This window comes from Serratia sp. X10 (assembly GCF_017811775.1).
Classification (GTDB): Bacteria; Pseudomonadota; Gammaproteobacteria; order Enterobacterales; family Enterobacteriaceae; genus Serratia; species Serratia ureilytica.
The window spans coordinates 1-56,474 of sequence record NZ_JAEIOH010000011.1; the positions used below are offsets into that span (position 1 = coordinate 1).

Annotated in this window: 57 protein-coding genes and 1 tRNA gene (1 of these 58 running past the window's edge); 36 read left to right on the plus strand and 22 right to left on the minus strand. The window is 55.4% G+C overall.

The window, feature by feature from the left end; all coding sequences use genetic code 11:
* From J9788_RS23545 to J9788_RS23585, 9 genes are all read left to right on the plus strand, one after another.
* A partial coding sequence (locus tag J9788_RS23545; protein WP_209333068.1) for a fimbrial protein occupies positions 1-257 on the plus strand: 257 nt, incomplete at its 5' end.
* 24 nt (positions 258-281) lie between these two features.
* Positions 282-704 carry a hypothetical protein gene (locus tag J9788_RS23550; RefSeq protein WP_182265393.1) on the plus strand — a complete coding sequence of 141 codons (423 nt, stop codon included), beginning with the start codon at positions 282-284 and terminating at the stop codon, positions 702-704.
* On the plus strand, positions 701-2,092 hold the full coding sequence (locus J9788_RS23555) for an FKBP-type peptidyl-prolyl cis-trans isomerase N-terminal domain-containing protein (RefSeq protein WP_182265392.1): 1,392 nt from the start codon (positions 701-703) through the stop codon (positions 2,090-2,092). Before J9788_RS23550 ends, J9788_RS23555 begins: the two co-directional genes overlap by 4 nt.
* Entirely contained in the window at positions 2,089-2,745 is a 657-nt protein-coding gene (locus J9788_RS23560; RefSeq protein ID WP_182265391.1) for a helix-turn-helix transcriptional regulator, read from the plus strand. Before J9788_RS23555 ends, J9788_RS23560 begins: the two co-directional genes overlap by 4 nt.
* Positions 2,746-6,104: 3,359 nt before the next feature.
* Complete coding sequence (locus J9788_RS23565; protein ID WP_182265390.1) at positions 6,105-6,509, plus strand: TIGR03757 family integrating conjugative element protein; 405 nt, start codon at positions 6,105-6,107, stop codon at positions 6,507-6,509.
* Positions 6,510-6,582: 73 nt separating this feature from the next.
* On the plus strand, positions 6,583-7,518 hold the full coding sequence (locus tag J9788_RS23570) for a TIGR03756 family integrating conjugative element protein (RefSeq protein WP_241427928.1): 936 nt from the start codon (positions 6,583-6,585) through the stop codon (positions 7,516-7,518).
* 10 nt (positions 7,519-7,528) lie between these two features.
* The gene (locus J9788_RS23575; protein ID WP_182265485.1) at positions 7,529-9,010 is read left to right on the plus strand and encodes an integrating conjugative element protein; all 1,482 of its coding nucleotides are present in this window, start codon (positions 7,529-7,531) and stop codon (positions 9,008-9,010) included.
* Between the two features lie 16 nt (positions 9,011-9,026).
* On the plus strand, positions 9,027-9,398 hold the full coding sequence (locus J9788_RS23580) for a hypothetical protein (RefSeq protein ID WP_182265388.1): 372 nt from the start codon (positions 9,027-9,029) through the stop codon (positions 9,396-9,398).
* Positions 9,395-10,933: a conjugal transfer protein TraG N-terminal domain-containing protein gene (locus tag J9788_RS23585; protein ID WP_182265387.1), complete on the plus strand. Its 1,539-nt coding sequence runs from the start codon at positions 9,395-9,397 to the stop codon at positions 10,931-10,933. Before J9788_RS23580 ends, J9788_RS23585 begins: the two co-directional genes overlap by 4 nt.
* Before the next feature lie 29 nt (positions 10,934-10,962).
* Here J9788_RS23585 and J9788_RS23590 read toward each other — a convergent pair whose 3' ends face one another.
* Together J9788_RS23590 and J9788_RS23595 are read right to left on the minus strand one after the other, a co-directional pair.
* Positions 10,963-11,355 (minus strand): hypothetical protein, encoded by a 393-nt coding sequence (locus J9788_RS23590; protein WP_182265386.1) that lies wholly within the window; start codon positions 11,353-11,355, stop codon positions 10,963-10,965.
* A gap of 474 nt (positions 11,356-11,829) precedes the next feature.
* Positions 11,830-12,444 carry a hypothetical protein gene (locus J9788_RS23595; protein ID WP_182265385.1) on the minus strand — a complete coding sequence of 205 codons (615 nt, stop codon included), beginning with the start codon at positions 12,442-12,444 and terminating at the stop codon, positions 11,830-11,832.
* 1,140 nt (positions 12,445-13,584) lie between these two features.
* On the opposite strand from J9788_RS23595, the gene J9788_RS23600 reads away from it, so the two are divergent.
* From J9788_RS23600 to J9788_RS23650, 11 genes are all read left to right on the plus strand, one after another.
* Positions 13,585-14,484: an integrase domain-containing protein gene (locus J9788_RS23600; RefSeq protein WP_182265384.1), complete on the plus strand. Its 900-nt coding sequence runs from the start codon at positions 13,585-13,587 to the stop codon at positions 14,482-14,484.
* 646 nt (positions 14,485-15,130) lie between these two features.
* On the plus strand, positions 15,131-15,403 hold the full coding sequence (locus tag J9788_RS23605; protein WP_227414682.1) for a hypothetical protein: 273 nt from the start codon (positions 15,131-15,133) through the stop codon (positions 15,401-15,403).
* A 66-nt stretch (positions 15,404-15,469) separates the two neighbouring features.
* Positions 15,470-15,844 carry a hypothetical protein gene (locus J9788_RS23610; protein WP_182265383.1) on the plus strand — a complete coding sequence of 125 codons (375 nt, stop codon included), beginning with the start codon at positions 15,470-15,472 and terminating at the stop codon, positions 15,842-15,844.
* Between the two features lie 95 nt (positions 15,845-15,939).
* A complete protein-coding gene (locus J9788_RS23615; RefSeq protein WP_182265382.1) occupies positions 15,940-16,518 on the plus strand; it encodes a hypothetical protein in 579 nt (192 codons plus the stop codon).
* Between the two features lie 60 nt (positions 16,519-16,578).
* Positions 16,579-17,064 carry a hypothetical protein gene (locus J9788_RS23620; protein ID WP_182265381.1) on the plus strand — a complete coding sequence of 162 codons (486 nt, stop codon included), beginning with the start codon at positions 16,579-16,581 and terminating at the stop codon, positions 17,062-17,064.
* Positions 17,065-17,150: 86 nt separating this feature from the next.
* Positions 17,151-17,753, plus strand: coding sequence for a DUF3085 domain-containing protein (locus J9788_RS23625; protein WP_182265380.1), 603 nt, complete (start codon positions 17,151-17,153; stop codon positions 17,751-17,753).
* A gap of 75 nt (positions 17,754-17,828) precedes the next feature.
* A complete protein-coding gene (locus J9788_RS23630) occupies positions 17,829-18,839 on the plus strand; it encodes an ArdC family protein (RefSeq protein WP_182265379.1) in 1,011 nt (336 codons plus the stop codon).
* A gap of 11 nt (positions 18,840-18,850) precedes the next feature.
* On the plus strand, positions 18,851-19,129 hold the full coding sequence (locus J9788_RS23635) for a TA system toxin CbtA family protein (RefSeq protein WP_182265378.1): 279 nt from the start codon (positions 18,851-18,853) through the stop codon (positions 19,127-19,129).
* Complete coding sequence (locus J9788_RS23640; protein ID WP_182265377.1) at positions 19,122-19,394, plus strand: hypothetical protein; 273 nt, start codon at positions 19,122-19,124, stop codon at positions 19,392-19,394. The genes J9788_RS23635 and J9788_RS23640 overlap by 8 nt, the downstream gene beginning before the upstream one ends.
* Before the next feature lie 111 nt (positions 19,395-19,505).
* On the plus strand, positions 19,506-20,429 hold the full coding sequence (locus J9788_RS23645) for a DUF1281 domain-containing protein (RefSeq protein WP_079451176.1): 924 nt from the start codon (positions 19,506-19,508) through the stop codon (positions 20,427-20,429).
* A gap of 188 nt (positions 20,430-20,617) precedes the next feature.
* The gene (locus tag J9788_RS23650) at positions 20,618-21,256 is read left to right on the plus strand and encodes an acyl-homoserine-lactone synthase (RefSeq protein ID WP_182265376.1); all 639 of its coding nucleotides are present in this window, start codon (positions 20,618-20,620) and stop codon (positions 21,254-21,256) included.
* Here the strand turns inward: J9788_RS23650 and J9788_RS23655 are convergent.
* Entirely contained in the window at positions 21,228-21,977 is a 750-nt protein-coding gene (locus J9788_RS23655) for a LuxR family transcriptional regulator (RefSeq protein WP_182265375.1), read from the minus strand. The genes J9788_RS23650 and J9788_RS23655 overlap by 29 nt on opposite strands.
* 457 nt (positions 21,978-22,434) lie before the next feature.
* Here J9788_RS23655 and J9788_RS23660 point away from each other — a divergent pair, with 457 nt between their 5' ends.
* The 3 genes from J9788_RS23660 (at position 22,435) to J9788_RS23670 (ending at position 25,677) form a co-directional block, all read left to right on the plus strand.
* Positions 22,435-22,863 carry a hypothetical protein gene (locus tag J9788_RS23660; protein WP_227414681.1) on the plus strand — a complete coding sequence of 143 codons (429 nt, stop codon included), beginning with the start codon at positions 22,435-22,437 and terminating at the stop codon, positions 22,861-22,863.
* The gene (locus J9788_RS23665) at positions 22,857-24,557 is read left to right on the plus strand and encodes a TraI domain-containing protein (protein WP_182265374.1); all 1,701 of its coding nucleotides are present in this window, start codon (positions 22,857-22,859) and stop codon (positions 24,555-24,557) included. The genes J9788_RS23660 and J9788_RS23665 overlap by 7 nt, the downstream gene beginning before the upstream one ends.
* Before the next feature lie 88 nt (positions 24,558-24,645).
* The gene (locus J9788_RS23670) at positions 24,646-25,677 is read left to right on the plus strand and encodes a site-specific integrase (RefSeq protein WP_182265373.1); all 1,032 of its coding nucleotides are present in this window, start codon (positions 24,646-24,648) and stop codon (positions 25,675-25,677) included.
* Between the two features lie 192 nt (positions 25,678-25,869).
* Here J9788_RS23670 and J9788_RS23675 read toward each other — a convergent pair.
* A tRNA-Phe gene (locus J9788_RS23675) sits at positions 25,870-25,945 on the minus strand.
* 706 nt (positions 25,946-26,651) lie between these two features.
* Here J9788_RS23675 and speF point away from each other — a divergent pair.
* Positions 26,652-28,817, plus strand: coding sequence for an ornithine decarboxylase SpeF (speF, locus tag J9788_RS23680; RefSeq protein ID WP_182265484.1), 2,166 nt, complete (start codon positions 26,652-26,654; stop codon positions 28,815-28,817).
* 48 nt (positions 28,818-28,865) lie between these two features.
* On the opposite strand, the gene mltC is transcribed toward speF, so the two are convergent.
* From mltC to mutY, 3 genes are all read right to left on the minus strand, one after another.
* Positions 28,866-29,942, minus strand: a complete 1,077-nt coding sequence (gene mltC / locus J9788_RS23685; protein WP_182265372.1) for a membrane-bound lytic murein transglycosylase MltC — start codon at positions 29,940-29,942, stop codon at positions 28,866-28,868.
* Positions 29,943-30,005: 63 nt separating this feature from the next.
* Positions 30,006-30,278: an oxidative damage protection protein gene (locus tag J9788_RS23690; RefSeq protein WP_060441032.1), complete on the minus strand. Its 273-nt coding sequence runs from the start codon at positions 30,276-30,278 to the stop codon at positions 30,006-30,008.
* Positions 30,275-31,375: an A/G-specific adenine glycosylase gene (gene mutY, locus J9788_RS23695; RefSeq protein ID WP_182265371.1), complete on the minus strand. Its 1,101-nt coding sequence runs from the start codon at positions 31,373-31,375 to the stop codon at positions 30,275-30,277. The genes J9788_RS23690 and mutY overlap by 4 nt, the downstream gene beginning before the upstream one ends.
* Before the next feature lie 175 nt (positions 31,376-31,550).
* Here mutY and trmB point away from each other — a divergent pair, with 175 nt between their 5' ends.
* From trmB to J9788_RS23720, 5 genes are all read left to right on the plus strand, one after another.
* Positions 31,551-32,270 carry a tRNA (guanosine(46)-N7)-methyltransferase TrmB gene (gene trmB / locus J9788_RS23700; protein ID WP_004937410.1) on the plus strand — a complete coding sequence of 240 codons (720 nt, stop codon included), beginning with the start codon at positions 31,551-31,553 and terminating at the stop codon, positions 32,268-32,270.
* The gene (locus J9788_RS23705) at positions 32,270-32,596 is read left to right on the plus strand and encodes a YggL family protein (protein ID WP_004937412.1); all 327 of its coding nucleotides are present in this window, start codon (positions 32,270-32,272) and stop codon (positions 32,594-32,596) included. The genes trmB and J9788_RS23705 overlap by 1 nt, the downstream gene beginning before the upstream one ends.
* A 95-nt stretch (positions 32,597-32,691) precedes the next feature.
* The gene (gene glsB / locus J9788_RS23710; protein ID WP_046897362.1) at positions 32,692-33,615 is read left to right on the plus strand and encodes a glutaminase B; all 924 of its coding nucleotides are present in this window, start codon (positions 32,692-32,694) and stop codon (positions 33,613-33,615) included.
* 30 nt (positions 33,616-33,645) lie between these two features.
* Positions 33,646-34,368, plus strand: a complete 723-nt coding sequence (locus tag J9788_RS23715; RefSeq protein ID WP_182265370.1) for a DUF2884 domain-containing protein — start codon at positions 33,646-33,648, stop codon at positions 34,366-34,368.
* A 100-nt stretch (positions 34,369-34,468) separates the two neighbouring features.
* The gene (locus J9788_RS23720; protein WP_016930094.1) at positions 34,469-34,903 is read left to right on the plus strand and encodes a DUF29 domain-containing protein; all 435 of its coding nucleotides are present in this window, start codon (positions 34,469-34,471) and stop codon (positions 34,901-34,903) included.
* A gap of 37 nt (positions 34,904-34,940) precedes the next feature.
* Here J9788_RS23720 and hemW read toward each other — a convergent pair whose 3' ends face one another.
* The 6 genes from hemW to J9788_RS23750 are packed head-to-tail and all read right to left on the minus strand — an operon-like array spanning position 34,941 to position 39,108.
* A complete protein-coding gene (gene hemW / locus J9788_RS23725; RefSeq protein ID WP_182265369.1) occupies positions 34,941-36,083 on the minus strand; it encodes a radical SAM family heme chaperone HemW in 1,143 nt (380 codons plus the stop codon).
* Positions 36,076-36,669: an XTP/dITP diphosphatase gene (locus J9788_RS23730; RefSeq protein WP_182265368.1), complete on the minus strand. Its 594-nt coding sequence runs from the start codon at positions 36,667-36,669 to the stop codon at positions 36,076-36,078. The genes hemW and J9788_RS23730 overlap by 8 nt, the downstream gene beginning before the upstream one ends.
* Before the next feature lie 17 nt (positions 36,670-36,686).
* Positions 36,687-36,977 (minus strand): DUF167 family protein YggU, encoded by a 291-nt coding sequence (yggU, locus tag J9788_RS23735; RefSeq protein ID WP_004948014.1) that lies wholly within the window; start codon positions 36,975-36,977, stop codon positions 36,687-36,689.
* Positions 36,974-37,528, minus strand: a complete 555-nt coding sequence (locus J9788_RS23740) for a YggT family protein (protein WP_094143157.1) — start codon at positions 37,526-37,528, stop codon at positions 36,974-36,976. The genes yggU and J9788_RS23740 overlap by 4 nt, the downstream gene beginning before the upstream one ends.
* A 31-nt stretch (positions 37,529-37,559) precedes the next feature.
* Positions 37,560-38,381 (minus strand): pyrroline-5-carboxylate reductase, encoded by an 822-nt coding sequence (gene proC, locus J9788_RS23745; RefSeq protein WP_046897320.1) that lies wholly within the window; start codon positions 38,379-38,381, stop codon positions 37,560-37,562.
* A gap of 19 nt (positions 38,382-38,400) precedes the next feature.
* Positions 38,401-39,108 (minus strand): YggS family pyridoxal phosphate-dependent enzyme, encoded by a 708-nt coding sequence (locus tag J9788_RS23750; RefSeq protein WP_182265367.1) that lies wholly within the window; start codon positions 39,106-39,108, stop codon positions 38,401-38,403.
* A 20-nt stretch (positions 39,109-39,128) separates the two neighbouring features.
* On the opposite strand from J9788_RS23750, the gene J9788_RS23755 reads away from it, so the two are divergent.
* The gene (locus tag J9788_RS23755; RefSeq protein WP_182265366.1) at positions 39,129-40,151 is read left to right on the plus strand and encodes a type IV pilus twitching motility protein PilT; all 1,023 of its coding nucleotides are present in this window, start codon (positions 39,129-39,131) and stop codon (positions 40,149-40,151) included.
* Here J9788_RS23755 and ruvX read toward each other — a convergent pair.
* The 6 genes from ruvX to J9788_RS23785 form a co-directional block, all read right to left on the minus strand.
* Complete coding sequence (ruvX, locus tag J9788_RS23760) at positions 40,148-40,570, minus strand: Holliday junction resolvase RuvX (protein WP_015379046.1); 423 nt, start codon at positions 40,568-40,570, stop codon at positions 40,148-40,150. The two genes, J9788_RS23755 and ruvX, sit on opposite strands and share 4 nt — an antisense overlap.
* Positions 40,570-41,133 carry a YqgE/AlgH family protein gene (locus J9788_RS23765; protein ID WP_004937452.1) on the minus strand — a complete coding sequence of 188 codons (564 nt, stop codon included), beginning with the start codon at positions 41,131-41,133 and terminating at the stop codon, positions 40,570-40,572. The genes ruvX and J9788_RS23765 overlap by 1 nt, the downstream gene beginning before the upstream one ends.
* Before the next feature lie 147 nt (positions 41,134-41,280).
* On the minus strand, positions 41,281-42,231 hold the full coding sequence (gshB, locus tag J9788_RS23770; RefSeq protein ID WP_033651325.1) for a glutathione synthase: 951 nt from the start codon (positions 42,229-42,231) through the stop codon (positions 41,281-41,283).
* 10 nt (positions 42,232-42,241) lie between these two features.
* The gene (gene rsmE / locus J9788_RS23775; RefSeq protein WP_025304244.1) at positions 42,242-42,973 is read right to left on the minus strand and encodes a 16S rRNA (uracil(1498)-N(3))-methyltransferase; all 732 of its coding nucleotides are present in this window, start codon (positions 42,971-42,973) and stop codon (positions 42,242-42,244) included.
* 69 nt (positions 42,974-43,042) lie between these two features.
* Complete coding sequence (gene endA / locus J9788_RS23780; protein WP_025304243.1) at positions 43,043-43,738, minus strand: deoxyribonuclease I; 696 nt, start codon at positions 43,736-43,738, stop codon at positions 43,043-43,045.
* A 101-nt stretch (positions 43,739-43,839) separates the two neighbouring features.
* Positions 43,840-44,352 (minus strand): SprT family zinc-dependent metalloprotease, encoded by a 513-nt coding sequence (locus J9788_RS23785; protein ID WP_164057073.1) that lies wholly within the window; start codon positions 44,350-44,352, stop codon positions 43,840-43,842.
* Between the two features lie 349 nt (positions 44,353-44,701).
* Here J9788_RS23785 and fumA point away from each other — a divergent pair, with 349 nt between their 5' ends.
* Positions 44,702-46,348: a class I fumarate hydratase FumA gene (gene fumA / locus J9788_RS23790; protein ID WP_094143170.1), complete on the plus strand. Its 1,647-nt coding sequence runs from the start codon at positions 44,702-44,704 to the stop codon at positions 46,346-46,348.
* A 151-nt stretch (positions 46,349-46,499) separates the two neighbouring features.
* Positions 46,500-47,366: a helix-turn-helix domain-containing protein gene (locus J9788_RS23795; RefSeq protein ID WP_182265365.1), complete on the plus strand. Its 867-nt coding sequence runs from the start codon at positions 46,500-46,502 to the stop codon at positions 47,364-47,366.
* On the opposite strand, the gene J9788_RS23800 is transcribed toward J9788_RS23795, so the two are convergent.
* Both J9788_RS23800 and J9788_RS23805 read right to left on the minus strand, forming a co-directional pair.
* On the minus strand, positions 47,290-48,342 hold the full coding sequence (locus J9788_RS23800; RefSeq protein ID WP_046897325.1) for an XdhC family protein: 1,053 nt from the start codon (positions 48,340-48,342) through the stop codon (positions 47,290-47,292). The genes J9788_RS23795 and J9788_RS23800 overlap by 77 nt on opposite strands.
* Before the next feature lie 8 nt (positions 48,343-48,350).
* Complete coding sequence (locus tag J9788_RS23805) at positions 48,351-48,935, minus strand: NTP transferase domain-containing protein (protein ID WP_182265364.1); 585 nt, start codon at positions 48,933-48,935, stop codon at positions 48,351-48,353.
* Between the two features lie 208 nt (positions 48,936-49,143).
* Between J9788_RS23805 and J9788_RS23810 the strand changes: the two genes are divergently transcribed.
* Genes J9788_RS23810 through J9788_RS23820 form a run of 3 tightly spaced genes read left to right on the plus strand, consistent with a single transcriptional unit; the run spans position 49,144 to position 53,716 of the window.
* Positions 49,144-51,933, plus strand: a complete 2,790-nt coding sequence (locus J9788_RS23810) for a xanthine dehydrogenase family protein molybdopterin-binding subunit (RefSeq protein WP_182265363.1) — start codon at positions 49,144-49,146, stop codon at positions 51,931-51,933.
* A complete protein-coding gene (locus tag J9788_RS23815) occupies positions 51,930-52,484 on the plus strand; it encodes a (2Fe-2S)-binding protein (protein ID WP_004937484.1) in 555 nt (184 codons plus the stop codon). The genes J9788_RS23810 and J9788_RS23815 overlap by 4 nt, the downstream gene beginning before the upstream one ends.
* A complete protein-coding gene (locus tag J9788_RS23820; protein WP_182265362.1) occupies positions 52,481-53,716 on the plus strand; it encodes a cytochrome c in 1,236 nt (411 codons plus the stop codon). Before J9788_RS23815 ends, J9788_RS23820 begins: the two co-directional genes overlap by 4 nt.
* 63 nt (positions 53,717-53,779) lie before the next feature.
* On the opposite strand, the gene J9788_RS23825 is transcribed toward J9788_RS23820, so the two are convergent.
* Positions 53,780-55,156 (minus strand): amino acid permease, encoded by a 1,377-nt coding sequence (locus J9788_RS23825; protein WP_004937488.1) that lies wholly within the window; start codon positions 55,154-55,156, stop codon positions 53,780-53,782.
* Positions 55,157-55,787: 631 nt separating this feature from the next.
* Between J9788_RS23825 and pdhR the strand changes: the two genes are divergently transcribed.
* Positions 55,788-56,474 carry the 5' portion of a pyruvate dehydrogenase complex transcriptional repressor PdhR gene (gene pdhR, locus J9788_RS23830; protein ID WP_004937490.1) on the plus strand. It continues 78 nt past the right edge of the window, so the window shows 687 of its 765 coding nt (coding positions 1-687); the start codon lies at positions 55,788-55,790; its stop codon lies off the right edge, out of view.

Consider the following 56,474-nt stretch of genomic DNA (forward strand, 5'->3'; position numbering starts at 1 on the left):
CTGAGAACGCCAAACTGCCCGGCCTGTTGGCGTTGGATGGCGGCAGCCTGGCGTCGGGGATCGGCATCGGGCTGGAGGACAGCAGCGGCAAGGCGCTGCCGCTCAATCGCGCCAGCGATAAATTCCGCCTGAACGCCGGCAACACCACACTCACGCTGCAAGCCTATGTGCAGGGAGAGCCGGAAGCCATCCAGACGAAGTCCATCGGCCGCGGCACCTTCAGCGCGGTGGCCACCTTCACGTTGGAATACGAATAAGCGTCTACAAGGACAAAAAACGCAATGATGATTAAACCCCTCACTCGCGCCCTGCGCATGAGTCTGCTGTGCCTGTTGGCGTTGAGCGCCGCCGCTTGCCAAAGCCAAAAGTCGGGCAAGCCCGCCGTGAACACCCAAAATCAGGCTGTGCAACCTCCGTCAGAAGAGGTGTTGCGCAAGCAGCGTGAGGCCGAGCAACTGCGGCAGTGCCAGCAGCAGCTGGGCGCGTTGCGCACGGTCAACGAGAAACAGTATAAGCGCTACAAACAGGCGTTCGACAGCCTGATGAGCGGCGCTTCGCAGTACGCCAGCCTGCGCGCCCGGGTAAACGGCGACACGCAGGAGACGGTGGATGCGCTGTATCGCTACAAGGTCAACTATCTGTGCGCCGGGGTGAATCAGGCGGTGTTGACCGGCTTGGCGGATCGCGGGGAGCAGGTTAAATGAGGCTGCGTCTGCTGGGCTGTGTCGCTTTGCTGTTCACCGGCGTCGCGCAAGCGGACGACGGCGTGCCGGCGCTGCTGCAGTTTGCCGAGCAGTATCAACGGCAGAACACCGAATCGGCGAGCGAAGAAAAAACGGCGCCGGACGACCGTGCGTCGGGGCAAAAAAAGCGTGAACCCGCGAAGCGCCCGTCGGACAACAATAAGCCAGCCTCACCGGCCAAAACGTTTACGCTGAGCCAGGAATTATTGGCGCGCGATCAACAGCTGGCGCGCCAGCGAATGGAACTGACGATGCTGCGCCAGGAGCTCGCCGCGCTGCGGGCGGAGAAAGCGGTCCCCCCCGTCGCGGCGTTGCCGGATTCGTCAACGCTTCAACAGTGGATCGCCGGGCTGGGTGCCGCCTGGCGCGGTTCGCCCGACGCGCAGCGCGCCGAGGCGCTGTTGCGTCAGGCGACGCAGGAAACCGCCAAAAGCAGAGCGACGGCGGCGCAGGCCGAACGGCGCGTCAACGAACTTGAGTCTGCCGCGCAGGCATCGGCACAGACGCTTGCACAACGCCAACGCGAGCACCAGGAGGCGTTGCATGCTCTGCGCGCCGCGTTGGAAGAAAGCGAGCAGAAGCGGGCCGATGAGCAGAAAGTGACCCAGCAGGCGCGCGAAGACCTGCTGGCGTTGCGTAAGCGGCTGCAATGGGAGATGACGCCGGAGCAGTTGAAGGATGAACGCAAGCGTTTGTCCTATGCGGCGGGCAGTGCGCTGGGGCGGGATATTCAGGGGTTGATGACGGAGCGTCAAAGCTGGGGCGTACCGGTGGATCGCGACAGCCTGTTGGCGGGGGTTATCGACAGCGTGTCGGGGCGTTTGCAGCTGCCGCCGCAGGAACTGAACACGTTGACGGCGCAGGCGGATGCCGCCGCCGTGGCCGCGCGTGAGAAACGCGTTAACGAACAGCAGCGGCGTGATGAAGATTATCTGGCGCAGTTCCGTCAACAAAAGGGCGTAAAACAGTCGGCGATGGGCTTCTGGTATCGGGTGGATTATGCCGGGGAGGGCGCACTGGCGCCAACGGCGGTGGTCGATGTGGTCGTGAAGGAGAAATTGACCGACGGCACGGTGATCCAGGATATGGAACTGAGCGGCAAGGTGCTGTCGCAACCGCTGTCCGAGTATCCGCCGCTGTTCCGGGAGGCGATAAGTCATCTGCACAACCACGGCTCGTTGACGATGGTCGTGCCGCCGGCGCTGGCCTACGGTGAAACCGGCTATCCGCCGAAGGTGCCGCCCAACGCCACCATGGTTTATGAATTGCGCATCGACAACAGCCAGGCGCCGGCAAAGGGCGTCCAGGCGGTTAAACGGGAAGCCGACACGGCGGGAGGGCAGGGATGAACACGATGGTAAAAATCGCGCTATTTGATGAGAATCGATACTTCAGCGCCGGTTGGCAAGAGGCTCTGGCGCTGCACTTCAGCACTTACGGCAAGCGCACGCTGTTAGTGGATGCGCGGCAGGTTCACGAAGCCGATCTGGTGTTCTGCTATTTTCCTCCCGGCGTAAAGAGTTGCTTTGGCCATTTATTTGATATGCAGAATATAGGGCGGAAAACACTGTATTTCTCGTTGCGAAAACCGAAAAAAAGATTTCATCGTGTTATTGACGATAGCTGTGGGCTGGAAGCCGGCGTCATCTACCACAATATGCCGTTGGACTCGGCGCTGCATCAGGTGAGCACTGAGTTGGAGTTGGGCGGCAAATGGCCGGACTGGCCGAGTTGTGGCATGAACTGTGTATGCCAACACCGAGGTCTTACGCTGCGGGAACAGGAGATCATGCGCTGGATGGCACGAGAGATGGGGGTAAGGCAGATCGCCCGGATGCTGGATATTAGCGTGAAGACGGTCAGCAACCACAAGATGAGCGTTATGCGCAAGATGGGGTTCCGGCGTAATGCCGAGCTTTACAGCTGGCTGCGATGGAGTTCTGGCAGCGATGTTATTAAAGAAAGAGTGTTTTTTAGAAAACACAATATTCTTAGTAAGTAATCTTGCTGATCCTATATTTTTTGAGAGTGTTAAGAGATTATATTATCTATAAGATACTATTCAAACTAATTAACGTGAGGATATATGACTAGTTACACATTGTTTTCTTTTTTTTTGACAATGTTTTTTATTGTTCTCAGTTTAACAATAAGTACATATATGTATCGAAAGGGAACTATTCCAAGATCAAGAAGTATGATCTTCATATCTAATTTCTTCATGGCTGTAACAGTTATCATGATAATGGTTTTTATTCTTACTTTTAACTTTACTTTTGAGAAGGTGCTTAGTTTCTTCTCCTGCGCAACTTTGTGGTAAAGCTTATTTGTTGTTAGGGGCATTGCGTTTCTGTAGTTATTTATGCTTTTTTGTTCAGTTTCTATAATTTCATGCGTGGCTGTTAGTTAGTATTGGTATGTTTTTTGTGTCTTTCATTATTAATTTTCGCCACGCATTACATAGTCTTGATTTTATTATCAATGCCGAATTTATAAGTTGGGGTGTATGTTAATTGATGTTGATGTTTTCGCCAAAATGATAGGGTTGAAGCCTGGGGAATTAATATTTTACATTAGAAGTAAAAGTGATTATAAGGGCTGTAAGCTGCCTAGTCCTACGAGGGGTTCAAAAGGTGGTATGAAATTTAAATTTAATGAAGTTATAAACTTTTGCGATAAAGTCAACAATAAAACACTAGGGAGTTGATGTGATATATACATATATAAGCATATAAAAGTGTGATGACTAATTATGTTTTGTCATAATTGTATATGGTAGAGCGTAGTGGGTGTGGGATTTGATTTTTTGTCTGTGATATTCAAGTCGTTGTACGAATGGAAATATATAATAGCAGTTTTTTAGCATACGTTTATTTAGGCCTGCACGCATTTCTCTATTTCCCCTCCAACGTAATATACTTACTCTGACTATTTAGATGTTATGTATCGTTATGAGAATACATTTCTAATCGAGAGTGTTACTATTGCCCGTAAAATTAACTTTTAAAAAAATCATGTATGTTTCTTTAGAGAGTGTGTCAGCTATTGCTGATTGGATTTCTAAGAGGATACTCGAGAATTAGGATTGTAGAGTAATGCAGTAAAGATAAATTCATTTTAAAATTTCGAAAATCCTGGGTGTTTACTATTATAATAACCAAATCGATGTAATTCTATTGGAGAGATTAGTTAATGATGTGGCTAGATAAAGTGAAATTTCCAATAATTAAGTGATTTTTAAAATTAAAAATTAGATTTTTATTTAAATATAACTGGAGTAAATGAATTTGGTTTTTTTTATTAATTAAAGATAATAATTGGAGTGTCTTATTATCACTAAGTAATATGGTTTTATAAAATGCTTCATGCGACAAGTTGAGAGTTCCGAAAGAGACATCTGAGCCTATTAAAGAGAGCTTTTTTGATTTTGGAACTTGAAATGCTGTTTGATGTATGTCTGGAAAGGTTATTATATTTAGAGAGTGCTTAAATAATTAGATGGGTTATATTTGATTGTTGTAAATGGCATGCTGCATGTTAATTTTAGATGAAACTCAAACCCTCTTTAACTATGCTAGTAATAAAGTGCGTTTATAATATTAGCAAATCTAATTTACCTAATTAAAGGTACGTTGGTTTTTTTATCTTGATGGCACTGCATTTTCGAAATTTGATGCTGAATAATGAGTGCTGCCTGCCAATTAAATACGTGGCTGTGTTTTTTTTGGTATTATGTTTTTTTTGTCTATCTATTATCTATTTAATTTAAATAAATTTGCTGGCCGCATTAGAATTGTTTATTGATTCTTAATAGGGTTCTTGTATGGTCACCTTCTTAATATTGAATGTTTTCATCTGTTACGTTTCCTTTGCGTTTCACGTTAGTCTATTAAAATCTCGAAAAATATATAGAAGGAAAATATTCATATCAAGAAAGATGAAAGTCAAGAATAAATTTATTAAAACTAAGCGTTTTTTTATTAAAGTATGCAACGCATTGTTTTTCAGGCAAAGTTAACATTTATACTGAAAGCTATGATAAGTTTAAATGCAAAAAAAATTTTCAAATCCAGTTTTTATTTCTTAATGGTAATATATTGATTTTTTGTGTTGCGTTTTTATTGATTTTTTGGAGTAGCTATTTTTTAATGCGGTTTTTATCATTGCATATAAATTATAGTGATGGGTTGTTTATTGTTTTGTAATTTGGTTGTGATCTAAAAGCTATCGTTGATATTATTGGGTGTTGTCTCTATGTAAGCCATTTGAAGTCCTTGATGGGATAAAAATCTAAGCACATTCACATTGTTATAAAAGTTAACTCTATTATGGGGATGGTTATTTTTGACCTTCATCTATTCATTGGTTGAAGTAATAACTGAATATCATTACTGATTTTTTTTCGGTATAGGCTGTTATCCGAAACCACCACCAGATGTTAACACATTATTTACAAAACCATGATGAATATGAACTGCAGCCATGCTTCGTGCTATTGATATCTACGCTCTGAGTTGTGGGGCACGGTATCCTTCTTATCCTGCTGCTATCATCTAAGTGTGAACCTCAGCGTTATGCATTGGCGGCCTGACTGTTTATCACAAAAAAATCATAGGATTGAAAACCATGCTGTATACCTTATCGCTCCAGAGACAATAATACCGCAAGACGGCAAATATCCTTATAAGGCTTAAGATACAGTGAAACATAGTAACTTGGGTTTGCATGAATGGGGTTGTAAGTAAAACATTGTTAATTAAGTATGGTTTATGTACGAAACTCTAATTTTGACAGATGGAAATTCTAACAGGCACATAGTGTTGTGGTGAGAAATATGTTGATGTCAAGCTGATTGTAATTAATTATTCTTTATCAGATTTATCTCTATGGAGATGGGTATCATAGATATGTGTATGTTTCCTTGTCTCGTTTTTCGTTTGATGGGAGTGTCCTAGATGAGTTGGTGGATTTTTTACGAAAGTTCAAATGTTGCTAATTTTTACGTGGATTAAAAGAAAGAATTTTTGGGGTGCTGCCCCACGATTATTTTGTCGGGATGTTTTTACTGGAGGAACTCATTGTTTGGTGAGTTATTACGTTAAGTTTCTCATCCGGAAATCGGTTCCTTAATGCCGATAAGTTCACTGATACCTTTTCTCTATAGGGGAGGATATCAGTCTTGCGAGAGTTCATACGAAGAGAGAAAGGTTCTGGGCTGCTATTTTTTTTGATTTTTTAATAGAGATTATAAAGAGCTGGCTTTCGAAGAAAATTATCGCAATCCAATAAAGACTTCTTTGCTGTATTTCTGAGCACGTTATAGCACCTTGTGTGGATTCTATCCACGTAGGAGTGTACGCCATGAAAATCAGCACGTTGCTGACGTTGTTTCCTCTGTTGATACCGGCATCAGTGCTTGCCGGCACGGTGCTGTATACCGATTCCCTCCATCCCCCGACCAATAATGATGCCTCCGTGACCGTGATTTATCTTGACGGTCCTGAGCAGTTGCAGACGCAGCTCTTTGGTGCACTGTCGTCGAACCCGGATGAAGCGCAGCGCCAGGCGAAAGCCGTACTGCAGTCACCGCAGTGGCAGGCGCATGAACAGGAGCTGGCCACGGTTTACCGCGCGGTGGTGCGCGCCTGGGAACTGGGCGTCAAAAAAGTCCCCGCGGTCGTGTTTGATGAGCGGGATGTGGTGTATGGCACCGCTGATATCGCCCGGGCCACCGCGTTGCGCGCGAAGTCACTGGAGGGCCAGTGATATGCAACGATCTCCCTTGCAGTTGGCGTCTCCCGGACAACTCCGGCTGACCCTTAAATCCTCCGGTGTGGCCATGATGCTGTCTGCGGCCGGCGTGCCGGCGACGAATGCCACACTTAACAGCGCGCAGATTGTTGCCAGTGCGGTGTCGCAGTCCTGCATCAGCTGGCGCGTCAGCGGTATTTGCTACTGGTTGTTCTGCAGTTGGGGCGGCTGCACTGTCCGAACTTCGGTCAAAGTTAGCCATTTCATCCCGGAGGCGGTAGTGTCGGCGTATAACACCCCGGGAGGCAATCCGTGGCGTGAGATGTCGATGGTCAGTCAGGCCGCCGGCGGACTCGAGAGCAATATCACCAGCGCGCTGGGCGGCGTTGCAGCCGGCGGTGGCAACAATGAGCTGAAAACCCCCGGGCAGCGTAAAACCAACCTTCACTTCAAGTATGCCGATGCCATTGGTCATCCGGCGACGACTCTGATTGGCGGCAGCATTGCCGGCTATTCGTGCCGCAGTGCGGCGACCCCCTTCGTGCCGTATTTCCTCAGCACGCTGGACAGCCTGGCATGGCGTACTGATATGCCGGAATCCCTCTATCCCGAAGCATTGGTGCCTGGTCAGCGCGAGGTCGGCAGTCAGGCGGCCACGAATATGTGGGGCAATGTCTATCCCCGTTCGGGATTTGTGACTCAGGTCGATGACGACAAGGCGGGTGCTCTGGTGGCACAGCGGGTGGCGGACATCATCACTCGGTCTGGTCAGCCGCACGTCTACCAGCCCCTGAAGGGCCAGCGCTCGGAAGGGTACTGGCCACCAAGTGCGGTTCAGGAAAATACCGGAACCAGCAACCACAAATGGCAACGTCTGGCACCTCAACTGAGCCAGTCCTGTGCCGTGTTCCCGGACGGTGAGCATCCGCCGGCCGCGGATGCGAACGCTGCCTTCGCCTTGTGGCAACCATACAGCTGCTGCCAGCGCCGCGGGCAGCGTTTCCTCTACAGCACGGATTTTTGAGGCATAAATGATGAAAAAACCAATGAATAAATCTCTCTGGGGACGGCGCAGTCTGCTGTCTCTGTTGGTTGTCAGCAGTATGGCATTGGCCGGCGTAAATGCGTACGCTGACGACAATGACGATAACGGTACCCTGTTTGGTATTTCGTTGCCCCAGGTGAATGACAGCAATATCGGTTACGGAAAGAACGCCAGCGGCGCCATCTCGGACAAGCTGTTCTATTCCCTGGGCGGAGGCTCGGTGATATCGCAGCCGGCGACGCGTGGCAATATGCAGCGACTGGGGATGAACCTGGGCTGGAGCTCGGATTTGATGTGCGGCAACTACGACCTGAAGAGTACCATCGGTAACCAGCTCAATGGCGTGACGGACGGGTTCAAGAGCCTGATGGGTAACGTTATTCAGGGCGCTACCGGTGCGGTAGCCAGTCTGCCTGCGATGGCTATCCAGCGTGCTAACCCGGGCTTGTATGAAATGTTGACCAACGGGGTATTGCAGGCCAATGTGGCATTCGACAAAGCCCAGCTCAATTGCCAGAACCTCTCCAAACGGATGATGGATATGGCGGACTCCGGCGGATGGAGCCAGGCGGCGGTGATGGAGGAGGCCAAAAGCCTGATCAATAACGGGGATGCCGATGCAGTGCGGTCGATGAATGCCACCGAGAAAGTAACCGGGCAATCCGGCCAGACCTGGATCGGTGGACAGAAGCGCGGCGGCGCCGGTCAGCCGGCTATCAAGCCAACGCACGATCTGGCTGCAGCTGGCTACAACATGATGAATGCGCTGCCGGTCACCAGCACCTCCAGCGTATCCGGCAGCAGCTGTACCGGTGGTGCCTGTACCAAATATGCCAGCAGTGAAGAAGCGGCAGCAGCTGTAGTGAAGGTGTTGGGCGACACCTCGCTGCGCACCTGCAAGGACGCAGCGCAATGCACCAGTGGCGAAGGGACCGAACAGCCAGGCAGCACCGTAGCCGGTACGGGGTTTGCGCCGATGCTGGAAGAGGCGACGAAAACGAATAACGAGCAGTTGGCCAGGCTGATCAATGGGGCAGCAAAACCCACCGCGGGCAACCTGGCCAAACTCAAGACGGGTAGCCTGGCGGTGACCGCCGGCGTTATCAAGGCACTGCAGCGCGATCCGGATAATGCCGCCCTGGTTGGGCGCCTGGCCAGTGAACTGGCGATGGCGGATACCATCGAAACGGCCTTTATCATGCGGCGCATGATCACCACTGGGATGTCTGAGCCGAACGCCTCTGCGCAAAAAGTCGCGATGGAAGAAGGCGATTGGCGTATCGAGGCGCTGGATCGTGAGATCACGGCGCTCAAGAACGAGATGGAGATGAAGCGTGAAATTGCGCGTAACGCGGTACTGACCATCATCGACAGGGAGAACAATCGGGCGGATACCAACCCGCAGCGTCAGTCGGTTGACAGTCCGGATACCAAGTTCAACCAGCTGGCCGTGCCGGAAAGCGACCAGTAATCGTGAGGATGAATCAATGACCGAAACAGAGAAAAAAGCGGTGACGCCCGCCAGGAGGCGCCGATTGGGTCTGCGGGCTAAGCGTGTTCTGCAGATGTTGGGCATGTTGGTGATAGCGATGATTGTCGCGCTGGGCATGGCTCACTGGGGTGTCAATCACCCGGGAGAGAGTGCCGCGCTGCGTGACTGGGTACACAGCACCCGTTATGGCTGGCTGAGCTGGCGCCTGGCGCTATACGCCGCGCTGGCCTGGGGATTCTGGAAAATCTGGCACGCGCCGGGTTGCAAACCGGAATACCAGCAGCCGCTCAAACGTATGGCCATCGCCTGCGCGGTATTTGCCCTGGCCTGTGAATACAGCCTCTTTGATGGAGGGCTGTCGTTATGATGACCAACAGCTATCTGGAGTATTTTCTGACGCTGCTCGGCTGGCTGATTAACAATGGCCTGTGGGAGTTGCTGGTCAGTACGGGGCTGTTTGTGCTGCCGCTGCTGTTCAAGGTGCCAGCCATCTGGCTGAAGGTACGCGAGGAAGGGGAGGATGAGGGCAACAAAGGGATGCTGTCTCTGCCACGCATCGAAAACCTGCTCTACGGGGCATTCTTTGTGATGCTGGCCTGCTGTCTGCCGCTGATGAATGTCAGCCTCGACACCATCAAGTACGACAGCAGCCGGGCGGCGACCTGTGGTACATGGGCACCGAAGAAGCCGGATGAAACGGGCTACGCCAACATCATGTCGAGTATGAACGGCCAGACGGCGAAGGTGCCGGTGTGGTGGTTGGTGGTGCATAAACTCTCAAAAGGCATCACGTCGGCGGCCGTTGCAACCATTCCGTGTCGGCCGGATCTGCGGCAGGTGCGTTTTGAGGTTCAGCACAGCCGGGTCAATAATCCTGCATTGGCGAAGGAGCTGCAGGACTTCACCAACGACTGCTACGCACTGGCGTTGTATACCTGGCAGAACCGTGACCAGGGGCAAACGACCGACAAGGCCACGCTACGTGATATCGAGTGGCTGGGGTCGAAAACCTTCCTGAACGGCGGCTACTACAACAACCTTCAGTCCAAAACGCCGCGCGCCAGCTTCCCGTGGAATGAGGCGAGGGACAGCGGCCGGCCAAACACCGGACGAGGTGGGTACCCGACCTGCAGCGAGTGGTGGTCAGCCGGCGAGACGGGGCTGGAGGCTCGCGTGGTGAAACAGGTCGATCCAGGCGTGATGTTGCGGATGTCTGCCGCGCTGAAGATGATGGGGCAACCGGATGCAGATTATAAGGAAGCCGTGGTACGGCGCCTGGTCAGCCCGGATAACCTGACGGTCTCCCAGAGCGGACGCGCTTATGCCGGCTACGGCGGCAATGCAGACTTTACCCTGGACAACTCGGTTAACCGTATTGCCTCTATGGGTGGCACTACACTGGGGAGCCTGGCGGCCTATCCGGCATTTGATGCCATGCGTCAGGCCTTGCCGATGGTGCAGGCGGTACTGCTGATGGCGGTCTATATCATGGTGCCGCTCATCTTGGCCTTTGCGGCCTACGCGTACAAGACGGTGATTACCGTGACGTTCGTGGTATTTGCGCTGAACTTCCTGACGTTCTGGTGGGAACTGGCGCGCTGGCTGGATAGCTGGTTACTGGAGGCATTGTACAGTTCTGACTCGCACAGCCGCTGGAATGTGGCAGGGTTCCAGAATAGTGCCGATGACCTGATTATGAACTTGGTGATGGGCTGTACGTTTATCGTGTTGCCGGCTGTGTGGTTGGGAGCATTGTCCTGGGCCGGTGTTAGTGTTGGGCATTCTATCGGTGCGGCAGTTAAAAGCGGTACTGACACGGCTCATAATACCGGGGGTAAATTGGGAGGCGCAGTTGAAGGGGCAATTGGGCAAAAAGCCGGGAAAAATTTGACTGGAGGGTAAACTATTTATGGCTGGGGGACATCCCCAGCCTAGTCATCATCTTTCCATTCATTATAACGATGAGGATGGTATTCTCTACCATTGAAACGGTCACGATTCCAATCGTGATAGATTTGCTTGTCATTATCATCGGATTGTCGAAAACTTGAGAGCTGCGTTTTTGACGGGAAAACTAAGAGAATAATCGCTCCCACCAATACTGCTGAAGCTGCAATAAACATCCCTCCGAATGCCAAAATTGCCAGCATGCTAATGGTGAACATGACGATTGGAATGTGTCCTATCCAACCCGGAAGCCTGTGCTTTCGTGCCTTAGCCACGCAGTGTCGATCCCATCTCATGATCGTGTCTTTCAGGCGTGTCCACTTGCGGGCTGCCCAAATGCCTCTTTGATAGGCCTGCTGATCTCTGGCTTGGCTCATAATGCCTCCATATGCCTGCTTAGCCGTTTGAGTACTATAGCTTAAATAACAATCAATGGCTATTTACTTGGCTCTTCGGCAAATGGGTGGGCACAGAAGCATTCGTCGTTCGTTTTTGATACGCTGGCAACCGCTTAATAGAAACAAGGCATAATCTGAAAATCTTTCATTTCCAGTCTGAAACTTCGGCCACCCTCAACAAAACTTGAAATATCGTCTGGCTTAATAGTATTAAAATCAACCATTACCTGTCTTTGCTCTGGTCCCAGGAAGATAACACTGGCATTTTTGTTCCTTAGGTTTAAACACAAGTTATTGTCATTGAAATCAAGCTGGTGAGCAAGGATGTATATTTTCTCACTCAGAGTGTCTTTATTAAAGTTATTACTTACCCAGCCCCAGGAAAAGTAGGTGAACACGAGTGTTAGCAAAATAAAGGTAATTGCCCCCCATGGAATCTCTCTATCAGTGTCATCATCCCATAATTTTTTTTAGATAATAGCATATTGGTAAAAGGTTAAATGCAGCTGCAGTCAACAGAACATAGACAAGCTGTGATGCGTGGGTGAAAAAGATATATGCAGTCAGAAAACTCCTGGTGAATGGGAAGTGAGATGAGTCAATTCCGAAAATACCATTTATGGCAGATGATGCTGTTGCTGTAGAAAAAACAAGTAATGCAGTAAATGATAATGACACCATAAGTTTTGTTATGCCAAATTTCCAGAGTTCTCTGACTAAAAACAGTCTTTCAATGTTAACGCCTATCCAAATTGCCGTAAGGGAGACTGAAAAAAGATACGCATAAAATTTCCATTTACCAAGGTATTCAGAGTCGCTATCTCGGTTGATGGAGAATATCAGTATTAATATGGCTAAAATAGCCAGGCCGTTAAGGGCGTTTATGATTCCCCACTCTTTTCTCTTCCCTTCGTACTCTTTTTCATGTTTTAGATATGTTGCTGCATTTGCTATATCTTGTATCAGTTGTTTTGTCGATTTTATTTTGTTAAAGCGTGAGTGTTCATCAGTTTTAAACTCTGATGCCAGATATTTTATTGATTCATCTTTATTTCTATTATTGTTCATTAGCCCCTCAGCATGTTTTATCGAAATGTTCTTATTTGGGAGGTTCTGACTAGTAATACTGACGCTATGCCAAACCTAAAAACACAACCTCTTTTAGATAAGAAATATCGATCACTTTAACGGTACTTACTTTCTGAGAGAAAAGTTATCAAATAACTGAAAAATGTCTATTCCTTTGTTTGACGTGGTTTGTTAGGATTGCGACGTTGTACTGTCGTCCTCGGACGACCACCAATGCTCAGTGGGTCTGTGATGAGCGCCTTCGGGTGACCCTGCTGTCGATAGGCAGCCACCAATGATCTGGCCATCTGCGAGGATCGCCTTCGGGTGATGGCAAAAGAAAGCTTCCGTAGCCTGAGAGGGAGCACGCCATATATGGTGTGGTACATCTGCCCGCCTTTGGGAGCAGATATCGCCTGTATAACGTAGTATTCGGGGCGGTTAAGGCTGCTGAAAAGTCATCACAATGCCATGGCGCTATTAGCCTGGCACACATCTACATATGGCAATCCTTGCCTGAAGAATTCAGTCGCAACAGACTGATATCACTTACTTCTTTAAAGCTGTTAAGGCTTTTATGACGTGTTGCTGACGATGCGACTTTTGAACGCACGTATAAGGCCATTTGGTACATTTGGCCGCTTACGTGAGTCTCATTAGGAGCAGAGGAGCGCGCGTCACTTGTGAAGTGGCGAAGACACTACCAAGTGACGCGCGTAGCGCATAACGTCTCAATCCACGTACGACGTGGCTTTCAACGTTTAACTACCATCTGACCAACATGTAGTCTGTGTCAGTACGGTTTAGATACTCATTCACTTCAACGTAATTACGACGGAAAACACCGTTTTGAACGTTTCACTATCTAAAAGGAGGAAATCGACTCGGTATCGATGGCGACACTACGAACAGTAGTGTTGGAGGCAGCTTGACGAAAGTCAGCTCTGCATTAGCAGCAAACGGATCAGAGATCTGGGGTGCCTCGCAAGAACTCAACATTTCGCCGCCCCGATGCACAGATACCAGTCGAGACGCAGGAAGCGCAAAAGCAACCGTGTCGTCGGGGTTGAAATTACTGAGGTACAGATCCGTCTGCTTCTTTTAAAGCAGAAGGACGTGTATCCCATTGGAGATGTTAAGATGTCCAGATTCGGTAAACAGCTGGGAAAACAACTTGTCACGCTTGCTCGTCAGGGAAGAGGGAGTTTTAAAACCGTTGTTGACCGTTCCAGAATTGCAGACCGTTTTTCTGAACGTCTGGCAAAGTTAAATATTCAAATTCGGGATGTAAAACACATCAAGACCACCCATATCGAAAAATACATTCATAGCCGGCAGGCTGAAAATATATCGCTTCGCACATTGCAAAACGAGATGGCAGCTGTGCGCTCAATCATGTCAGCTGCGGGTCGGAATAAACTGGCTGATCCCAACCATGAGAAATTGAGTAACCAGGCTTTAGGGATTTCAGGTGCTAACCGTGATGGAAAAAAAGCCCCTATTTCGGATGAAAAGTTAACTGCTGTCATCAATCACGTCATAAAAAAAGATGCAGGGGTAGCATTGGGTGTTCAGTTGTCTCGCTATGTAGGTTTGCGAACGGAAGAAACGGTTCAGTCAGCAAAGTCATTAAAAACATGGCGACAGGCTTTAATTAATGGAGACGAGCGTGTTCGGGTTGTGTTTGGCACGAAAGGAGGTCGTCCTCGTGATACGACCATTTTTAATCGTGAGAAGGTTTTATCTATTTTAGAGGCGGCAATAAAACATTGTGATGAACACAATGGGAAACTGATTGATAAGCCTTCATTGCATACAGCAATAGAACGGTACAGAAATATTGTTCGTGAAGCTGGAATGACAGGGAAAGATGCTCCCCATAGTTTGCGATACGCGTATTCACGTGATGTGGTGACTTATCATGTTAAAAATGGAATGAGTCGCGTAGAAGCAGAGGCATTGGTATCGATGGATTTGGGCCATGGTGATGGCAGGGGGCGTTATATTAAGCAAGTCTATTTCAAAGGTGATGTAGAGTAACGGATTAATTGCATTTAGTATGCGGGGTTTTATTAATTTAAAATTTTATTAACTGTATGCGTGAATATGATGGTTCGTACATAACGGTCGCAGCTCTCACAGGGCTGCAACCTCAAAATCATAATGGGAGACGTTACGTTATTAGGATAATAGGACCTATTATTCCAAAACCAGGGGCTCATAGTCTCTTGACAGATCAGCGATTTGCTCGGAAAATAAACATGCTTACTCGTTGTCTTCGGACAACCACCAATGCTCAATGGGTCTGTGATGAGCGCCTTCGGGTGACCTGGCTGTCAGTCTACAGCCACCAATGATCTTGCCACTTGTGAGGATCGCCTTTCGGGTAGTGGCAAAAAACGCTTCCGTAGCTTGAAAGGAAGCACGCCGTTTACGGTGTAGTACATCTGCCCGCCTTTGAGAGTAGATGTCATCGTAGTTTTGATGAACAAGGCTTAACTTTCTTACCTATGATGATTGCGCGTGACGCAGTCAAATCCCAAGGGAAATACCTTTCCCTTGGGAGCGGTGTTTCCCTTTTTTACAGGAGAAACACCATGTCTGTTTTTACTTCTTCAGTTGTTCCTGATTTCTTCTCAACCCTGTGCACCGTGTCAAATCGGCTGTACAGCGAATACCTTTTCGCATGGCGCCGCCGCGTTTTACTGACTGGCACGTCAATGCAGCAGGTAATTTTGCCGTTCGCGCGCATGTTATCTGCAGTGATGATGGTTCGGTCAGCGCGTTACTGACGCTGCGCAAAGGTTGGTACAAAGGCGAATATACCTACGCAAGCACCCATGTTGTGCTGTCTTGCAAGCATACCGAGGCAGAAAAGCTTACCGACTCGCCAGTCAACATGCTGAGCATTTGGCCAGACTGCGTTACCGCTTTTAGAGCGGTCGGTTTACTCACTTAATACCCTGACGGGGATTTAAACCCGTTATGGGGATAAATCCCTCGGCATTTTATGGAGGATTTATCGATGCATACCCCGTTACCCAACGTACTTGACTTAAAAACCGCGCTTGATGCGTTTCATTTCCTTTGCCTGGTTGAAGGCAAGTTCATGAGTATCCGGGCTTGCCAGCGTCTGGGACTGGCTCTTGAACGTGAAGATCCCACTGAGCTGAATGATGTGGAAAATGCCGTTATCAATGCGGGAGAGGCCTTTGGTGGTTTCCTGCTGGTCATGCAGTACGGCTATATATCGACACTTTCCGCTAACGGGCAAGCGCTTATGGCTCGCCTGGATACACTGAGCAAAGATATTCACGCGTCTTATTGTGCGCAGGCCGTGGAGCAAGGCAAGCGCGATGTCGAAGCCGACATTGCGATTGGCGAGCTCGAGGTTTGGTGATCGGCACGGCAGCCTGACAGACACACGCCCTGACGGGGATTTATTCCCGTCCGGGGGATAAATCCCCCCAATTTTTTGTTACCGGAGGATTTATCGTGAGTATGAACGTTTATTTTGTCGCAACACCGTCCCAGGACGCATGGATTGATTTCACCCTGGCGGTGACCGAGGTGTTCTGGCTGTTGCCGGAAGAGGCCCGGCCAGAAGGTATCACGAAAGCCGGCCAGCTGTTTGATGGCATGATCTTCGAAACGGCCGGTTTACGTGTATCACCGGGAGCAGAGGAAAATATCCCGATGCAACCGGTGCCTTACGTCAAAGAACGTGTGGGGTTCTTTCAGCGCCCTGATTTTTTTCACCGACTGGTTCTGATACTGATTCATAACCTGTGCCCTGGCTCTGTACGGATAGAGCGGAACGACTCCAAACTTTCCAAAAATCCAGGATGGGAGTTGCCACTGCTCTGGTTGCGCCACCACCTTAAACGCCCGGAACTTCTTGCTCCGGGTGAAGTGGATGAGGCGGCACTGGCTGATGATTCCATTCTTTACCATTTGGAAGGGTATAGCAGTCATAACGATGATCCCGATGAATTGCTTTGTCGCTGGCGCGTTATTGTCGGCATGGATGAAGTGCTGGCGGTGCGTCTGAATCAGGCGCATTCGGCGGCATAGTCGCGATTTTTAATTCACCCGGCAGGGGAGCTCCTGTCCGTATACCGAGAGGAGTGACCCATGGGGCTTGATATCAACTTTTTCCGTCAGCGTAAGGCTGACTATCCGATGTTGCCGGTAAACGGCGACTGGACACCCGTCGGCGACTGGGTGCCGTGTTCACCAGCGTGGCTGGAGGACGGCGGTGATTGTGCGCAGGCGCCGCGAATATACAACCACAAAATGTGTAACCACTACCATCCGCCGCTGCTGGTTCACACCTGTCATTTTCGCGGGTTTACTGCGTTGATGCATTGGGTGGACAACAGTGTGGGGGACGTCACAAGCGGTGAGCTGATGGCGTTCGACCGTAACGACGTCCAGATGCTGGATTTGTGTCTGTCTCGGTTGAATGAAACGAACTGCTATGAGGAGTTTCCTTCGGAATCTCGTGACTACGGCAGTATTTACTGGACGCAGGTCGATTTACTGAAGGCGTACGTTAACAACGTTCTTGCCGGTTTTGATTTCAGTCGGGACCACCTTTACTTCCGGGCTTCGTGGTAACACCGTCCACTGGCCATAACGTTTCATTCCCCAGGAGGGGCTTTCCCTCCCGGGGAAGTCCGTCTCCGCAACTCAGGAGACTTATCATGTTGCATTTTAACCCTGCAGAACTGCGCGCCGTGGTGGCTGAAGTCCGCGCCAATCAGTGTGCGCTGGTGTTGGCCAAGGATAATGGCGTCTATCTGATGCCGGCCGTGGGCGAGCGAAACGCCACCGGCCGTATCAAACCCCTGGCGTATGCCGACGGGTGTCATCCTGACAAGGATGAGGCCTGGTATGAAACGTCCCGGCAGCTTGCCGGCGGCGACGACTTTGGCGAGGAGCTGGTGCTGAACGACAGTTGTATCGAGCGAATACTGTCGCAAGGCCATGAGCTCTGGATCCACCTGTTACCCGAAACGGTCTATATGCACGTAGCCACGGTTAACTGGGTGTGCGTCGCCGATTATCGCCGGGTGACCGCGCGCATGCTGCAGCTGGCCGAAGTGCATTACTCGGTTTGCGTCAGCCAGGATGAGTTTAAACACTGGCGTGAGCGGGCCATCAACCTGCTGGCCACGGCCTGTCATACCGATTGCAAACGGGCAAAGCCCGTCGATCGGGCTGATTACCTGGCCCTGTTCGAACGGCTGAAACAGCGTGTTGACACAGTGAATCCGAAAGGGGCGCTGCGTTACCTCGCTCTCTAATCACTTTTCCTGTCCCCTGGGGCGTATTCTTCGCCGCCAGGGGAGGAATGCGCCTTTTTCATTGAGGAGCATTCCATGAAGAAAACATCACCATCACGTCGGCCGGCAAAAGCCCGTCGCGAACGACCAGACCTGTACCAACAGGTCACGGACAACATCATCGGTGCCATTGAGCGTGGCACCTTACCCTGGCTCAAGCCCTGGCGGACTGACCGGAACCGGATTTATACCGGGTCTGTCATGCCGCAGAACGGCACGACGGGGTACCACTACAGCGGCGTGAATGTGCTGCTGTTGTGGATAGCCGCGGAAGAACGCGGTTTTCACTCCAATCGCTGGCTGACTTATAAGCAGGCGGAAGCCGTTGGTGGCCATGTACGTGCCGGCGAAACGGCAACCCTGGCTGTGGTATTCAAACCCTGGGATAAGCAAGTGGAGGATGCTGATGGCCGGCAGCTGTTTGATGAAGAGGGGAAACCGCTGAAAACGCGAATACCCATGCTGAAGCCGATGTACCTGTTTAACGTTGCCCAATGCGACAGCCTCCCCGAGGTCGTTGTCGGCGTTATGCCGGCAACCGAGACGGATGAGGGTGATGCGTCGGTTGATGCGAAAATGCAGGCTCAGGTTAACACCCTCGTTGAGGCCTGCGGTGTTCGGGTTGAACAGGCCTATCAGGACAGGGCGTTTTACTCCCCGCTCCGGGACCAGATTGTCCTGCCACAGGCTCAGCAATTTCGGACTGAGGCAGATTACTGGTCAACGTTATTGCATGAACTGGTGCACAGCACCGGCCATGCTAAACGGCTTAACCGGGAAGGGATCACGTCTTCTTCCCGGCGGTTCGGCGACTCAGTATACGCGTTTGAGGAACTGGTGGCCGAGCTGGGCAGTGCTTTTATGTGCGCGCAGCTTGGCGTCTTTGGTGACATCCAGCACGACAGCTACCTTGAGCACTGGCTCAAGGTATTGCGTGAAGATAAGCGCGCGCTGTTTCGTGCGGCCAAACAGGCCCGTGAGGCGTCAGAATTTTTGCTGAAGCCCCTGGCTAACCCGGTGACAACCGATCCAGCCGTTGCGGCATGAGGATTCTGGTGATGACGATTGAACAACGTTACTGGCAGACCATTGCCGGCAGGTTACTGGCCAAATATTTTGGCCTGGCGTTAAACGATACCGATCTGTGTGAAGCGGAGTGCGTGATGGCTTTACAGGAAGCGGGAGTACGGCCGTTTGAGGCGATCAACAACCTGGTGGATAAATACCACCTGGTACGCCTTGGCGCCAATCCCTTTACCTCATCATCACCGTATCTGTGCCAGGTGGAAGAGCTGGGTGTGATCGGTGAAACAAAACAGGAGATAACCGATGACTAAAGCCACCAACAAGGGGCTACAGATAACCGTTGACCCTGAGATTGCCAGCGAGCTGGCCTACATGCTGAAGCTTCAGCAGACCTGTTGCGCCGCTGTTGAGCTTGAGAATGTCGAGGGCCTGATCCATTACATTCTGGCGAGTATCGCCGATGGTAGCCGACGTCCGGACTCGTGGGCGTGCGGAATATTGGTACAGCTGGGATTGGTCGCTAATGGCAACGAACATCAGGTATACCGGGCTCACTATGGCAAGCAAGCCCACTAAGGACAGGAGCAGCGTCCTGGCCATCATGAGGTAACACCTAACCCAACGGGGGAGACTTTCCCCCGCTGTGGAAAGCTCCCTCTTTTTTCTTGTAAGAAGAGGAGAACGACCATGTCGAACTGGTGCAGTAACCGTTTAGTGATCACTGGCCAATCCGTTTTTGTTGATGAACTGCAGCAATGGGTCAATGGCCATGTTGTTCCTGACTACCGTCATGCTGTTCAACAAAGCTGCCGGTTGTTCCTGGCCGGGTGTGCCGGCATACTGAAGCCGGCGACGACAAAACCCGGTGTTTATGTGCCTTACCCGGCACTGTTAACGCAGCCGGGAATTGCATCGCCTCAGAATCTGGCCTTTGAACACTGGTTCGGGTTGCTGAAGGCAGATGTAACGTTAACGGGTGAGAACATTCGCCTGATAGAGCGACTCTACCGCCAGTCGGGTATCGATGCGGTGAAATGGGAGAACATCCCCAACGTCGCGAAGGCGCATATGGCGGATGTACTGTCGCGCCAGTATGCGGACTGGTTCGGACTGGTGGGGGTGAGCCCTGACATCGATGCCGGCATTTGCTGGGAACGTTTGGGCGTGATGCCTGAGTATACCGCGCCATGCGATATGCTGATGTTGCTCCCGACGCGACTGGCAACTGAACTGAATGGCTCAGGCGGGCTGCTGCGTGATGTGCCGACCACCACTGATCTCTATGGTCGGCAATACGGCGTCGAGTGGCCGGCCGGCCATAATGTCGGTTGCGTACGTGATGGCATCAATACGTTGACGGTACACTTCGATTCTCCGTGGTACCCGCCGGCCGGTGAGGTTATCGGGAGAGTGTCTGAGTTGTTTAGCTGCCAGGTGGAACATACCTGGTATATGCCTGATGCGGAACGCAGCGGCTACGATCGCTACGACCGCGGCGAGCATGTCGACGGTGGACGAATAGCGGCTAAGGTTGAGGAAGGTGAGGTGATCCACCTGACCTACGCCGACAAGGATTCTATTCCCTTGTCACCGAATGCAGCAGCCGGCTAATCACCGTTTTTTTGCTGAAGCACTAACCTATGGCCACCGGTGTTCTGGTGGCCTTTTTTATTTTAAAACAATTGTTTATAGCAATTAAATGGGTGGCGGTCGTTATCGATACGTTGAAACACTAGTGCTGTTAAATAATGTATACTCGCAGGCATTAGCTAAGGAAGATGTGTCTGAATGGGAAAAATATGTTCGAATTATTTGATGTTGGTTACAATGAGCTAAATGAAGTGCAATCTGATGAGCTTTATCGATTAAGGAAAACAACCTTCAGTGATCGGTTAAGATGGAATGTTGTGTGTAATCACGATATGGAGTTTGATGAATTTGATAATGCAAATACCCGCTATATTCTTGGCCTTTACCATGGACAATTGATCTGTAGTGTTCGTTTCATTTCTCTGAAGTACCCAAATATGATTACGCATACTTTTCGCTCCTGTTTTAAGGATGTAAACCTCCCTCCAATTGGCGTAGAGTCTAGTCGTTTTTTTGTTGATAAAAATCGAGCTAGATTATTGCTTGGAGAGCGTTACCCCATTAGTCAGATTTTATTTTTGTCCATGGTGAACTGGGCTATAAATCACCAGAAAAAAGGCATTCATACAATTGTAAGTCGGGCAATGTTGACCATTCTTAAACGCTCTGGTTGGCAGATAAAGGTTTTGAAAGAAGCACTCCTTAGCGAGCAAGAGCGAATCTACCTTGTTTGGTTACCGGTAGGGCAAGATGAACAAAGCAGAATCGCATCCAAACTTTATATAAGACTTGAACGCTCTCAAATGACATCGTCCCTTGTCACTTGGCCACTTTCGTTGCCGGTATGATTAACCCTAGCTCCGCGCCTAAACGGATGGCTTGCTTGGCATTACTAACACCAAATTTTAAGACGACATTACTCATATGAAATTTAACTGTACTTAACGAAACTCCAATGATAGTAGCCGTCTCGCCATAAGTTTTACCCATACTGGCCCAATAAAGGATCTCGTTTTCTCTAGGTGTCAGTAAAGTTTTTTCCGTTTCAGAAGGACGCAATGCTTTTCCTGCTGCATGAGAGTTAAGGAGTCGGTACATTTGCTCGTTTATATCTATTAATAACATCTGCATGCTGCCGCGTTCAGAAATAAGACGTGCTTCTAAATCGCTTTGTTTATTATCACCAATAAGAATCGACAATAAAGCAAGGTTGTTCATCGGGTCATGTAATACGAAGGTAAAACCATTGACTATATTATAACGCTTTGAAAAAGTGAAAATACGAGTAATCTTAAGATCGGACATCAATGTGATGTTTTCATCCCAAGAGAAGGGGGAGGCTCGTTTGAATGCTGTTAAGATCACTGGGTCCGTAAGTTGTAGGTTGTTGGCTCGATAGAATGAGACCCACTCGTTGGGATAGCTGGAAATGATAAGCACTTTGGAAGGATCTTTTTTCCTAACGACAGTGTATGCGTACTCTAACTCACTGAATGATGAAAGTTTTCTATTGATATAGTCTCTGAGTGTTTCCGTAAGAGGAGACTCCTCGTTGAAGATGGAAAACATAAAAGCTCCATGTGCTGCAGTCACTCCTTAAAGAGCCTGACTGTACTAAAGTATAGTGTTGCTGATACTTTAATACAACTTATGTTGGGATATGGCAAGACTTATAATGATTTCCGTTGGTCGAGAGAAAACTTGTTGTCGGATAATCGAATTATTCAGCCAGCACTTGGGAAAACATTCGCCCCAGATAATATGATGCAAGAAAAATAATATTGCAGGCCGAAGCTCTTAATATATAACGTCAGAATTTTAATTATATTCCAAACATATTGACTACAAGCAATTACTTGGCAGTAGCATGCTGTTGCTCACTGAAATAGGCAGCTAAAACAAAAAAATTGAACGTTGCCCATTTTCAGACATGAATCTTTTCTTTTTGAGAAAAGGTTTTCTTGTGGTGTATGTCGTCCAAACCTGCGCAGGATCGCGTTGGTAATGTGATTATGGAGTGTTGCTGATGTTTTATTGTGATTCGCCCGAACAGGCTCCCATCATTGATTGGGCCAGCCATCGCCTGGTGGACAGGGCGTTTGCCGACACCGGCAAAACGCCTACATTAATCCGTTTTACTCAGGCAAACCCGTACTGCGGGATGCTCTACCTGGCCCATAACTATGCAGCCAGAGATGAGGCCGAGCAAAAATCCCCCGTGTATATCGAATGTAAGGCGTCGCATGAGCTGGCCTGGCCTAACTTCGGGCGCCATTATCAACATCGGTTGACAGGTAATTTGTGGATCACTGACGCAACCCGTCAACTTAACACGCGCCACTGGCCGCTGGCTCGAGTAGCTATCACGACCCTCAGTGCCTTTCTCAGCAGTGGTGCTATTGAATTTGACCCACAGCATCTGCCCGTTGATATCGCTGGGGGCCTGGCATGTTGAAGGCTATCAAAGAACTGCTGGTTGGAACCCGGGCTATGTCGGCAAATCCCACGGCAAGTATTTCAGCCTCTCAATGTCCTTTTGGCTATTTTATGCCGGCATCCGCAGAGCAGCTTTTAAGCACGGTATCTCGTCAGCAGTGCCTCCAACAGCTGTGGGAGAACAGCGCGTTGCCCAAAGATCTCTATGAACATTTCTATCTGCAACCACTGAAGCAACTCGTCACTCTAATGCAGGTGCTGCCAGCCACGTCTCAGGGGGAATATGCCAGGGAAGGAGGGCTGGTTGATGTTACCCTGCAGACGGCAACGTATGCGGTCCGACTGGCTAAAGGGCACATGTTGCCTCCAGGGGCAGCGCCCGAAGAGCAATCGGCTCAGAATGTTCAGTGGAATGTCGTGGTATTTTATGCCGCACTTTGGCACTTCCTGCCGCTGTTGACTCAGCTCCAGGGTGAGCTTCGAAGTGGCCTGGCCTGGTTACCTGGTTTGACGGTGCCGGGTGAACCTTATCGTTTCCGCTTCAGAGCCACCCCGTTGGCCCCGACCCTAACCCGCAGTCAGAGCGCAATAATTGCGGCACGACTACTGCCTGAAGAGCTTATTGAATGGCTGTCAACACTACCGGCGGCGATACATTCGTTGATGATGATAGCGTCCAGGCAACCGAGCACATTACCCGCAATTGACGATATTACTCTGGAGGCGGTCAAACTGGCTCGTGGTGATGGTTTGGCCGTATCGCTTTTACCGATATCTAACCCCGACACATTGGCAATAGCCATAGCATCAGTGGCGCCGGCGACAGAAGATATCACCTTTTCAGTACCCGAGATTGATTTGCAAAGCGCAGTCAACAGTACCCATTTTCCTCTCGCTCAGGAGCAACTGCCGGTAGAGAAATTAGATCAGTCCAACGGAAATGCACCGTTAGTCAAGGAAGTGTTACTTAGCTCGGCTCTGGATGTGTCGGCCAAGGATAAGCCTTTGGCTGAGATGGTTTTGGCGCCAGAAACGATGGCTGGTGTGGAAGAAGATCTGCAGGCGCTGTTGTCATTAATGGCGGCAGAGGTGTCAGTACCGACTTGCCTGGATAACCAAGAAGAGGGAAACGCCCCTCAGAAAGAGAGCCTCCTTCCTGAAGAAAATCAGGGGTCGGTACATGACATAACTAGTGTAATTGATGATGACTGTGTTTTACCAGGCGTAATCGATCCTGAACTATTCAAGAGCACGGTCACAACAACTATTTTAGAAACTCAACATTTATCAAAGGATCCACGGTTAGAAGAGAATAACGTGGAAGATATTTTGGATTCGGAAAATCATGTTGGGAACGTCTTTCTACAGTGGTTGAGTCTTGGGATAAGAAAAGGGGACATATCCGTCAATACCGTAGGTTCCAGAGCGCATATCGTCAGTGGTTTCGTGTTTCTCTGTGTTCCAGACATTTTTCATCTGTATATCAAGGAAAATAAATTGGAGCGTACTGATAGGAGCTCAATCCAAAAGGCATTTGAAAAAATGGGAAGACATCGGATCCGAAAAGGACAGCGATTCTTTATTGGATATATTTATAAAAGGCCTGAGAGAGAGGGCACATATCGTCGTATCAATGGTTACCTGATTAAGGCAAATAGTTTATATGGCGGGGCACGCATACCAGAAGATAGTCAGCTACTCGTGATCCCGTAGTGTTTTGATACAGGGAGAATCTCATAAATAATGTTGGGTAAATCTGACGGATTGTGAGTGGATAAACTAACTCATTCGAGGTTGTGAAATGAAAAGTGAAGAAAAGATGCATGACGAGTGGGAGTTGTTACTCGAGGAATATTTTTTTACCAAACAACTCCGTTCAGCAACGGAATGGAGTTATAGGAAAGTAGCACTAACATTTACTCGTTTTATTGGCGAAGCTATAACACCAGGAATGGTGACGCAAAGGGATGTGTTGCTTTGGCGTAGGCATCTGTTAAAAGAGAAAAACCTTTCGGTACATACCTGGAACAATAAGGTAGCCCATCTGCGGGCAATATTTAATTTGGGGATTAAAAAAGCGTTGGTTCAGCACGGTGAGAACCCTTTTAATGGAACGGTAGTCCGATCTGATACTAAGAAAAAGCGAATATTGACGAAGTCTCAATTGACCCGTCTTTACCTCGTGATGCAACAGTATGAACAGCGGGAGAAGGAGAGAAAATCAGTAAAGGGTAGAAAGTGCGCACTCTATCCTACCTGGTTCTGGATGACGGTATTAGACTCATTTCGATATACCGGTATGCGTAACAATCAGATGATCCACATCCGCCTGAGAGATGTGAACATTGAGCAAGGCTGGATCGAGCTTAGGCTTGAAGGTAGCAAAACACATCGAGAGTGGAAAGTACCGGTGGTTCGTCAATTAAGGGAGCGAATAAAGCTACTCATAATGCGCGCCATCGAGCGAGGTGCTGGCCAGCATGACCTGCTTTTTGACGTCAAAAGGTTCATAAATCCACGAAATACTCATTACATCTATGACGAGAAGAACGTTCTGCAGTCATTTCGTAGCTTCTATCGTCGGTTGTCCAGGGAGAGTGGCTTCGATATTTCTTCCCACCGTTTCCGTCACACACTTGCCACGGAGTTGATGAAATCCCCGGACAGAAATCTAAAACTGGTGAAGGATCTGCTGGGTCACCGTAACGTCAGTACCACAATGGAGTATATCGAATTGGATATGGAAGTGGCGGGGAAAGCACTCGAACAGGAGCTTGTTTTACATACGGATATCACAGCTACGAGTAACTTACAAAGCTTGACACAGGTGTGATTTGCTGTGAATATCACCAGTGATCGAGAAAGGGACGCCTGTGGGCAAACACAGGCATGCTTCTTGAGGAATTCAACTTGCAACGTCGCGGTAGTAAACAGTTATTCTGTTATCTCTTTGACAAGTCGATTCCGTATTAATTACCCGTTAAAGTTCTCATTCTTTAACCAGTGTGCATTGATGCAGAATTAGTGGTGCCCGGACTCGGAATCGAACCAAGGACACGGGGATTTTCAATCCCCTGCTCTACCGACTGAGCTATCCGGGCAACGGGGCGCATTAAACCGTATTGGCCGGATGGCGTCAATCGCTTTCTGTCACAAAGCCGATCGGTTGCTCTATTTTCAGGCAGCGAACCCGAGGCGCTACAGCGTGTGGCGATATCGTCATCCAATAAATATGCATAAAAAACGTGTATTTATACCACTGTGTCAATATTATTTTTCATGTTTGTTGTTAAGTAACAACAAGTTACTATTGCATTAACGCAAGCTCAACCCAGATGATTCTCGCTTGAACCCTGCAACGAATCATGCAATCATTGCGCAAATTTTAGCACTCTCCGTTCCCTGACGGTGTTTCCGCTTCTTATAAGTCAGAGGGTTATTGGCATGACTGGTTTTGTCGCTCGAGCGCTGTCGCGCACCAGACCTTTGACGCCGCCACCGTTCCGTCTTTGCTTGCTCCGAACGCCATCCGTCCGAATACGCCTGCCGATCATGCGGTAAGGCCGCCTGATGCTCGCTGTTAGGCATGCGTAAAGCCAGCGCTGCGGCCCTGATTTTACTGATGCCTGTCGGACGCTGCCAAGACCAGTTCCCCCCGATAGCTGCCTGATGGTCCCCGATCATGAGGCGGTCACGCACGCCGCTTATGCTGCCGTGCCCGGGTATCGCTTTTACCGGGATAACCGCGTTATCTCATTACCGTGCCGGTGGCACACCCTCATCCTTCACCGTTTGAGAGTCAGCATGATGAAAGAATTGAAAATCGCAACCAGCGCCAGCCTGGTCGCCACCATTGAGACGCTGCGCCAGATCGTGCGCGTAGAGCAGACGGACTACACCGACGTGGCGGCGGTGGTGGTGTCGGTCGCCGACGTGGACGCCGGCATTCTGGCGCGCTTGCAGGCGACGGGGTTCGATATTCCGACCTTCGTGGCGGTGGAAGGGGACGAGCATCTTTCCCCGGATTATCTGCCGTTTGTCAGCGGGGTCTTTGCGCTGCTGGCCGGCGCCAGCAAGCCATTCTACATGGCGCAGCTGGAGGCCGCCGCCGACGCCTACGAGCAGGCGCTGCTGCCGCCGTTCTTCAAAACGCTGAAGACCTACGTCGAGATGGAGAATTCGACCTTTGCGTGTCCAGGACATCAGGGCGGCGAGTTTTTCCGCAAGCACCCGGCCGGCCGGCAGTTTTTCGATTTCTACGGTGAAACTCTTTTCCGTTCCGACATGTGCAACGCCGACGTTAAGTTGGGCGATCTGCTGATCCACGAAGGCTCGGCCAAGGATGCGCAAAAGCATGCGGCGCGGGTGTTCAACGCCGATAAAACCTACTTCGTGCTCAACGGCACCTCGGCGGCCAACAAGGTGGTAACCAACGCGCTGCTGACCCGTGGCGATCTGGTGCTGTTCGATCGCAACAACCACAAATCCAATCACCACGGGGCGCTGATCCAGGCCGGCGCCACGCCGGTGTATCTGGAAACCGCCCGCAACCCGTTCGGCTTTATCGGCGGCATCGATGCGCGCTGCTTCGACGAGCGCTACCTGCGCGAGCAAATCCGCGAGGTGGCGCCGGAGAAGGCCGCGGCGGCACGGCCGTTCAGGCTGGCGATCATTCAGCTCGGCACCTACGACGGCACGATTTACAACGCACGCCAGGTGATCGACACCATCGGCCACCTGTGCGATTACATCCTGTTCGACTCCGCCTGGGTGGGCTACGAAGGTTTTATCCCGATGCTGAAAGAGTGTTCGCCGCTGCTGCTGGAGCTGGACGAACACGATCCGGGCATTTTCGTCACCCAGTCGGTGCATAAACAGCAGGCGGGGTTCTCGCAGACCTCGCAGATCCACAAGAAAGACGACCATATCAAAGGGCAAAAGCGCCACTGCAACCATAAGCATCTGAACAATGCGTTCATGCTGCATGCGTCGACCAGCCCGTTCTATCCGCTGTTCGCCGCGCTGGACGTCAACGCCAAGATGCACGCCGGCCCCGCCGGGCGTCGCATGTGGATGGACTGCGTCAAGCTGGGCATCGAGACGCGCAAACAGCTGCTCACGCGCTGCTCGCAGCTGAAGCCGTTTATTCCGCTGCAGGTGGCGGGCAAGGACTGGCAGGATTACGATACCGATCTGATCGCTAACGACGCGCGCTTCTTCACCTTCGTACCGGGTGAGACGTGGCACGGCTTCGAAGGCTATGCCCAGGATCAGTATTTGATCGATCCGTGCAAGCTGCTGCTGACCACGCCGGGGATTGACGCCGCGACCGGCCAATACACCGAGTTCGGCGTGCCGGCCACCATTCTGGCCAACTTCCTGCGCGAGAACGGCATCGTGCCGGAGAAGTGCGATCTCAACTCGATCCTGTTCCTGCTGACCCCGGCGGAGAACCCGGCCAAGATGGAACAGCTGGTGGAGATGCTGGCGCAGTTCGAACGCTATGTCGAAGAGGATGCGCCGCTGAGCGTGGTGCTGCCGACGGTGTACCGCAAGAACGAGCAGCGTTACCGCGGCTACAGCATTCGCCGGCTGTGCCAGGAGATGCACGATCTGTACGTCAGCTTTGACGTTAAGCAGCTGCAAAAGGAGATGTTCCGTCAGGATCATTTCCCGCCGGTGGTGATGAACCCGCAGGACGCCAACGTGGAGTTTATCCGCGACAACGTCGAGCTGGTGCCGATCGGCCAGGCGGAAGGGCGCATCGCGGCGGAAGGGGCCCTGCCGTATCCGCCGGGCGTGCTGTGCGTAGTGCCGGGCGAAGTGTGGGGCGGCGCGGTGCAGCGCTACTTCCTGGCGCTCGAGGAGGGCATCAACCGCCTGCCGGGCTTCTCGCCAGAGCTGCAGGGGGTCTACATCGAGAAAAAAGATCACGGCTGGAAGCGCATCTTCGGTTATATGATCAAGCCATGAAAAAAGGGCCGGTTCGCACCGGCCCTTCTCCTATCCACGCGGGAAGGGCTACTTTCTGCGGTAGCTCTTCTGCGCGGTATTCACTTTCACCAGATAGCGGCGCGACTCGGCTGCCGGGTGCTTGGTGGTCAGCGTTTGGTACACGTCGCCCGGCTGCATGCTGTTGATGATGCCCACCGCGCGCGTTCTGTCGCTGGAGAACACCCGCAGCACGCTGCCGGCGCCGCCGTTGTAAGCGGTGATCACCGCATAGCGGCGCGAGGTCGGGTTCTGAATGCCGCCCAGGTAGTTGTTCTGCAGGATCGCCAGGTAGGCGGTGCCGGTATCGATGTTGTTCTCCGGATCGAACAGGTAGCTACGGCTCGGGGTGCCCCATTTGCCGCGCATCTGGAACACATCCTTACCGGCAGTGTGCTGCACCACCTGCATCAGGCCCAGCGCGTCCGAACCGCTCACCGCATACGGGTTGAAGCTCGATTCGGTCTGCATGATAGCCAGGATCAGCGACTCGTCCACGCCGTATTTTTCCGACGCCTTGCGCACCATCGGCAGATATTTATGCGCACGTTTGTCCAGGTGGTTCGGCACCAGTTGGATGGTGACCGAGTAGATGACGTGCAGGCCGGAGGTGCGTTTTTGCAGCTTGGTCTGCAGCAGGTAATCGGCAAAGTGCGCCGCGCGCCATTCCCAGCGGATCGGCGCGCCTTTGTTATCCAGCACCTGGCCGTACAGGAACGGCTCTTTGCTGATCTGGATATCGTTGGCGTCGGAATAGAGATCGATGGAACCCGGATCGTCACCCATCAGCAGCGTGCTGATGATCGCCTGGCGCAGGTGCGCGGCCGGATCGGTGGTGGCGATGGTCTCGACGGTGATGGCGCCGGTGTCGAAGTTGATGTGGCTGCGGGTTTGGTATTGGTCGGTGTACTTGACGTAGTCTTTCGGCCCGGCGATCAGAACTTCGTTCAGACCCCAGATGTTCTCGATGTTGTGGGCGAATTGGCCCATCAGAATGTCGAAGCCGTTGGTGTCTTTGATCCAGGCTTCGTTGATTTCTTCACTTTTTTTGCCGGAACAGGAGATCAGCAAAGGCGCTATTACGAGCAAAGCTAAAATTTTCTTCATCTTAAAGCCGTTTGGAAGAAGTATAAGAGGATTGAAGCGGGCCAGCGCCTGGCCCCAACAGCGTTATTCGCTCGGCGGCGTATAGCCTTCGATGTGCACGTCGTGCCCTTCGAACAGGAACTTGATCATTTCCTCTTCCAGCAGTTTGCGATCATCCACGTTCATCATGTTCAGCTTCTTCTCGTTGATCAGCATGGTCTGCTTCTTCATCCACTCGCTCCAGGCTTCCTTGGAGATCTCGTTGTAGATGCGCTTGCCGACGTCGCCGGGATAAAGCTGGAAGTCCTGGCCCTCGGCGTCGCGCTGCAGGAAAGTACAAAAAATGGTGCGGCTCATGCTAATTCCTCATCGATGGCGCTATCGCCATATAAGTTTTGTTGGATCGGGGGCTGCTTCGCCAGCTGTTGCAACAGGCGCTCCACCGGCGCTGCCAGCCCGACCGACGGCGGCTGCGCTAAGTTATACCAGAGACCCGCGCCCTCATCCATGCCGCTGCCCGCCGCGTCGAGCGACAGCCACATTGGCACGATATCGAGATGGAAATGGCTGAACGTGTGGCGAAACGCGGTCAGCTGTTCCAGGCGCTTGCCTTTCAGACCGCGCTGCTGCAGCCAGAGTTCCAAATCCACGCGCGCGCTGAACTGTGGGAAGCAGAACAGGCCGCCCCACAGGCCCACCGTCGGGCGCTGCTCCAGCCACACACGGTCGCCGTGCTGCAGCAATAAGAAGTAGGCGGTTTTTTCCGGCAGGGTCTGTTTGGGCTTCTTGCCGGGGTAGTTGGCCCAGCTGTGATTGGCGTAAGACAGGCAGCCGACGTTGAGCGGGCAGAGTTCACACTTGGGCTTGGAGCGGGTGCAGACCATGGCGCCCAGATCCATCATCGCCTGGTTGAACTGGCCGACGCCCTGCGCCGGGGTGACTTCTTCGCTGATTTTCCACAGCCGGTTTTCGACCTCTTTTTTGCCCGGCCAGCCTTCCACCGCGTAGCAGCGAGCCAGCACGCGCTTCACGTTGCCGTCGAGGATCGGATAGTGTTGGCCCAGCGCCAACGACAGCACCGCGCCGGCGGTGGAGCGGCCGACGCCCGGTAAATCGGCGATTTCTGCGAAGGTTGTCGGGAACTCGCCGCCGTGCTGTGCGACAATGGTCTGCGCCGCCTTGTGCAGGTTGCGGGCGCGGGCGTAATAGCCGAGGCCGGTCCACAGATGCAGCACTTCGTCCAGCGGAGCCTCCGCCAGCGCGCGCACGTTGGGAAAACGGGCCATAAAGCGCTGAAAATAAGGAATGACGGTGGCAACCTGAGTCTGTTGCAACATCACCTCGGAGAGCCATACTTGATAGGCGGTTTTCTCCAGCTGCCATGGCAGGGTTTTGCGGCCGTAGCGCTGGTACCAGTCAAGCACCACCTGTGCGAATTGTTGTGCTTGCATCATGAAGAGTCGTTATCCGGCAGAAAATGAAGCGAGATTGCAGCATAGAGTCATGATGCTGTAAACCGGAACTTTCCGACGCCGCACGGCGGGTACAGAAGATGAACACTTGCTAAACCAATGTATCTTTGCATAATGCGCGTTTCCCTAATTGGCAGCCAAACAGACAGAAAGCACTATGATTAATGACGTCATCTCCCCGGAATTTGATGAGAACGGCCGCGCGATGCGCCGTATCCGCAGTTTTGTCCGCCGCCAGGGGCGGCTGACCAAAGGCCAGCAGCACGCGCTGGAGAACTATTGGCCGGTGATGGGCGTGGAGTATCAGGCTGACGCTGTCGATCTCGCCGCGCTGTTCGGCCGCGAAGCGCCGACGGTGCTGGAGATCGGTTTTGGCATGGGCGCCTCGCTGGTGACCATGGCGGGCAACAACCCGCAGCAGAACTTTTTAGGGATCGAAGTGCACTCGCCGGGCGTGGGCGCCTGCCTGGCCGACGCCCACGAGGCGAAGCTGAGCAACCTGCGCGTGATGTGCCACGATGCGGTTGAAGTGCTGGAAAACATGATCCCGGACGGCTCGCTGGACATGGTGCAGCTGTTCTTCCCCGATCCGTGGCACAAGGCGCGCCACAACAAGCGCCGCATCGTGCAAACGCCGTTTGTCGAACTGGTGCTGCGCAAGCTGAAGACCGGCGGCGTCTTCCACATGGCCACCGATTGGCAACCTTATGCGGAACATATGTTAGAGGTTATGAACGGGGTCGCAGGCTACCGTAATCTTTCCAGCGATAATGATTATGTGCCGCGTCCGGATTCGCGCCCACTGACGAAATTTGAATTACGCGGCCAGCGCCTGGGACATGGCGTTTGGGACTTGATGTTTGAGAGGAAAGAATAATGGCTAAGAACCGCAGTCGTCGTTTACGTAAAAAGTTGCACATTGAAGAATTTCAGGAGTTGGGTTTCTCCGTAGCCTGGCGCTTCGCCGAAGGCACGTCGGTGGAAGATATCGACAGCACGCTGGATACCTTCATCGATGAAGTGATCGAGCCGAACGGCCTGGCGTTTGACGGCAGCGGCTACCTGCAGTGGGAAGGTCTGATCTGCCTGCAGAAGATCGGCCACTGCACCGACGAGCATCGCGAACTGGTGAAAAACTGGCTGGAAGCGCGCAAACTGACCGACGTTAAGGTCAGCGATCTGTTTGATATCTGGTGGGATTGATCGCGCTTGCCCGATGAGCGCGGCTTCGCGCCGCGCCGTTTTATTGATCTAAGGTGCCTTAACGGCGCCTTTGTTTTGCCCGGAGTGTGACCGAGGTGGTAACAACATTGGATAACGCGTTGCTGGAAGAGATCCTGCAACAGGTGCGCCCGCTGATTGGCCAGGGAAAAGTGGCCGACTACATCCCGGCGTTGGCGGAAGTGCCCGCCGATCGGCTGGCGATCGCCGTGTGTACGGTGGATGGCGAACTGTTCCAGGCCGGCGACGCCGCGGAGCGTTTCTCCATCCAGTCGATCTCCAAAGTGCTGAGCCTGACGCTGGCGCTGACGCGCTATCAGGAGCATGAGATCTGGCGGCGCGTCGGCAAAGAGCCTTCCGGCCTGCCGTTCAATTCGCTGCTGCAGCTGGAGATGGAGCAGGGCAAACCGCGCAATCCGTTTATCAACCCCGGCGCGCTGGTGGTGTGCGACATGCTGCAAACCCGGCTCAGTGCCCCCAAACAGCGGATGCTGGAGGTGGTGCGTCAGTTGGCCGGTGAAGACGACCTGGCCTATGACCTGCGGGTGGCGCGCTCCGAGTTCGAACACTCCGATCGCAATGCCGCCATCGCCTATCTGATGAAATCGTTCGGCAACTTCGAAAACGACGTCATCACCGTGCTGCAAACCTATTTCCACTATTGCGCGCTGCGCATGAGCTGCGTGGAACTGGCGCGCAGCTTCGTCTATCTGGCCAATCACGGCCGCGATCTCAACGGCGAGGCGGTGATCAGCCCGCTGCAGGCCCGGCAGATCAACGCCCTGATGATGACCTGCGGCATGTACGACGGCGCCGGCGAATTCGCCTATCGGGTGGGGATGCCGGGCAAGTCCGGCGTGGGCGGCGGCATCGTGGCCATCGTGCCGGGCGAACTGTCGATCGTCGTCTGGTCGCCGGAACTGGATGCTTCCGGCAACTCGCTGGCGGGAACTGCGGCGCTGGAACTGTTGTCTCAACGTATCGGTCGTTCGATTTTTTAATCCCAGTCTGGATGGGAGTCAGGAGAAGCTATGTTGAAGAAAACCGGGTTAGCCTTACTGCTGCTGGCGGCGACTGCCGCGCAGGTCCACGCCGAGTACCAGTGCAGCGTTAAACCCCAGGACGATGTGATCATCAGCCCGCAGAGCGTGCAGGTGAAAGGCGCCAGCGGCGATCTGCAAATCTCGCCGGATGGCGACGTGATCCGCAACGGCCAGGCGCTGAGCCTGAATGACAGCCAGCGGCAGAAAGCCTTCAGTTACCAGAGCGCCTTGCGCAAGCAGCTGCCGTGGATCGACGATGGCGCGCAGAAACACCTGGAGAAAGCCCGCGCAGCGCTGGATAAGGTGATCGTTAAAGAGCTGGGCAGCAACAGCAACGTGCGCAACCGGCTGACTACCCTGAACGGCCAACTGAAACAGCAGATGAACCGCATCATCGAGCACCGCAGCGACGGCCTGACCTTCCACCACAAGGCGATCGACCAGGTGGAGCAGGACGGCCGCAACATCGTGCAGCAGAGCATGGGCGGCGTGCTGCAGGACAGCCTGAACGAGATGGGCGTCAAACAGGCCGCCAACAGCGGCGGCAACCCGCTGCAGGCGATCATGGGCAACCTGGGCGGCTTGCAGAAGGCGATCCAGAACGAATGGAACAATCAGGAGCAGGACTTCCAGAACTTCGGCCATGACGTGTGCAACCGCGTCACCGCACTGGAAACCCAGCGCAAGGATCTTATCAAAGCGTTGAAGTGAAATAAGAATCTTCTTGGTAGACCGTTTTTTGACCTTCTGAAGCTTATCTGACAGACTGATCAAACTACGTACAGATTTATGGATGTTTACGGAGGACGCTATGAGCCATACACGTTACGAAACCGATGTTGTTGCCTGGGCAAATGAACAGGCCGCTCTTTTGCGCTCCGGAAAATTGTCTGAGATCGATATTGAAAAGATCGCCGAGGAGATTGAGGACGTGGGGAAGAGCGAGCAAAGGGAACTTGCTAGCCGGATGACGGTGCTGATTGCACATTTGCTTAAATGGAAATATCAGCCGGCCAGGCGCGGAACCAGCTGGGAAAGAACGATTAAAGCGCAGCGCAAAGAGGTACTTTACAGCTTGAAAGAGTCGCCCAGCCTAAAAGGTAAACTGAGCGATGCCGATTGGCTGGATGTCGTCTGGTCGAAGGCCGTTGCGCTCGCCACGGCCGAAACCGGGCTGGATGTGTATCCGGAAAACGGCATCTGGGAAACTCAGCAGATTCTGTCTCAGACGTTTTACCCGGATTAACACCAATAAAAAAGCGCTGATCATTCAGCGCTTTTTTTTACTCGTCGTCCGCCAGGAACAGTTCCAGCAGCGAGTTGAGGAACAGTTTGCCCTTCTCGGTGATCTGCCAGTGTTCTGCGGTTTCTTCCAGATAGCCTTTGGCTAACGCCTCGTCCAATTGCGGGCGAATGACGCTTTCCGCCAGCCCGGTGTAGTTGGCGAAGTCGACGCGCGGCGCGGCTTCCAGCAAACGGAAGCGGTTCATGAAGAACTCGAACGGCCGATCCGCCGCCGCCACCTCATGCTGCTTGTCCATGTAGTCGCCGCGCATGAAGCCGCGCGGGTGTTTGGTCTTGGCGGTGCGCAGAATGCGGCCGTCGCTGAAGGTCACCTTGCCGTGTGCGCCGCAGCCGATCCCCAGATAGTCGCCGAAGCGCCAGTAGTTGAGATTGTGCTGGCATTGGTAGCCCGGCTTGGCGTAGGCCGAGGTTTCATACTGCTGATAGCCGGCGGCGCTCAGCAACTGGTGGCCGCGCTCGAAGATGTCCCACAGCGCATCGTCGTCCGGCAAAACCGGCGGGCGCGAGCTGAACAGGGTGTTCGGCTCGATGGTCAGCTGATACCACGACAGGTGCGGCGGATTGAGGGCGATAGCCTGGCGCAGATCGTCCAGCGCCTCTTCCAGCGACTGATCCGGCAGGCCGTGCATCAGATCGAGGTTGAAGCTGCGCAGGCCAAGATCGGTCGCCAGCGTCGCCGCGCGTTTGGCTTCTTCCGGGCCGTGGATGCGCCCCAGACGGTTCAGCTTCTCGGCGCTGAAGCTTTGCACCCCGATGGAGATGCGGTTGACGCCGGCGCGCTGGTAGCCGCTGAAGCGATCGGCTTCCACGGTGCCGGGGTTGGCCTCCATGGTGATTTCGGCGTCGTCGGCGACGCGAATGCGCGCCCGCACGCCGTCCAGCAAGGCTTGCATCGCCTCGGCGCTCAGCAGGCTGGGGGTGCCGCCGCCGATAAAGATAGTGCTGATTTCCCGGCCGCCGGCCAGCGGCAGGTCGGCATCCAGATCCGCCAACAGATGATCGACATACTCCTGATGCGGCACGTCACCCTTCAGCGCATGGGAGTTGAAGTCGCAGTACGGGCATTTCTGCACGCACCACGGGATGTGGATGTAGAGACTCAGCGGGGGCAGCTTAAGCATTGCGCATGGCTTCCAACATCAGCTTCAGCGCCTTGCCGCGGTGCGAAATCGCCCGCTTCTCGTCGCGGCTCAGCTCGGCGGCGGTGCGGCCCAGCTCCGGCACGTAGAAGACCGGATCGTAACCGAAACCGCCTTCACCGGCGGCCTGTTCGGTGATTTCGCCGGCCCAGCTGCCGTGGAACACCAGCGGCGTCGGGTCTGCCGCATGGCGCAGATAGACCAGCACGCAGTGGAATTGCGCGTCGCGCCGGCCCGGCGCCACGTTTTTCATCGCCGCCAGCAGCTTGTCGAGGTTCTGCCGATCGTCGGCGTCTTCACCGGCGTAGCGCGCGGAGTAGATGCCCGGCGCGCCGCCCAGCGCATCTACCGCCAGGCCGGAGTCGTCGGCGATCGCCGGCAGGCCGGTGACCTGTGCCGCATGGCGCGCTTTCAGAATGGCGTTTTCGATAAACGTCAGGCCGGTTTCTTCGGCGGACTCCACGCCCAGATCGGTTTGCGCGACCACGTCCAGGCCGAAATCGGCCAACAGGTCGGCGAGTTCGCGCACTTTGCCCGGGTTACCGGTGGCAAGAACGACTTTTTGCATAATGACTACCTTGAAAATTATTCGATGAGCGCCGCGACCACGGCGGGGATCTGTTGCGGATTCACGATGCGTAACTGTTTATGCCGCCCCAGTTCGCCTTTCTCGATGGTGACGTTGCTTTTCGCCACTTTGAACTGCTTGGCGATAAACTTGATCAAATGGGCGTTGGCTTGGCCGTCGACCGGCGGGGCGGTGATGGCGACTTTCAGTTCGTCGCCATGCAAGCCGATAATTTGGTCGCGGCTGGCTTTCGGCTGAATATATAGCCTGATCGCCAGCCCGTCCAGCACAGGAGTGACTGCACTCACAGCAGGAACCAAATCTCACCGAACACATCCATGCCCAGGTAGTTGATCAGATAGAGGATCAGGATCACGACCATGGCGGAAAAATCGATGCCGCCCATCGCCGGGATGATGCGGCGGATCGGCGCCATCAAGGGTTCGGTCAGTTGGTACATCACGTAGTCGATCGGGCTGCGGCCCTGGCTTACCCAGCTCATCAGCGCACGAATGATCATCACCCAGAAGATCAGGTAGCCGGCGGACTTGACCAGCGAGATCAGGCCGAACAGCAGGTTATACGGGCTGAGCGACATCGCGCCGCCCTGAATCAGCAGCAGCAGTGGGTACTTGATGGTCATCAGCAGAAACGCCAGCAGCAGCGAAGCGCTGTCGATAGGCCCAAGCGATGGGATGATGCGGCGCAGCGGACCGACCACCGGTTGGGTGATCTTCACCACAAACTGCGAGAACGGGTTGTAAAAATCGGTGCGCGTCCATTGCATCCAAATGCGCAGCAACAGCACCATCACGTACAGATCAATAACGGTCTTGACCAGGAAAGTCAGCGTTAGCATGAAGTGGTCCTTCTCCTTAACTCGGGGTTATTTAAAATAATTTTTCCATTTCTTGCGCACGGGAAACGGCGGCCTGCATCGCTTGCGCCACGGTTTCCGGCAGTTGGCGTTCGTTGAACACCCGCAGCGCTTCGGCGGTGGTGCCGCCTTTGGAGGTCACCTGCTCGCGCAGCGTGCCCAGCGGCGTATCCGGGTTGGCTTCAACCAGCGCGGCGGCGCCGGAAGCGGCCTGCTGCACCAGATCGCGCGCGGTCTGGCTGTCGAAGCCCATGCGTTCGGCCTCTTTTTGCATCGCTTCCATAAACAGGAAGAAATAAGCCGGGGCGCTGCCCGCGGCGGCGATCACGCCGTTGATGCCATTTTCGTCATCTACCCAGCAAACTTTACCGACCGAGGCCATTAAATCGGCGGTGTAGTCGCGATCCTGTTGGCTGACCTGCGCCGGCGCGTACAGCCCGCTCATGCCCTTGCCGACCAGCGACGGGGTGTTGGGCATGATGCGCACGATGTCCAGTTGGTCGCCGAGCAACTGATAGAAACGGCTGACCTGAATGCCGGCGGCGATCGACAGCACCAGTTTGCCGCCGAAATCGACCTGTTCGCGCAGCGGCTGACACACGTCGGCCATCATTTGCGGTTTGACCGCCAGCACCACGACGTCGGCTTCACGCGCGCAGGCGACGTTGTCGCCGCTGCTGACGATGCCGTAGTCCGCCGCCAACGCGTCACGGTTTTTCGGCGAAGGGGCGCAGACGCTGATGGATTTGGCCGGATAGCCGCCCGCGACCAGGCCGGCGATGATTGCACGCGCCATGTTGCCGGCGCCGATAAAGGTAATCTTGCGATGTTGCATCAAATCCCTCGTCTGTGTGTCAGGCCTGCGAGTAGTCGCGGGCGCCAAAAATTGCGGTGCCGATGCGCACCAGGGTGCTGCCTGCGGCGATCGCCGCCGCCATATCGTCCGTCATGCCCATCGACAGCGTATCGGCCTGCGGATAACGCTGACGCAGGGCGAGAAATGCGTCGTTCATCCGGCTGAATACCGCCAACTGCCGCTGATAATCCGTTTCCGGCGCCGGGATGGCCATCAGGCCGCGCAGCGCCAGATTCGGCAGCGCGGCGATCGCTTCGGCCAACGCCGGCAGTTCGTTCAACGCGATGCCGGATTTGCTCTGCTCATCGCTGATGTTGATTTGAATCAGCACGTTGAGCGGCGGCATGTCGGCCGGGCGCTGATCGCTCAGGCGCTGGGCGATGCGCAGCCGATCCACGGTATGACACCAGGCGAAATGTTCCGCCACCAGCCGACTCTTATTGGATTGCAGCGGGCCGATAAAGTGCCACACCAACTCACCGCCCTGCGACGACTCGGCGAAATGCCGGATCTTGTCTACCCCTTCCTGCACGTAGTTCTCGCCGAAGGCGCGCTGGCCGGCGGCGATGGCTTCTTCGATCGCCGCCACAGGTTTGGTTTTGCTGACTGCAAGCAGAGCAACCTCTTCCGGCACCCGCGCGCAGTTTTGCGCGGCGGCCGCGATGCGGTTTCTGACATCCTGCAGGTTCTGTTGGATAGTGCTCATTATTGACCCGGGAGAGTGATATGGATATCGATGAATTCGTGGCCCTTAGTGTAAAGCATAATGCTTCCGATCTGCACCTTTGTGCCGGTCATCCGCCGATGTTGCGCATCGACGGTGAACTGCAGCCGCTGGCGGCGGCGCCAACGCTGACGGCGCAAGGCGCGCAGGCCCTCTGCGATGGATTGCTGAATGCGCAGCAGCGCGAGAGCCTGCGGCGGCTGGGGCAGGTCGATCTGGCGTTGCACAGGCCGAGCGGGGAGCGGTTGCGCGCCAACGTTTTTCAACAAAGCGCGGGGATTTCTCTTGCGTTGCGGCGTATCGCCGGGCAATCGCCTTCGCTTGCCGAGCTGGCGGCGCCGGCCATCGTCCCGGCGCTGCTGCGGCGCGCCGACGGATTGATCCTGGTCACCGGCGCCACCGGCAGCGGCAAGTCCACCACGCTGGCGGCGATGATCGACGAGATCAACCGGCACCAGCAGCGGCATATTTTGACGCTGGAAGATCCGATCGAGTTCCTGCACCGCAGCCGGCGATCGCTGATCCAGCAGCGGGAGATCGGCCGCGACAGCCACAGCTTCGATGCGGCGTTGCGCGCCGCGCTGCGCGAAGATCCGGATGTGATCCTGCTGGGCGAGCTGCGCGATACCGCCACCATCCGGCTGGCGCTCACTGCGGCGGAGACCGGCCACCTGGTGCTGGCGACGCTGCACACCCGCAGCGCGCCGCAGGCGGTGGAACGGCTGGTGGACGTGTTTCCGGCGGAAGAGAAACCCTATGTGCGCGCCCAGCTGGCGGGCAGCCTGCAAGCGGTGATCGCGCAAAAGCTGATGAGGCGCCCCGGCGGCGGACGAGTGGCGATCTTTGAAGTGCTGACGGCGACGGCGGCGGTCAGCAACCTGATCCGTGAAGGGAAAACGCATCAGTTGGCGAGCGTGTTGCAAACCGGCGCGCAGTCTGGCATGCAAACCTTTGAGCAAGGTTTGCAGCAGCGGATCGACGCCGGTGTGTTGGGGGACTGCGCGGGGGAGGGAACGGGCGTTTAGCCCAGCTGCCGTTCGAACCAGCTTTCGAGGATAACCACCGCGGAGGCGGAATCCACGCTGCCTTTATCAAGCGCGCGGAAGCCGCCGCGATCGAACAGGTTGGCGCGCGCCTCCACGGTGCTCAGACGCTCGTCATGCAGATCGATCTGGATGCCGAAGCGGCCGTGCAGGCGGTTGGCGAACTTGCGCGCCTGGGCGGTAACAGGCTGTTCGGTGCCGTCCATGTTCAGCGGCAGGCCGACCACCACCAAATCCGGCTGCCACTCCTTCAGCAGTTTTTCGATTTTCAGCCAGTCCGGCGAACCGTCCTGCGCTTTGAAAGCCGGCAGGGCGCGGGCGCTGCCGGTCAACTCCTGGCCAACGGCCGCGCCGATGCTTTTGGTGCCAAAGTCGAAGGCGATAATGGTGCGGTTACTCATCAGGCGTGTCCTGCGTGGTTGGCGATGCTGCGAATGTCGATACCCAAAAGGTTCCCCGCCTCGCGCCAGCGGCTGGCGATCGGCGTGCGGAACAAAATGTCGGTGTTGGCTTCGATGGTCAGCCAGGCGTTTTCCAATACTTCCTGCTCCAACTGGCCCTTTTCCCAACCCGCATAACCCAGCGCCACCAGCACGTCGTCCGGTTGCTCCGGCGTGCCGAGCGTTTCCAGCACGTCTTTCGAGGTGGTGATCATGGTGTTGGGGGAAATTTGAATGCTGGCGCCAAAGCCGTGGCGCGGCGTATGCAGGATAAATCCGCGATCGTCCGCCAGGGGGCCGCCGGCGAACACCGGCTTGTCCAGGCTGATGGCCGGATCGCGCGCAGGCGGCATGATCTTCAGCTTGCTCAGCACCGTGGCTACCGTGAACTGCTCCACCGGTTTATTGATCACCAAACCCATGGCGCCTTCTTCATTGTGCTCGCAAATGTAAATCACCGAGCGCTTGAAGCGAGGATCCTGCAGCGTTGGCATGGCGATCAGAAAATGGTGCTGTAAATTCATGGCGTTAGTATAAGGTAATCAATGGGTGAGAAAATAAACAGCCGCCAGTATGCGGCTATACCCGCCGCCTTTCAAGCCGCTGCCGGAAAGGCGGGTTTTGGCGGGCGCGATACAGGATAGCGGGCGGCATGCCGCCCGCATGACGCATTACTTCGCCGCCAGGCGCTTTTCAATGGCGTCCATCAGCATGCCGGTAATCGAAATCGGGAATGCCGCTTCGATCTCTCGCGCACAGGTTGGGCTGGTGACGTTGATTTCGGTCAGGCGATCGCCGATCACGTCCAGGCCGACGAAGATCAGCCCTTTCTCTTTCAGCGTCGGGGCGACGGCGCGGGCGATTTTCCAGTCGCTTTCGCTCAGCGGGCGCGCTTCGCCGCGGCCGCCGGCCGCCAGGTTGCCGCGGGTCTCACCCTGCGCCGGAATGCGCGCCAGGCAGTAAGGCACCGGCTCGCCGTCCACCACCAGGATGCGCTTGTCGCCGTCCTTGATCGCCGGCAGGAAGTTCTGCGCCATGCAGAAACGGCTGCCGTGTTCGGTCAGGGTTTCGATGATCACCGACAGGTTAGGATCGTCCTGCTTCACGCGGAAGATAGACGCGCCGCCCATGCCGTCCAGCGGTTTCAGGATGATGTCGCCGTGCTGCTGGTGGAATTTGCGGATGTGCGCGGCGCTGCGGCTAACCAGCGTATCCGGCGTCAGTTCCGAAAACCAGGCGGTGAACAGCTTCTCGTTGCAGTCGCGCAGGCTTTGCGGCTTGTTGACCACCAGCGTGCCTTTGACTTCGGCGCGTTCCAGAATGTAGGTCGCGTAGATGTATTCGGTATCGAACGGCGGATCCTTGCGCATCAGGATCACGTCCAGATCGTGCAGCGCCAGATCCTGCTCGGCGCCGAAGCTGAACCAGCTCTCCTTGTCTTCCTTCACGCTCAGCAGGCGGGTGCGGGCGCGCCCGTCGCCGGCATGCAGATAGAGATCGTTCATCTCCATGTAGTGCAATTCGTAACCGCGGCGCTGCGCTTCGAGCAGCATGGCGAAGCTGGTGTCTTTCTTGATGTTGATGGAATCGATAGGGTCCATCACGATGCCGAGCTTAATCATCTTTTCTCCTTTAACCCAGGTCGCCGAAGCGGACCTGCAGAGCGGTAATGGCGGTGAGCGCTGTGGTTTCGGTACGCAGAACGCGTGGTCCCAGCAGAATATCAGTAAATCCGTGGTCGGTGGTCATGGCGATTTCGTCAGCGGACAAACCGCCTTCCGGGCCGATCAGCAGGCGAACGCGATCCACCGGCTGCGGCAACGTGTTGATGCTGTGGCTGGCGCGCGGGTGCAGGTTGAGTTTCAGGCTGCCGTCCTGCTCGGCGCACCAGGCCTCCAGCGACATCGCCTCGCGGATTTCGGGAATGCGGTTGCGGCCGCACTGTTCGCAGGCGGCGATGGCGATCTTCTGCCATTGTTGGATTTTCTTCGCCAGACGCTCGCCGTCCAACTTGACGCCGCAGCGCTCGGAAAACAGCGGGGTGATGACGTTGACGCCCAGCTCGATGGATTTCTGGATGGTGAACTCCATCTTCTCGCCGCGCGAGATCACCTGGCCCAGATGCAGGTTGAGCGGCGATTCGATGTCCTCCACGCGGCCGTCGCCGAGGCGCACCAGCACGCTCTTTTTGTCCACCCGGACTATCTCGGCGTCGAACACCTGGTTGCTGCCGTCGAACAGCTGCAGCGCCTGGCCGGCGCTCATGCGCAGCACGCGCCCGACGTGGTTGGCGGCGTCCTCACTGAGGGCGATCTCCGCCCGGTCGGTCAACGGCTGCGGATGGTAAATGCGGGGTATGCGCATGGGTAGTCTGATCCTGACGAAACGGCGCCGCGGGTTGGCGGCGCCATGAAAGATAAAGGCTATAGTAGGTTAGCTTTTCCGCTGCTGACAAGCCTGTTGAATATAGGGGTTGTGGTTGCCCTGCACCTTGGCGATACGTGCTTCACGCTGACATTCCCATTGGCTCACCGGATATTGCCGGTTCCACACCTCGAACAGCTGGGTTTGCTGGCGTGACAGCCGCAGCTGGTAGCGATCGCGCATGTAGAAGTAGGTGCGGGCAATGGCGCCGCGGGCGCGGGCGGGCGGCTCCGCCTGTTTATTCTTGAAGTCCACCTTCATTGGGCACTGCCCGTATTGGCCTGCGCCGCCGTTCCATTGGCTGTACATGAAGTTGTTGCGGTCGCCGTTCACTTCGCCGATCGCCGGCTGCAGGTTGTGCAGATCGGTTTCTATCTGGCGATAGGTGGCGTCCTTATTGCAGTTTTTGCGTCCGCCGTCTTGCCAGCACTGCAGTTGGTGGCCGAACTGCCAGGCCGGCACCACGTGTTCCCACTCGATGCGCTGCGCGCGCTGGGCGTTTTTACGCACCTGATAGCCGCAGCCGGCGAGATCCGGAATGCCCTTCTTGCCTTGCCAGTCGATGCGGCAGCCGCAGTAAAAGCTGCCCGGCGCATCCTGGTTAATCTTGGCCGCCGCCGCTTTGGCCTGAGAGAAGTTATTGATGCCGTGCGCCTGTACGGCGCCTGCGGCGAAAACCGCCATAAACAAAATTCTGCGAAGCATATTCCAAAACAGCTCAAAATTGGAAAAGCAGGCAGGGTAACGGAACTTGCCGGCAGTGGCAAATGGCGATATTTGCTTGTTTTAACGTATAAATCGTTTAACTAAAGGTTCTCGCTAGCAAGAAATTTCAGTTTTTCGCCGCACCGGCGGCAGCGGTATTCGCTTTCGCCGCGCAGCACGCGGTTATGGCGGCGAATGGTGAGCGGGTGCTGCCCACAGGCGCAGCGGTAGGGGAAGGTCTTGCTTTGCACCGAGGCGGTTTCGAAACGGTGAGTGCGGCTGGCGGGCGTCAGCAGCACGCTTTCCATCATCCAGCGCCATTCGCGGCCGTGCGGCGCCACCCGGCCGAATTGGCGAAACACCAGCAGGTGCGCCAGTTCGTGCGGCACCACTTCATCGATAAACGGCTGTTGGTTTTCCAGCAGCAGCACCGGGTTCAGGCGGATTTCCCAGCTTTGCAGCCAGGCGGTGCCCGCGCTGGTGCCGCGTTGCTGATAGACGATGCTGGGTTCGGGGAACTCGACGGCAAAATGCTGGCGGGCCAACTGCAGCTTTTCTCGCAGGCAGCGCATCACCGCTTGTTGCAGCGCGATGGGGATTCTCGGTTTGTTCATTGCGGCTAGCTTAAGCAATGGCGCGGCGGCTGACAATACGCACCGGCGCAAATCGCATCCGGCGCTTTTTCGCCACATTGATAAAGCGATCGCCACCGATGGATTGTAATCAATGTGTTAACTGCGGGATAATAAAGCGTGCATGATGAGCCTGTACCCGCAGTTCTCACCGAGCAGGGTTGAAATGCCGCCTGTGGCAATCCCTTACGCAAAGAGCGGTTATTTTGCGATTTGGCGCAATAACTGACTGATTAAAAATACGTAAGGTGAAGGCAGTTTTTTGACAAGGCGCCGCCTCGCGCGCCGCAAGTGTGAATTTAACGCAGCTGATGTTGCAAGTGAGAGATCAATGTCGAATAAACCGTTCCACTATCAAGATCCGTTCCCACTGAAGAAAGACGATACCGACTATTACCTGCTGAGCCGCGACCACGTTTCCGTGAGCGAGTTTGAAGGCCAGGAAATACTGAAAGTTGCCCCTGAAGCGTTAACCCTGCTTGCCCAGCATGCGTTCCACGACGCGTCGTTCATGCTGCGCCCGGCGCACCAACAGCAGGTGGCCGATATCCTCAAAGATCCGGACGCCAGCGAAAACGACAAGTACGTTGCGCTGCAATTTCTGCGTAACTCAGAAATCGCCGCCAAGGGTATTTTACCGACCTGCCAGGACACCGGCACGGCGATCATCGTCGGCAAAAAGGGCCAGCGCGTCTGGACCGGCGGCGGCGATGAAGAAGCGTTGTCGCGTGGGGTCTACAACACCTACATCGAAGAGAACCTGCGCTATTCGCAGAACGCCGCGCTGGATATGTACAAAGAGGTCAATACCGGCAGCAACCTGCCGGCGCAGATCGATCTCTACAGCGTGGACGGCGAAGAGTACAAGTTCCTGTGCATCGCCAAGGGCGGCGGCTCCGCCAACAAAACCTATCTGTATCAGGAAACCAAGGCGCTGCTGTCGCCGGGCAAGCTGAAAAACTACCTGGTCGACAAGATGCGCACGCTGGGCACTGCGGCCTGCCCGCCGTACCACGTGGCGTTCGTCATCGGCGGCACCTCGGCGGAAGCGACGCTGAAAACCGTCAAACTGGCCTCGACCAAGTATTACGATGGTCTGCCGACCGAAGGCAACGAGCATGGTCAGGCGTTCCGCGATCTGGAACTCGAAGCGGAACTGCTGCAAGAAGCGCAGAACCTGGGGTTGGGCGCACAGTTCGGCGGCAAATACTTCGCGCACGATATCCGCGTCGTGCGTCTGCCGCGTCATGGCGCCTCCTGCCCGGTCGGCATGGGCGTTTCCTGTTCGGCGGACCGCAACATCAAAGGCAAGATTAACCGCGACGGCATCTGGCTGGAAAAACTGGAGCACAATCCGGGTAAATTCATTCCTCAGGAGCTGCGCCAGGCCGGGGAAGGCGAGGCGATCAAGGTCGATCTCAACCGTCCGATGGCCGAGATCCTCAAACAGCTGTCGCAGTACCCGGTTTCCACCCGCCTGTCGCTGAGCGGCACCATCATCGTTGGCCGCGATATCGCGCACGCCAAGCTGAAAGAGCGCCTGGATCGCGGTGAAGGCTTGCCGCAGTACGTCAAGGATCACCCGATCTACTACGCCGGCCCGGCTAAAACGCCGGAAGGCTATGCGTCCGGTTCCTTGGGGCCGACCACCGCCGGGCGTATGGATTCCTACGTCGATCTGCTGCAATCTCACGGCGGCAGCATGATCATGCTGGCGAAAGGCAACCGCAGCCAGCAGGTGACGGATGCCTGCCACAAGCACGGCGGCTTCTACCTCGGCAGCATCGGCGGCCCGGCGGCGGTGCTGGCGCAGCAGAGCATCAAGAGCCTGGAGTGCGTGGAGTACCCTGAATTGGGCATGGAAGCGATCTGGAAAATCGAAGTGGAAGATTTCCCGGCGTTTATCCTGGTGGATGACAAAGGCAATGACTTCTTCCAGAAGATCCAGGCCGGCCAATGCGCCAGCTGCCTGAAATAAGCGTTGCCCCCTTCGCCGCCCGCGGGCGGTGAAGGGGGACTGTGTAAAGTCCTGTAGCTTGCTGGACGGCGAGTTTTAACCTGTATACCCTACGCGGATAGCACTAAAATTCGACTAATGGAATATCGGCAACATAAGGTTCGGCAAGCACATGGGTACGCAGGAAAGTCACATCAGGGAATTGCTGGTCTGGATTGAAGACAACCTGACCAATCCGCTGTCGTTGGATATCGTTTCCGCCAAGTCAGGCTATACGAAATGGTACCTGCAGCGCATGTTCAAGAAGCAGACCGGATTATCGTTAGCTTCCTACATTCGCGCTCGCCGCCTCTACCTCGCCGCCTTCGCCTTGCGTTTCACGCAGAAGAGCATTTTGGACATTTCGGTTGAATATCAATTCGATAATCAGCAGACGTTCTCGCGCTGTTTCAAGAAACATTTCGCCGAGTCGCCCAGCGTTTATCGTCATGCCCGCAAACAGGACTTCAGCAATCTGGTGCGTTCGCTGGCGGCCAGCCAGCCCGGCGATATTGAGGTCGAACGCGTCAGCATCGCCAGAGGGCAGTACGCTTTTCACGGCAAGCAATATGCGTACCATCTGGATATCGAGAATCTGGATAAGTCGCACCTGCCGCTGAGCAGCGCGCTACGGGCGCAGTTTTACACCTTGTTGGGCGAGCGCCCGACGCAAACCTATTCGTTTACCCAACTGGTGCCGGACGGCGAGCGGGTCAGGGTCGACTATACCCTGGGCGTGACGACGGACTATCCGCTGCGTGAAGGCGTGGCGTTGGAGCCGCTGCCGGAGATCCACGGTGAGTTTTGCCGTTTTCGCTATTCCGGCAAGCCGGTGGCGCTCAATGATCACATCATTAAAATTTACACGCAGGTGCTGCCCGAAATGGGGCTGGCCCGCGGTGACGGGCCGGACATGACGGTGTTCAGCTATTCGCTGAGCGGGAAAGAGGAGCTGCATCTGGAGCTGCAGCATCTGGTGCCGGTGGTGCCGTTGCACTGATCCCGTCGGCGGCCGGTCGCCGGTTTTTCTGCTGCACGATCGCCGCCATCACCGCCAGGGCGATCTCCGCCGGGGTTTTGCTGCCCAGCGGCAGGCCGATCGGCGCATGAATGCGTTCCAACTCCTGCGGTGTGAATTCGGCAATCTGCTGCAACCGCTGGCGCCGCCGCGCGCTGTTTCTCAGCGATCCCATGGCGCCGATGTAAAACGCCGGAGTGTGGATCGCTTCCATCAGCGTCAGATCGTCCATACGCGGATCGTGGGTCAGCGCCACGACGGCGGTATTGGCGTGGCAACCGCCGTCCTCAATGAACTTGGCCGGAAACTGGCGCAGCAGCGTCACGCCCGGTTTTAACTCGGCGGCGAAGTTATCCAGCGCCTCCGGGCGATTCTCGCAAACCAGCACCTCAAACCCCAGCGCCACGGCGAAATCGGCGCAGTACAGCGCCACGCTGGACAGCCCGGCGATCAGCAGGCGCGGCGCGGCCGCGATATGCAGCGTGATCTGCTCGAGCCGGCGTTCCACCTGGGTGGCGCTGGTGAAATGACTCTGCTCGAGGCTGTGGCAGGCGTTGGGCAGCGTCAGGCGTTTGAGCAACGCGTGATGCCCTTCCAGCGCGCCGGCGATGCGTTGCAGGTAAGCGACGCTGGCTTCTCCCGCCGGCAGATACTCGATCAGCACGTCCAGCACGCCGCCGCACGGCAGCGCCACGTTGGGTGTCATACCGCCTTCGCCGTAACGGATCACCTGGCTGGCCGCCTGATACTCCCCGGCGGCCACGCGGCGCAGGAAGTCCTCCTCCACGCACCCGCCCGACAATGAGCCGCTGTAGCGGCCGTCGCGGGTCGCCGCCATCAGCGCGCCCGGCGAGCGCGGCGAAGAACCATAGGTGCTGAGGACGGTGCATAACCAGACCGGCTGGTGTTGCAGCCAGCTTATCGCCTGGCTGACCACGGTGACATCAAGATGTTGCATAGGTGAATTTACTCGCTGGCCGGGAGTTGCGATGGAAGATCAATATCCCGCACGACGCCGGGGTGCTCAAGCGGCAGCAGGTGGACTGCCGCGCCTTGCAGCAGTCCACGCGCGCCATTATCGCCGCGCAGTTGGCAAAGTGGTTTGCGCAATCGGGCGGAAAAGCCGACCGGGTGACCGGGCTGTTGCGCATAGCTGGGGCGTACGATCGCGTGTTGCCGTAAGGCGCTCGCCACCTGCCGGAAGACATCGGCGCTGACGAACGGCATATCGGCCAGATGGATCAGCCAGCCTTGCCAGTGCGGCGTGGCCGCAACGCCTGCGGCGATCGAGTCGCCGAGGCCCGCGCTGGCGAGCAGGGTAACCGGCACCTGGTTGGCGGCGCAGGCTGCCAGCACCGGCAGATTATCCGGACGGGTCACCACCTGCACCGGCAGCTCGGAAGCCAGCGCCTGGCGCAGGGTGTGTTCGAACAGCGAACGCCGCTCGCCCGCCGCATCGGCAAACCCGGCGTTCAGTTTGTTGCCCTGGCCGCCGGCCCGAATAAAGCGCTCCCCGCGTCCGGCGGCGGTAATAATGATGCCCGTGATCATGGTTCAAGCCCGCGTTTGCGCAAATTATTTATTAGCGTACAAACCTTATGTGTTTTGCAAATGTTTTTTTGTTGAAAACAGCCTGTTAATCATCACATAATTTTAGTTATAAGCATATGCTTATGACGTCTACGGCAAGGTCGTCAGCGTTTGCGCAACAACACCGCGAACAAAAACCAATTACAAGAAAGACGTGAAGGACTTATTTATGAGCAATTTCAACCCGTCGCGGCGTCGCTTTATCAAAAGCGCCGTGATTGCGGGGGTATCCGTGTACCTCGCGCCCCTGTACAGCCGCGCCTACGCCGCGCTGTTCGAGCAAAAAATCCTCCAGTCGCCCAATTGGGATCCGCAGGCCAAGCGCGTGCGTTTCCGTATCGACGGCCGCGCCAAGGTCATGGGGCAGAAGGTGTTCGCGCGCGACATCCGCGCGGTGGACATGCCGCACTGGCCGCAGAAACAGGCGCACGCCTTCATTCTGCGCGTGACCAAGGCCGACCGGTTGTTCGAAGGGGTCGAGCTGTCGCTGTTGGGGGACGATCTGCAGCCGGATCGCCTGGTGACGGCGGAAGATCTGGCGCGCGACGGCCTGGCCTTTCCGGCGTTCTACGGTGACGACATGCTGCTGCCGAGCGGCAAAACCCCGGCCTACCTAGGCCAGGCGGTGGCGATCCTGATCTATCACGACTTCGCCCGTTTCCGCTTCGCCAAGGACAAGCTGAAATTCCGTGAGGAAACCATCAAATACGGCGCGGTCACCGGCCCGCTGGAGCGCGATCCCTGGGGCAGTTTCCGTTACGTGCGGGTGGGGGGAGAACAGCCGTTCGACGACGATCGCTTCTCCAGCCTGAAGGATACGCCGATCTTCCCGGTATCGATGAAAAAACATCTGCCGGTGTGGCCGGAAGGGCGCGAGGGCGGCAAGCTGGATCAGGAAGGCATGCGCTATGCGGGCCTGATCGCCGACGAGTTGGCGAATCCGCCGGCCGACTGGCTGGTAATGTCGCGCCGCTACACCACGCAGTCGATCGACACCTCGGCGCTGGAGCCGGACAACGCCAATGGCTGGTTCGACGCGCAGACGCAAACCCTGCATCTGGTGGTGCCGACTCAGTCGCCGCAGGAAGTGGCCGACGAGATGCCGCGCATGCTGGCCAAGCGCAATCCGCCGGTGAAACAGCTGATCCTGCACCCGTGCTACACCGTGGGCTACGGCTCGAAAGACCACTACAACTTCCCGTATTACGGCGCGGTGGCGGCGATGTACGGCGACGGCCACCCGGTGCGCCTGGCCAACGATCGCTTCGAACAGTTCCAGACGGCGCTGAAGCGCCACGCGTTCGACATGAACTACCGCATCGCGGTGAATAAGCAGACCGGCGTCATGCAGTCGTTCCTCGGTGACATGACGGCGGACGGCGGCGGCCGCAGCAACTTCACCCCTTCGGTGGTGATGGTCGGCGCGACCGCCGCCCAGTCGATTTACTACTTCCCGAAAAGCGATCTGTCGTCGGTCGGGCTGGCCTCACGCGCCATCGATGCCGGCTCGGCGCGCGGTTACGGCACGCTACAGAGCATGGCCGCCACCGAGATGATGGTGGATGAGCTGGCCGCCGAGCTGAAGATCGACCCGATCGAGTTTCGCCTGCGCAACGTGCTGAAATCCGGCATGAAAAACACCCAGGGGGCGATCCCGGCCGGTGCGATCCGCGCTGATGAAGTGCTGGAGAAGGCGGCGAAGCACGAGATGTGGCTCAAGCGCGCCGAACGCAAGGCCGAGTTTGAGAGCCGCCATCCCGGCAAGCGCTATGGCGTCGGCTTCGGCTGCGTGCAGAAAGACTTCGGCACCGGGGCGGAAACCTCGTTCGCCCGGGTGGAGCTGAGCGAAGACGGCCGCATCACCCTGCATCACAGCGGCGCGGAGATGGGCACCGGCATGTCGACCTCGCAGTCGGTATTGTGCGCGCAGTGGCTGGGCAAACCGGCCGACGAAGCGCACTTCTCGGTCACCGACTGGTCGGTATTGCCGATGGTCACCAGCGGCGATCCTTACCTGATGTCGCAGGAAGAGCAGGATAAGCTGCAAACCAACCCCAACTGGACGCCGAGCTACTGTTCGCCGTCGAGCGCCAGCAACTCGGCCTATTACTTCTCGCACAGCACCCGCGAAGCGGCGCGCCGGATCTTCGATCACGGCCTGTGGCCGGCGGCGATGGCGCTGTGGCAGGCCGGTATCGGCGGCGGCCAGGCGGCGCCGCTGGTGGTGCGGCGCGAAGATGCGCGTTGGGTCGAAGGCGGCCTGACGGCGGCGGGCATGTCGGTGCTGAGCCTCGAGCTGCTGGCCAAGACGGCTTATCAGATGGGCGGCGTCACCGGCGCGGCGGTGCATGTGTTCAACCGCTGGCAGTGGGCGGAGGCCGATTTCACGTTGAACGGCAAAAGCGAACGCCTGCCGGTCGACGGCATGGCGCTGCGCAACGCCGGCGGCGAATTCAAACCGCTGGCGCGCGGGCAGGTCTATTATCCGCCGACCCAGCGCAACAATGCGGCGGTGACCTACTACAGTGCCGTCGGCACGCTGGCGGAAGTGGCGGTGGATATCGCCACCGGCCAGGTGGAGTTGCTGAATCACCACTCGATCATGGAGTGTGGCAACCTGATCGTGCCGGAACTGGTTTCCGGCCAGCTGCAGGGCGGGCTGGCGATGGGCATCGGCCATGCGCTGCACGAATATTTACCGCTGTACGAAGACGGCCCGGGCAACGGCACCTGGAACTTCAACCGTTACCACCTGCCGCGCGCCAGCGACGTGGCGGTATGGAAACAGAGCGGCGACATCCTGCCGGCGCTGTCGGAAACCGATCCGCCGAAAGGCATGGCGGAAGTGGTGATGATCCCGATCGTGGCCGCGCTGGTCAACGCCATTGCCGACGCCACCGGCCACCGTTTCCGTGATTTGCCCGTTCGTGCAGAAAATATTCGTGAGGTATTACAATGAGCATTAAAACCCAGCCGATTTCCCTGACCATCAACGAGAAACAGTACGGCCCGATCGAGGTGCCGGAAGGCTTGATGATGATCGATTTCCTGCACGAGTATCTCGATTTGACCGGTTCGCGCCTCGGTTGCGGGCAGGGCATTTGCCACGCCTGCGTGGCGATTGTCGATCACCCGAGCGGCACCAGCGAAGAGGTGCGCACCTGCATCACCGGCGCGCATTTCTTCAACGGCAAGAAAGTGCGCACCGTCGAAGGCCACGCCAGGGTGGACGAACAGGGGGAGGTGGTTGAGCTGTCGCCGATCCAGCAGGCGTTTCTGGAGCACTACAGCTTCCAGTGCGGCTACTGCACGCCGGGCTTCGTCAACGCCGCCACCATTTTCGTGGAAAAGCTCAAGCGTGAGCCGATCGCCCGCGAGCAGCTGGAGAACGCTATCGAGCAGGCGCTGGACAGCCACATCTGCCGCTGCACCGGCTACGTGCGCTACTACGAAGCGGTGCGCGACGTGGTACTGAAAACGCCGGGCCTGCTGAAGGAGACGGCGCAATGAAAAAACGTCTCGCAGTGTTGATTGTGCTGGTGGCGATCGTGGTGATTGCGCTGCTGTGGTGGCGGGAAAACCGCCGTTACGATGGCCCGGTGCAGCAGGTGACCGCCAGCGCCGAACAGATCGCGCGCGGCCGCTATCTGGCGCAGGCCGCCGACTGCGCCGCCTGCCATACCGCCAGCGGCGGGGCGCCGTTGGCCGGCGGCTATCCGCTGGACACGCCGTTCGGCACGATTTACGGCAGCAACCTGACGCCGTCGGCCGATCACGGCATCGGGCGCTGGAGCAAGGACGACTTCTTCCTGGCGCTGACGCAGGGCGTGGCGCCGGGCGGGCGCCACCTGTATCCGGCGATGCCTTACACCTCGTACAAGGGCATTTCGCGTCAGGACGCCGATGATATCTATGCTTACCTGATGACGCGTCCGGCGGTAGACGTGGCCATTCCGGCCAACGAGATGCCGTTCCCGTTCAACCAGCGCATGGCGCTGATCGGCTGGAATCTGCTGTTCCGTAGCCAGGATCCGCTGCCGGCCAGTTCGCAGGGCAGCTCGCCGCAATGGCAGCGCGGCCGCTATCTGGCCGACGTGCTGGGCCACTGTGGCGAATGTCACACGCCGCGCGGCGCGCTGGGGCAGATGGATCTCGGCAAACCGATGCAGGGCGGCGATCTCGGCCGCTTTATGGCGCCGGACATTACGCCGCATGGCCTGGCGCAGCGCGGCTGGACGCCGCAGGACGTCAGCCGCTTCCTCAGCACCGGCCTTGCGCCGCAGGGTTCGGCCTTCAGTGAGATGCATATGGTGGCGGATCTCAGCACCCGTCATTTGACGCCGGAAGACCATCAGGCGCTGGCGCTGTATCTGATGGGGGAGCAGCCGCCGGCGGCGGTGCCGGTGAAAATGGGGCAGGGCAGCGATGCCGGGCGCATGACCTATCTGGATCAGTGCGCCGGCTGCCATGCGCGCGAAGGCGAGGGCAAACCGCACGTCGCACCGGCGATGCGCGATAACGCCACGCTGCGCCAGGCGGACGGCAAGAACCTGATCGTGTCGGTGCTGGACGGCCTGCCGGCCCAGCAGTTCCCGAACGGTGAAAGCATGCAGAGCATGCCGGGCTTCGGCGAGCGTCTGAGCGATGCCGACGTGGCGGAACTGGTAAACTACCTGCGGGTGACCTGGGGCGGTTTGCCGGCGGACGTCACCGCCGAACAGGTGAAAGCGCTGCGCAAGTAAGCGGCGTTCAGGCGAAAAAAATGGCCCGCATCTGCGGGCCATTTTATTGCGCGGTCACGGGATTCAACGGCTGGTGACGCCGTCGACACGCTGGCTGCGCTGTTTGATGGCGTAACCGACGGCCAGGATCGCCACCCATACCGGGATCAGCAGCACCGAGATTTGAATGCCCGGCGTCAGGTACATGATCACCAGGATGCCGGCCATGAACAGCAGGCACAGGTAGTTGCTGAACGGGTACCAGAACGCTTTGAACTTCGGCACCACGCCTTCACGGTTTTTGGCGGCGCGGAATTTCAGGTGCGCCAGGCTGATCATCGCCCAGTTGATCACCAGCGCCGACACCACCAACGCCATCAGCAGTTCGAAGGCGCGGCCCGGGATCAGGTAGTTAATCAGCACGCACAGCGCGGTGGCGAGGGCGGAAATGCCTATGGCCACCACCGGCACGCCGCGGCCGTCAACCTTCAGCAGGCTTTTCGGGCCGTTGCCCTGCTGCGCCAGGCCGTACAGCATGCGGCTGTTACAGTAGACGCAGCTGTTGTAGACCGACAGCGCGGCGGTGAGCACCACGATGTTCAGCACGGTCGCCACCAGGTTGCTGTTCAGCGCGTGGAAGATCAGCACGAACGGGCTGCCGCCTTCGACCACTTTGCCCCACGGGTACAGCGACAGCAGAATGGCCAGTGAACCGATATAGAAGATCAGGATGCGGTAGATCACCTGATTGGTGGCTTTCGGAATGCTTTTTTGCGGGTTGTCGGCTTCGGCGGCGGTGATGCCGACCAGCTCGAGGCCGCCGAAGGAGAACATGATCACCGCCATCGCCATCACCAGGCCCATGACGCCGTTCGGGAAGAACCCGCCCTGCGCCCACAGGTTGGTGACGGTGGCTTCCGGGCCGCCCATGCCGCTGAACAGCAGGTAGGCGCCGAACACGATCATGCCGATAATCGCCACCACTTTGATGATGGCGAACCAGAACTCCATCTCGCCGTAAACTTTCACGTTGGCCAGGTTGATGGCGTTGATCGCCAAGAAGAATACCGCGGCGGAAACCCAGGTGGGGATCTCCGGCCACCAGTACTGTACGTAGATGCCGACCGCGGTCAGCTCCGCCATCGCCACCAGAACATACAGCACCCAATAGTTCCAGCCGGAGGCGAAGCCGGCGAAGTTGCCCCAGTATTTATAGGCGAAGTGGCTGAAGGAACCGGCGACCGGCTCTTCCACCACCATTTCCCCCAGTTGGCGCATGATCAGAAACGCGATGAAGCCGCCGATGGCGTAGCCGAGAAGCACTGACGGGCCGGCCATTTTTATTGTTTGAGCGATACCGAGAAATAACCCGGTGCCGATTGCGCCACCTAAGGCGATGAGCTGAATATGGCGGTTTTTCAGGCCGCGCTTCAGCTGGTCACCATGCTGTTGACCATCCATCAATCTAACCCTCTGTCGTTGTGAATGCCCATCTGCCTGTAAAGCAGTGGTTACGATGTGTGTTTTGTTTTATTTACGGCGTTATAGCTATTAATTCCACGGCGCCGCTACCGTTTGGCAGAGAATAATGTTATGCGCGTCGGTTTGCACCTGCTTTGTCGTGTGAGTGATTAAGATTGCAGCAGTTTAGGAAACAAAATGCGGGTTGTGTGACGGCAGGGGGGATTCAGTGCATGAAATAAGCAACAAATCACATAATGCGCAAAAATAACGTAGATCTGAACGGTGGGCCGCGTTCAAATAATGAACGAACCGCCGTTGCGCTGCTCGCCAAATAGCCATTCATTAAAGCGTAATAACCATGCAATAAAACTCGGGCAAAAAGTTTGCACTCTGCCTTGCGTAAGGTTTGGTAAAAGTTAAATCCCCAACCCGCCGCGTAAATGGTAATACCATCACGGCGTTACCGGTTTGCAGCGGGGTTTTCAGCGGGGTGTTAAAATGTGCGGGTAACCTGATTTCGATCAAGGCCCGTATGGACAGGAGGTGAATACTTTGTTACTTTACCGTCACGTTTTTGAAATTGGTATTACCAATTGACTCCGCGCCATTCGCAGAGAAGAATTCACTCATGGCCTACAGCAAAATCCGCCAACCCAAGTTGTCAGATGTTATCGAGCAACAGCTCGAATACCTGATCCTCGAGGGGACACTGCGCCCAGGCGAAAAACTGCCTCCGGAGCGCGAGCTGGCGAAACAATTTGATGTCTCCCGTCCTTCTCTGAGAGAGGCCATTCAGCGCCTTGAAGCGAAAGGGCTGCTCCTGCGCCGTCAGGGCGGCGGCACCTTCGTGCAAACTAATCTGTGGCAGAGCTTCAGCGATCCGCTGGCCGAGCTGCTGGCCGACCATCCCGAATCACAGTTCGATCTGCTGGAAACCCGTCACGCGCTGGAAGGCATTGCCGCCTATTACGCGGCGCTGCGCGGCACCGATGAAGATCTGGCGCGCATCCGCGATTGCCACATCGTGATTCAACAGGCTCAAGACAGCGGCGATCTCGACGCCGAAGCCGATGCGGTCATGCAGTATCAAATCGCCGTGACTGAAGCCGCTCACAACGTTGTGTTACTTCACCTGCTACGCTGCATGGGGCCGATGCTGGAACAGAACGTGCGTCAGAACTTTGAATTGCTCTACTCGCGCCGTGAGATGTTGGCAAAAGTGAGCAGCCACCGCGCCGGAATTTTTGAGGCGATTGTGGCACGCGAGCCGGAAAAGGCCCGTGAAGCCTCGCATCGCCACTTGGCGTTTATCGAG

Excerpts from the sequence above, each read along its gene's own strand:
- J9788_RS23550 (WP_182265393.1), top strand. The coding sequence starts at position 282 with ATGATGATTAAACCCCTCACTCGCGCCCTGCGCATGAGTCTGCTGTGC.
- J9788_RS23555 (WP_182265392.1), top strand. The coding sequence starts at position 701 with ATGAGGCTGCGTCTGCTGGGCTGTGTCGCTTTGCTGTTCACCGGCGTC.
- J9788_RS23560 (WP_182265391.1), top strand. The coding sequence starts at position 2,089 with ATGAACACGATGGTAAAAATCGCGCTATTTGATGAGAATCGATACTTC.
- J9788_RS23565 (WP_182265390.1), top strand. The coding sequence starts at position 6,105 with ATGAAAATCAGCACGTTGCTGACGTTGTTTCCTCTGTTGATACCGGCA.
- J9788_RS23570 (WP_241427928.1), top strand. The coding sequence starts at position 6,583 with ATGATGCTGTCTGCGGCCGGCGTGCCGGCGACGAATGCCACACTTAAC.
- J9788_RS23575 (WP_182265485.1), top strand. The coding sequence starts at position 7,529 with ATGAAAAAACCAATGAATAAATCTCTCTGGGGACGGCGCAGTCTGCTG.
- J9788_RS23580 (WP_182265388.1), top strand. The coding sequence starts at position 9,027 with ATGACCGAAACAGAGAAAAAAGCGGTGACGCCCGCCAGGAGGCGCCGA.
- J9788_RS23585 (WP_182265387.1), top strand. The coding sequence starts at position 9,395 with ATGATGACCAACAGCTATCTGGAGTATTTTCTGACGCTGCTCGGCTGG.
- J9788_RS23590 (WP_182265386.1), bottom strand. The coding sequence starts at position 11,355 with ATGAGCCAAGCCAGAGATCAGCAGGCCTATCAAAGAGGCATTTGGGCA.
- J9788_RS23595 (WP_182265385.1), bottom strand. The coding sequence starts at position 12,444 with ATGAACAATAATAGAAATAAAGATGAATCAATAAAATATCTGGCATCA.
- J9788_RS23600 (WP_182265384.1), top strand. The coding sequence starts at position 13,585 with ATGTCCAGATTCGGTAAACAGCTGGGAAAACAACTTGTCACGCTTGCT.
- J9788_RS23605 (WP_227414682.1), top strand. The coding sequence starts at position 15,131 with ATGGCGCCGCCGCGTTTTACTGACTGGCACGTCAATGCAGCAGGTAAT.
- J9788_RS23610 (WP_182265383.1), top strand. The coding sequence starts at position 15,470 with ATGCATACCCCGTTACCCAACGTACTTGACTTAAAAACCGCGCTTGAT.
- J9788_RS23620 (WP_182265381.1), top strand. The coding sequence starts at position 16,579 with ATGGGGCTTGATATCAACTTTTTCCGTCAGCGTAAGGCTGACTATCCG.
- J9788_RS23625 (WP_182265380.1), top strand. The coding sequence starts at position 17,151 with ATGTTGCATTTTAACCCTGCAGAACTGCGCGCCGTGGTGGCTGAAGTC.
- J9788_RS23630 (WP_182265379.1), top strand. The coding sequence starts at position 17,829 with ATGAAGAAAACATCACCATCACGTCGGCCGGCAAAAGCCCGTCGCGAA.
- J9788_RS23635 (WP_182265378.1), top strand. The coding sequence starts at position 18,851 with ATGACGATTGAACAACGTTACTGGCAGACCATTGCCGGCAGGTTACTG.
- J9788_RS23640 (WP_182265377.1), top strand. The coding sequence starts at position 19,122 with ATGACTAAAGCCACCAACAAGGGGCTACAGATAACCGTTGACCCTGAG.
- J9788_RS23645 (WP_079451176.1), top strand. The coding sequence starts at position 19,506 with ATGTCGAACTGGTGCAGTAACCGTTTAGTGATCACTGGCCAATCCGTT.
- J9788_RS23650 (WP_182265376.1), top strand. The coding sequence starts at position 20,618 with ATGTTCGAATTATTTGATGTTGGTTACAATGAGCTAAATGAAGTGCAA.
- J9788_RS23655 (WP_182265375.1), bottom strand. The coding sequence starts at position 21,977 with ATGTTTTCCATCTTCAACGAGGAGTCTCCTCTTACGGAAACACTCAGA.
- J9788_RS23660 (WP_227414681.1), top strand. The coding sequence starts at position 22,435 with ATGTTTTATTGTGATTCGCCCGAACAGGCTCCCATCATTGATTGGGCC.
- J9788_RS23665 (WP_182265374.1), top strand. The coding sequence starts at position 22,857 with ATGTTGAAGGCTATCAAAGAACTGCTGGTTGGAACCCGGGCTATGTCG.
- J9788_RS23670 (WP_182265373.1), top strand. The coding sequence starts at position 24,646 with ATGAAAAGTGAAGAAAAGATGCATGACGAGTGGGAGTTGTTACTCGAG.
- speF (WP_182265484.1), top strand. The coding sequence starts at position 26,652 with ATGAAAGAATTGAAAATCGCAACCAGCGCCAGCCTGGTCGCCACCATT.
- mltC (WP_182265372.1), bottom strand. The coding sequence starts at position 29,942 with ATGAAGAAAATTTTAGCTTTGCTCGTAATAGCGCCTTTGCTGATCTCC.
- J9788_RS23690 (WP_060441032.1), bottom strand. The coding sequence starts at position 30,278 with ATGAGCCGCACCATTTTTTGTACTTTCCTGCAGCGCGACGCCGAGGGC.
- mutY (WP_182265371.1), bottom strand. The coding sequence starts at position 31,375 with ATGATGCAAGCACAACAATTCGCACAGGTGGTGCTTGACTGGTACCAG.
- trmB (WP_004937410.1), top strand. The coding sequence starts at position 31,551 with ATGATTAATGACGTCATCTCCCCGGAATTTGATGAGAACGGCCGCGCG.
- J9788_RS23705 (WP_004937412.1), top strand. The coding sequence starts at position 32,270 with ATGGCTAAGAACCGCAGTCGTCGTTTACGTAAAAAGTTGCACATTGAA.
- J9788_RS23715 (WP_182265370.1), top strand. The coding sequence starts at position 33,646 with ATGTTGAAGAAAACCGGGTTAGCCTTACTGCTGCTGGCGGCGACTGCC.
- J9788_RS23720 (WP_016930094.1), top strand. The coding sequence starts at position 34,469 with ATGAGCCATACACGTTACGAAACCGATGTTGTTGCCTGGGCAAATGAA.
- hemW (WP_182265369.1), bottom strand. The coding sequence starts at position 36,083 with ATGCTTAAGCTGCCCCCGCTGAGTCTCTACATCCACATCCCGTGGTGC.
- J9788_RS23730 (WP_182265368.1), bottom strand. The coding sequence starts at position 36,669 with ATGCAAAAAGTCGTTCTTGCCACCGGTAACCCGGGCAAAGTGCGCGAA.
- J9788_RS23740 (WP_094143157.1), bottom strand. The coding sequence starts at position 37,528 with ATGCTAACGCTGACTTTCCTGGTCAAGACCGTTATTGATCTGTACGTG.
- proC (WP_046897320.1), bottom strand. The coding sequence starts at position 38,381 with ATGCAACATCGCAAGATTACCTTTATCGGCGCCGGCAACATGGCGCGT.
- J9788_RS23750 (WP_182265367.1), bottom strand. The coding sequence starts at position 39,108 with ATGAGCACTATCCAACAGAACCTGCAGGATGTCAGAAACCGCATCGCG.
- J9788_RS23755 (WP_182265366.1), top strand. The coding sequence starts at position 39,129 with ATGGATATCGATGAATTCGTGGCCCTTAGTGTAAAGCATAATGCTTCC.
- ruvX (WP_015379046.1), bottom strand. The coding sequence starts at position 40,570 with ATGAGTAACCGCACCATTATCGCCTTCGACTTTGGCACCAAAAGCATC.
- J9788_RS23765 (WP_004937452.1), bottom strand. The coding sequence starts at position 41,133 with ATGAATTTACAGCACCATTTTCTGATCGCCATGCCAACGCTGCAGGAT.
- gshB (WP_033651325.1), bottom strand. The coding sequence starts at position 42,231 with ATGATTAAGCTCGGCATCGTGATGGACCCTATCGATTCCATCAACATC.
- rsmE (WP_025304244.1), bottom strand. The coding sequence starts at position 42,973 with ATGCGCATACCCCGCATTTACCATCCGCAGCCGTTGACCGACCGGGCG.
- endA (WP_025304243.1), bottom strand. The coding sequence starts at position 43,738 with ATGCTTCGCAGAATTTTGTTTATGGCGGTTTTCGCCGCAGGCGCCGTA.
- J9788_RS23785 (WP_164057073.1), bottom strand. The coding sequence starts at position 44,352 with ATGAACAAACCGAGAATCCCCATCGCGCTGCAACAAGCGGTGATGCGC.
- fumA (WP_094143170.1), top strand. The coding sequence starts at position 44,702 with ATGTCGAATAAACCGTTCCACTATCAAGATCCGTTCCCACTGAAGAAA.
- J9788_RS23795 (WP_182265365.1), top strand. The coding sequence starts at position 46,500 with ATGGGTACGCAGGAAAGTCACATCAGGGAATTGCTGGTCTGGATTGAA.
- J9788_RS23800 (WP_046897325.1), bottom strand. The coding sequence starts at position 48,342 with ATGCAACATCTTGATGTCACCGTGGTCAGCCAGGCGATAAGCTGGCTG.
- J9788_RS23805 (WP_182265364.1), bottom strand. The coding sequence starts at position 48,935 with ATGATCACGGGCATCATTATTACCGCCGCCGGACGCGGGGAGCGCTTT.
- J9788_RS23810 (WP_182265363.1), top strand. The coding sequence starts at position 49,144 with ATGAGCAATTTCAACCCGTCGCGGCGTCGCTTTATCAAAAGCGCCGTG.
- J9788_RS23815 (WP_004937484.1), top strand. The coding sequence starts at position 51,930 with ATGAGCATTAAAACCCAGCCGATTTCCCTGACCATCAACGAGAAACAG.
- J9788_RS23820 (WP_182265362.1), top strand. The coding sequence starts at position 52,481 with ATGAAAAAACGTCTCGCAGTGTTGATTGTGCTGGTGGCGATCGTGGTG.
- J9788_RS23825 (WP_004937488.1), bottom strand. The coding sequence starts at position 55,156 with ATGGATGGTCAACAGCATGGTGACCAGCTGAAGCGCGGCCTGAAAAAC.